The 57671-nt window shown below is 62.7% G+C and carries 49 protein-coding genes (2 of these 49 only partly in view); 28 read left to right on the forward strand and 21 right to left on the reverse strand.

The genetic code is table 11. The features are described 5' to 3' along the window. From IVB22_RS09625 to IVB22_RS09650, 6 genes are all read left to right on the forward strand, one after another. Nucleotides 1–212 carry the end of a branched-chain amino acid ABC transporter permease gene (locus IVB22_RS09625; protein ID WP_247517096.1) on the forward strand. Its footprint begins 664 nt before the window's first position, so the window shows 212 of its 876 coding nt (coding positions 665–876); its start codon lies off the left edge, out of view; its stop codon occupies nucleotides 210–212. Continuing rightward, nucleotides 212–1363 (forward strand): branched-chain amino acid ABC transporter permease, encoded by a 1152-nt coding sequence (locus tag IVB22_RS09630; protein WP_247517097.1) that lies wholly within the window; start codon nucleotides 212–214, stop codon nucleotides 1361–1363. The genes IVB22_RS09625 and IVB22_RS09630 overlap by 1 nt, the downstream gene beginning before the upstream one ends. After that, nucleotides 1360–2118, forward strand: a complete 759-nt coding sequence (locus IVB22_RS09635; protein ID WP_212421193.1) for an ABC transporter ATP-binding protein — start codon at nucleotides 1360–1362, stop codon at nucleotides 2116–2118. The genes IVB22_RS09630 and IVB22_RS09635 overlap by 4 nt, the downstream gene beginning before the upstream one ends. A gap of 10 nt (nucleotides 2119–2128) precedes the next feature. Then, complete coding sequence (locus IVB22_RS09640) at nucleotides 2129–2908, forward strand: ABC transporter ATP-binding protein (RefSeq protein WP_247517098.1); 780 nt, start codon at nucleotides 2129–2131, stop codon at nucleotides 2906–2908. Between the two features lie 149 nt (nucleotides 2909–3057). Next, nucleotides 3058–4896, forward strand: a complete 1839-nt coding sequence (locus tag IVB22_RS09645; RefSeq protein ID WP_247517099.1) for a long-chain fatty acid--CoA ligase — start codon at nucleotides 3058–3060, stop codon at nucleotides 4894–4896. 125 nt (nucleotides 4897–5021) lie between these two features. After that, a complete protein-coding gene (locus IVB22_RS09650; RefSeq protein WP_247517100.1) occupies nucleotides 5022–6221 on the forward strand; it encodes an ABC transporter substrate-binding protein in 1200 nt (399 codons plus the stop codon). 242 nt (nucleotides 6222–6463) lie between these two features. Here the strand turns inward: IVB22_RS09650 and IVB22_RS09655 are convergent, their stop codons facing one another. Together IVB22_RS09655 and IVB22_RS09660 are read right to left on the reverse strand one after the other, a co-directional pair. Beyond that, entirely contained in the window at nucleotides 6464–8644 is a 2181-nt protein-coding gene (locus tag IVB22_RS09655) for a PQQ-dependent dehydrogenase, methanol/ethanol family (protein WP_247517101.1), read from the reverse strand. 245 nt (nucleotides 8645–8889) lie between these two features. Further along, nucleotides 8890–9690: a transglutaminase-like cysteine peptidase gene (locus tag IVB22_RS09660; protein WP_247517102.1), complete on the reverse strand. Its 801-nt coding sequence runs from the start codon at nucleotides 9688–9690 to the stop codon at nucleotides 8890–8892. A gap of 682 nt (nucleotides 9691–10372) precedes the next feature. On the opposite strand from IVB22_RS09660, the gene IVB22_RS09665 reads away from it, so the two are divergent. Together IVB22_RS09665 and IVB22_RS09670 are read left to right on the forward strand one after the other, a co-directional pair. Next, nucleotides 10373–15250 carry a VCBS domain-containing protein gene (locus tag IVB22_RS09665; protein ID WP_247517103.1) on the forward strand — a complete coding sequence of 1626 codons (4878 nt, stop codon included), beginning with the start codon at nucleotides 10373–10375 and terminating at the stop codon, nucleotides 15248–15250. 69 nt (nucleotides 15251–15319) lie between these two features. Continuing rightward, complete coding sequence (locus tag IVB22_RS09670; RefSeq protein WP_247517104.1) at nucleotides 15320–17548, forward strand: CHASE2 domain-containing protein; 2229 nt, start codon at nucleotides 15320–15322, stop codon at nucleotides 17546–17548. A 118-nt stretch (nucleotides 17549–17666) separates the two neighbouring features. On the opposite strand, the gene IVB22_RS09675 is transcribed toward IVB22_RS09670, so the two are convergent. Beyond that, nucleotides 17667–19280 carry an ABC transporter substrate-binding protein gene (locus IVB22_RS09675; protein ID WP_247517105.1) on the reverse strand — a complete coding sequence of 538 codons (1614 nt, stop codon included), beginning with the start codon at nucleotides 19278–19280 and terminating at the stop codon, nucleotides 17667–17669. 199 nt (nucleotides 19281–19479) lie between these two features. Between IVB22_RS09675 and IVB22_RS09680 the strand changes: the two genes are divergently transcribed. From IVB22_RS09680 to IVB22_RS09710, 7 genes are all read left to right on the forward strand, one after another. Continuing rightward, nucleotides 19480–21138: an ABC transporter substrate-binding protein gene (locus IVB22_RS09680; RefSeq protein WP_247517106.1), complete on the forward strand. Its 1659-nt coding sequence runs from the start codon at nucleotides 19480–19482 to the stop codon at nucleotides 21136–21138. A 207-nt stretch (nucleotides 21139–21345) separates the two neighbouring features. Further along, complete coding sequence (locus tag IVB22_RS09685; protein WP_247517107.1) at nucleotides 21346–22299, forward strand: ABC transporter permease; 954 nt, start codon at nucleotides 21346–21348, stop codon at nucleotides 22297–22299. A gap of 12 nt (nucleotides 22300–22311) precedes the next feature. Beyond that, a complete protein-coding gene (locus IVB22_RS09690) occupies nucleotides 22312–23190 on the forward strand; it encodes an ABC transporter permease (protein ID WP_374207519.1) in 879 nt (292 codons plus the stop codon). Nucleotides 23191–23193: 3 nt separating this feature from the next. Then, complete coding sequence (locus IVB22_RS09695) at nucleotides 23194–24273, forward strand: ABC transporter ATP-binding protein (RefSeq protein WP_247517109.1); 1080 nt, start codon at nucleotides 23194–23196, stop codon at nucleotides 24271–24273. Then, entirely contained in the window at nucleotides 24270–24467 is a 198-nt protein-coding gene (locus tag IVB22_RS09700; RefSeq protein ID WP_247517110.1) for a hypothetical protein, read from the forward strand. The genes IVB22_RS09695 and IVB22_RS09700 overlap by 4 nt, the downstream gene beginning before the upstream one ends. Continuing rightward, nucleotides 24464–25876 (forward strand): amidase, encoded by a 1413-nt coding sequence (locus IVB22_RS09705; RefSeq protein WP_247517111.1) that lies wholly within the window; start codon nucleotides 24464–24466, stop codon nucleotides 25874–25876. Before IVB22_RS09700 ends, IVB22_RS09705 begins: the two co-directional genes overlap by 4 nt. Further along, nucleotides 25873–26856 (forward strand): ABC transporter ATP-binding protein, encoded by a 984-nt coding sequence (locus IVB22_RS09710; protein WP_247517112.1) that lies wholly within the window; start codon nucleotides 25873–25875, stop codon nucleotides 26854–26856. Before IVB22_RS09705 ends, IVB22_RS09710 begins: the two co-directional genes overlap by 4 nt. A gap of 182 nt (nucleotides 26857–27038) precedes the next feature. Here IVB22_RS09710 and IVB22_RS09715 read toward each other — a convergent pair whose 3' ends face one another. Then, a complete protein-coding gene (locus tag IVB22_RS09715; protein WP_247517113.1) occupies nucleotides 27039–27293 on the reverse strand; it encodes a hypothetical protein in 255 nt (84 codons plus the stop codon). Between the two features lie 124 nt (nucleotides 27294–27417). On the opposite strand from IVB22_RS09715, the gene IVB22_RS09720 reads away from it, so the two are divergent. From IVB22_RS09720 to IVB22_RS09730, 3 genes are all read left to right on the forward strand, one after another. Continuing rightward, on the forward strand, nucleotides 27418–27687 hold the full coding sequence (locus tag IVB22_RS09720) for a GlsB/YeaQ/YmgE family stress response membrane protein (protein WP_247517114.1): 270 nt from the start codon (nucleotides 27418–27420) through the stop codon (nucleotides 27685–27687). Nucleotides 27688–27907: 220 nt separating this feature from the next. Beyond that, nucleotides 27908–29653: a type I secretion system permease/ATPase gene (locus IVB22_RS09725; RefSeq protein ID WP_247517115.1), complete on the forward strand. Its 1746-nt coding sequence runs from the start codon at nucleotides 27908–27910 to the stop codon at nucleotides 29651–29653. Beyond that, complete coding sequence (locus IVB22_RS09730; RefSeq protein ID WP_247517116.1) at nucleotides 29650–30960, forward strand: HlyD family type I secretion periplasmic adaptor subunit; 1311 nt, start codon at nucleotides 29650–29652, stop codon at nucleotides 30958–30960. The genes IVB22_RS09725 and IVB22_RS09730 overlap by 4 nt, the downstream gene beginning before the upstream one ends. Nucleotides 30961–31108: 148 nt before the next feature. Here IVB22_RS09730 and IVB22_RS09735 read toward each other — a convergent pair whose 3' ends face one another. Next, a complete protein-coding gene (locus IVB22_RS09735) occupies nucleotides 31109–31996 on the reverse strand; it encodes a hypothetical protein (RefSeq protein WP_247517117.1) in 888 nt (295 codons plus the stop codon). 108 nt (nucleotides 31997–32104) lie between these two features. After that, a complete protein-coding gene (locus IVB22_RS09740) occupies nucleotides 32105–32587 on the reverse strand; it encodes a CinA family protein (protein ID WP_247517118.1) in 483 nt (160 codons plus the stop codon). 133 nt (nucleotides 32588–32720) lie between these two features. Here IVB22_RS09740 and IVB22_RS09745 point away from each other — a divergent pair, with 133 nt between their 5' ends. From IVB22_RS09745 to IVB22_RS09755, 3 genes are read left to right on the forward strand one after another with little or no spacing between them, the layout of a single operon-like run. Further along, a complete protein-coding gene (locus IVB22_RS09745) occupies nucleotides 32721–33806 on the forward strand; it encodes an amidohydrolase family protein (protein WP_247517119.1) in 1086 nt (361 codons plus the stop codon). After that, complete coding sequence (locus IVB22_RS09750; RefSeq protein ID WP_247517120.1) at nucleotides 33803–34912, forward strand: amidohydrolase family protein; 1110 nt, start codon at nucleotides 33803–33805, stop codon at nucleotides 34910–34912. The genes IVB22_RS09745 and IVB22_RS09750 overlap by 4 nt, the downstream gene beginning before the upstream one ends. Beyond that, entirely contained in the window at nucleotides 34912–35325 is a 414-nt protein-coding gene (locus IVB22_RS09755; RefSeq protein ID WP_247517121.1) for a Rieske (2Fe-2S) protein, read from the forward strand. Before IVB22_RS09750 ends, IVB22_RS09755 begins: the two co-directional genes overlap by 1 nt. Before the next feature lie 246 nt (nucleotides 35326–35571). On the opposite strand, the gene IVB22_RS09760 is transcribed toward IVB22_RS09755, so the two are convergent. Beyond that, nucleotides 35572–35919, reverse strand: coding sequence for a hypothetical protein (locus IVB22_RS09760; RefSeq protein WP_308200374.1), 348 nt, complete (start codon nucleotides 35917–35919; stop codon nucleotides 35572–35574). A gap of 435 nt (nucleotides 35920–36354) precedes the next feature. On the opposite strand from IVB22_RS09760, the gene IVB22_RS09765 reads away from it, so the two are divergent. Beyond that, nucleotides 36355–36960, forward strand: coding sequence for a DedA family protein (locus IVB22_RS09765; RefSeq protein ID WP_247517122.1), 606 nt, complete (start codon nucleotides 36355–36357; stop codon nucleotides 36958–36960). Nucleotides 36961–37253: 293 nt separating this feature from the next. Here IVB22_RS09765 and IVB22_RS09770 read toward each other — a convergent pair whose 3' ends face one another. The 3 genes from IVB22_RS09770 to IVB22_RS09780 form a co-directional block, all read right to left on the reverse strand. Further along, nucleotides 37254–37463, reverse strand: coding sequence for a hypothetical protein (locus IVB22_RS09770; RefSeq protein WP_247517123.1), 210 nt, complete (start codon nucleotides 37461–37463; stop codon nucleotides 37254–37256). A 218-nt stretch (nucleotides 37464–37681) separates the two neighbouring features. Beyond that, complete coding sequence (locus tag IVB22_RS09775) at nucleotides 37682–37954, reverse strand: hypothetical protein (protein ID WP_247517124.1); 273 nt, start codon at nucleotides 37952–37954, stop codon at nucleotides 37682–37684. A 158-nt stretch (nucleotides 37955–38112) separates the two neighbouring features. Next, nucleotides 38113–38310 carry a hypothetical protein gene (locus tag IVB22_RS09780; RefSeq protein WP_247517125.1) on the reverse strand — a complete coding sequence of 66 codons (198 nt, stop codon included), beginning with the start codon at nucleotides 38308–38310 and terminating at the stop codon, nucleotides 38113–38115. A 215-nt stretch (nucleotides 38311–38525) separates the two neighbouring features. Between IVB22_RS09780 and IVB22_RS09785 the strand changes: the two genes are divergently transcribed. Both IVB22_RS09785 and IVB22_RS09790 read left to right on the forward strand, forming a co-directional pair. After that, complete coding sequence (locus IVB22_RS09785; RefSeq protein ID WP_247517126.1) at nucleotides 38526–38699, forward strand: DUF3606 domain-containing protein; 174 nt, start codon at nucleotides 38526–38528, stop codon at nucleotides 38697–38699. A 340-nt stretch (nucleotides 38700–39039) separates the two neighbouring features. Next, nucleotides 39040–39576 (forward strand): PRC-barrel domain-containing protein, encoded by a 537-nt coding sequence (locus IVB22_RS09790; protein ID WP_247517127.1) that lies wholly within the window; start codon nucleotides 39040–39042, stop codon nucleotides 39574–39576. Between the two features lie 1019 nt (nucleotides 39577–40595). Here IVB22_RS09790 and tcuB read toward each other — a convergent pair. From tcuB to IVB22_RS09810, 4 genes are all read right to left on the reverse strand, one after another. Next, complete coding sequence (gene tcuB, locus IVB22_RS09795) at nucleotides 40596–41711, reverse strand: tricarballylate utilization 4Fe-4S protein TcuB (protein WP_247517128.1); 1116 nt, start codon at nucleotides 41709–41711, stop codon at nucleotides 40596–40598. A gap of 30 nt (nucleotides 41712–41741) precedes the next feature. After that, nucleotides 41742–42773 (reverse strand): esterase, encoded by a 1032-nt coding sequence (locus IVB22_RS09800; protein WP_308200375.1) that lies wholly within the window; start codon nucleotides 42771–42773, stop codon nucleotides 41742–41744. A 51-nt stretch (nucleotides 42774–42824) separates the two neighbouring features. After that, nucleotides 42825–44216 carry an FAD-dependent tricarballylate dehydrogenase TcuA gene (gene tcuA / locus IVB22_RS09805; protein WP_276576913.1) on the reverse strand — a complete coding sequence of 464 codons (1392 nt, stop codon included), beginning with the start codon at nucleotides 44214–44216 and terminating at the stop codon, nucleotides 42825–42827. Nucleotides 44217–44402: 186 nt separating this feature from the next. Continuing rightward, nucleotides 44403–45302 (reverse strand): transcriptional regulator GcvA, encoded by a 900-nt coding sequence (locus tag IVB22_RS09810; protein WP_247517131.1) that lies wholly within the window; start codon nucleotides 45300–45302, stop codon nucleotides 44403–44405. A gap of 115 nt (nucleotides 45303–45417) precedes the next feature. On the opposite strand from IVB22_RS09810, the gene IVB22_RS09815 reads away from it, so the two are divergent. Beyond that, a complete protein-coding gene (locus IVB22_RS09815; RefSeq protein ID WP_247517132.1) occupies nucleotides 45418–45621 on the forward strand; it encodes a DUF1127 domain-containing protein in 204 nt (67 codons plus the stop codon). A gap of 69 nt (nucleotides 45622–45690) precedes the next feature. After that, nucleotides 45691–46311 (forward strand): GNAT family N-acetyltransferase, encoded by a 621-nt coding sequence (locus IVB22_RS09820; RefSeq protein WP_247517133.1) that lies wholly within the window; start codon nucleotides 45691–45693, stop codon nucleotides 46309–46311. 187 nt (nucleotides 46312–46498) lie between these two features. Here IVB22_RS09820 and IVB22_RS09825 read toward each other — a convergent pair whose 3' ends face one another. Then, nucleotides 46499–47329, reverse strand: a complete 831-nt coding sequence (locus IVB22_RS09825) for an enoyl-CoA hydratase (protein WP_247517134.1) — start codon at nucleotides 47327–47329, stop codon at nucleotides 46499–46501. Nucleotides 47330–47470: 141 nt separating this feature from the next. Then, complete coding sequence (locus tag IVB22_RS09830; protein ID WP_247517135.1) at nucleotides 47471–48172, reverse strand: SDR family NAD(P)-dependent oxidoreductase; 702 nt, start codon at nucleotides 48170–48172, stop codon at nucleotides 47471–47473. Nucleotides 48173–48344: 172 nt separating this feature from the next. Here IVB22_RS09830 and IVB22_RS09835 point away from each other — a divergent pair, with 172 nt between their 5' ends. Beyond that, nucleotides 48345–50114: an acyl-CoA dehydrogenase family protein gene (locus IVB22_RS09835; protein WP_374207498.1), complete on the forward strand. Its 1770-nt coding sequence runs from the start codon at nucleotides 48345–48347 to the stop codon at nucleotides 50112–50114. Between the two features lie 49 nt (nucleotides 50115–50163). Beyond that, nucleotides 50164–51252, forward strand: a complete 1089-nt coding sequence (locus IVB22_RS09840) for a Zn-dependent alcohol dehydrogenase (protein WP_247517137.1) — start codon at nucleotides 50164–50166, stop codon at nucleotides 51250–51252. A gap of 298 nt (nucleotides 51253–51550) precedes the next feature. Here the strand turns inward: IVB22_RS09840 and IVB22_RS09845 are convergent, their stop codons facing one another. The 5 genes from IVB22_RS09845 to IVB22_RS09865 form a co-directional block, all read right to left on the reverse strand. Continuing rightward, a complete protein-coding gene (locus tag IVB22_RS09845; RefSeq protein WP_247517138.1) occupies nucleotides 51551–51904 on the reverse strand; it encodes a nuclear transport factor 2 family protein in 354 nt (117 codons plus the stop codon). Between the two features lie 130 nt (nucleotides 51905–52034). Further along, complete coding sequence (locus IVB22_RS09850; protein ID WP_247517139.1) at nucleotides 52035–53507, reverse strand: amidase; 1473 nt, start codon at nucleotides 53505–53507, stop codon at nucleotides 52035–52037. A gap of 127 nt (nucleotides 53508–53634) precedes the next feature. Continuing rightward, nucleotides 53635–54783, reverse strand: coding sequence for an alpha/beta fold hydrolase (locus IVB22_RS09855; protein ID WP_247517140.1), 1149 nt, complete (start codon nucleotides 54781–54783; stop codon nucleotides 53635–53637). A gap of 273 nt (nucleotides 54784–55056) precedes the next feature. After that, on the reverse strand, nucleotides 55057–56598 hold the full coding sequence (locus IVB22_RS09860; protein WP_247517141.1) for an acyl-CoA synthetase: 1542 nt from the start codon (nucleotides 56596–56598) through the stop codon (nucleotides 55057–55059). A 184-nt stretch (nucleotides 56599–56782) separates the two neighbouring features. Next, nucleotides 56783–57671 carry the 3' portion of an acetyl-CoA C-acetyltransferase gene (locus IVB22_RS09865; RefSeq protein ID WP_247517142.1) on the reverse strand. It continues 284 nt past the right edge of the window, so 889 of the gene's 1173 nt are visible here — the last part of the coding sequence; the start codon falls outside the window, past its right edge; it ends in the stop codon at nucleotides 56783–56785.

Genomic DNA, 57671 nt, shown 5'->3' on the forward strand with positions numbered 1-57671 from the left:
GCCTGAAGGCGTTTCCCGCCGCGGTGCTCGGCGGCTTCGGCTCCATTCCCGGCGCCGTGGTGGGCGGCGTGCTGATCGGCGTGATTGAGAGCATGGCCGGCTTCTATCTGCCGCAGGGCTGGAAGGACGTCGCGCCCTACATCGTTCTTCTGGTGGTGCTGTTGCTCAAGCCCGAAGGCCTGTTCGGTATTCATACGCGGAAGAAGGTCTAATGCGCTTCCTCTTCAAGACGGATTACGAAGACGACATCAGGCTGTTTCCGCACAGCGGATACGTCGTTTCCTACGGCATCCTGCTGGCGTTTCTTGTGATCGCGCCGTTCGTGCTGTCGAGCTATCTGGTCAGCCAGCTGGTGTTCGTCTGCATCTACGCCACGGTGGGCGTAGGCTTGATGATTCTCACCGGCTTCACCGGGCAGGCCTCGCTCGGCCACGCCGCCTTTCTGGCGATCGGCGCCTATACGGCGGCCTATCTGCAGCAATACAACGTTCCGTTTCCGGTCTACTTCCTGGCCGGCGGCCTGTTGACCGGCGTGGTCGGTGCGCTGGTCGGTTTCCCGGCGCTGCGGCTGACGGGCATCTACCTCGTCATCGCGACGATCTCCTTTGCCTTCATCGTCGAGGAGGTGCTGGCCCGCTGGGAAAGCGTGACCCACGGCAATGAGGGCATGCGCGTCAAGACCTTGAGCCTGTTCGGGCAGGCGGTACCGCAAAACGGCTCGGCCTTCTACTTCCTCTGTCTCGGCGTGTTGATCCTGACCATCGTCGGCACGCTCAATCTGTTGCGCTCGCCCACGGGGCGCGCCTTCGTCGCGATCCGCGACAGCGAAACCGCGGCGCGCAGCATGGGCGTCAACGTCTCGCTCTACAAGGTGAAGTCGTTTGCGATCAGCGCGGCGATTACCGGATTGGCCGGTGTGCTGTTCGCGCACAAGCTCTCCTTCATCAGCCCGGAAATGTTCACGCTGCAGCTCTCGATCGAGTTCATCATCGTGATCCTGATCGGCGGCACCTTCAGCCTGCACGGCGCGGTGCTCGGCGCGATCTTCCTGGTCATGATCGATCCGTTCCTGACCTATCTGAAGGACGACTTGCCCGGCATCATCGCGGGAATCTTCGCAACGTTCGGCGCGGACAGCGTGACCGCGTCGAAGATTCACAGCAACGTCGCCGCCATTGCCTCCGCCAACGGATTGAAGGGCGCGATCTACGGGGTGATCATCGTGCTGTTCGTGCTGTTCGAGCCGCTCGGTCTGTACGGTCGCTGGCTGAAGATAAAACTCTTCTTCCAGCTATTCCCGCTCTGCAAGCGCGCCACCTTCAAGCGCCAGAAAATCTATGTGAAATCGGAGCGGAACCGATGAGCTATTTCCGTGCGGAAAACCTGTCTTTGCATTTCGGCGGCCTGAAGGCGGTCGATTCCGTCAGCTTCGCGGTGGAGAAGGGCGAGATTCTCTCGATCATCGGTCCCAACGGCGCAGGCAAGAGTTCAATCTTCAACCTGATCTCGCGGATCTATCCGCCCACGTCAGGCAGGATCTTTTTCGAAGACCAGGACATCACCGAGCAGCCGGCCTACGACATTGCCGGCCTCGGCATCGCCCGCACCTTCCAGAACATCGAATTGTTCGAGAATGCGACCATGCTGAGCAATCTGCTGGTCGGCCGTCACCGGCACTCCGCCACGCAGCTCTGGCAGGAATTGTTGTTCCTGCCGAGCGTGCGCGCGGGGGAAAAGGTCCATCGCCGCCGCGTCGAGCAGGTGATCGAATTCCTCGATCTCGAAGCCTATCGCGACAAGCTGATCTCCGGGCTGCCCTACGGCGTCCGCAAGGTGATCGAGCTTGCGCGTGCGCTGTGCTCGGAGCCGAAACTGATCCTGCTGGACGAGCCGTCGTCCGGGCTGAATGTCGAGGAGACCGACGACATGTCGTTCTGGATCCGCGACATGAAGACCGAGCTCGGCATCACCGTGCTGATGGTCGAACACGACATGACGCTGGTCAATCGCGTCTCCGACCGCGTGATTGCGCTCAACTACGGCCGTGTGCTTGCGATGGGCTCGCCGTCCGAGGTGCAGCGCCATCCCGACGTCGTCGCCGCCTATCTCGGCGCATGAGGGTGATGCCATGAGCGCTTCCGACACCATCCTCAAGCTCAGCAATATTGAGAGCTATTACGGACCGATCATGGCCATCAGAGGCATCAGCCTCGAGGTGCCGCGCGGCCGGATCGTCACTTTGCTCGGCGCCAACGGCGCCGGCAAGACCACGGTGCTCAAGACCATTTCCGGCATTCTCGATCCCCAAAAGGGCTCGATCGAATTTCTGGGCAAGCCGATCCAGCGCATGGAGGCCGACAAGATCGTGCGGCTGGGCTTAAGCCATGTGCCGGAGGGGCGCGAGGTGTTTCCGTTCCTCTCGGTGCGTGAGAACCTGATGATGGGCGCCTATCCGCGCAAGGACCGCGACGGCGTCGCCCAGGATATCGAACTTGTCTACGGCTATTTCCCGCGGTTGAAGGAGCGCATCAACCAGCCGGCCGGACAGCTTTCCGGCGGCGAGCAGCAGATGCTGGCGATCGGGCGGGCGTTGATGAACCGTCCGACCCTGCTACTTTTGGATGAGCCGTCGCTCGGGCTGTCGCCGATCCTGGTGAAAGAGATTTTCACGATCATCAAGCGCGTCAACGAGGAGCAGGGCATGTCGATCCTGCTGGTCGAGCAGAACGCCAAGGTCGCGCTGGAGACCGCCCATTACGGCTATGTGCTGGAAATCGGCCGGGTCGTGATGAACGATACCTGCGACCGGCTGATGAATTCAAAGGATATCCAGGAATTCTATCTCGGCGCCAAGGAAGAGGGCGCCCGCGGCGAACGGCGCTGGAAAAAGAAGAAGACATGGCGTTAGAAGGCTTGGCGTTAGAAGTCCTGGCGTTAACCTTCGCAGTCAAAAGCATGGCATTTAGAACGAGTTAGAGCTAGATTCAGGGCCTGCTTCAAGAAAGCAAGACCGGCTGACAAGACCGGCGAAGCAGGCGACAGAGGGAGGAAGAGGGCATGGCCAGACCGGCAGTGCTGACGGTCGCCGACACGATCGCGAAGAGTTTTCTGAAGTCCGTGGAAACCCGCGGCGACCGGCCGGCGATCCGCGAAAAGAAATTCGGCATCTGGCAGCCGACCAGTTGGCGCGAGTGGCTGCAGATATCCAGGGATATCGCCTTCGGCCTGCATGCGTCAGGCTTCCGGCCCGGCGACGTCGCCTCGATCATCGCCAACGCGGTGCCGGAATGGGTCTATGCCGACATGGGCATCCTGTGCGCCGGCGGCGTCTCTTCCGGAATCTATCCGACCGATTCATCGGTGCAGGTCGAGTATCTGATCAACGATTCCTCGACAAAAGTGATCTTCGCCGAGGACGAGGAGCAACTCGACAAGATCCTGTCGTGCCGTTCGCGGTGCCCGACATTGCAGAAGATCGTCGTGTTCGACATGGAGGGCCTGAGCGGCTTTACCGACCCCATGGTGCTGTCGCTGGCCGAGTTCATGGCGCTCGGGCGCAACCACGCCCAGGGGAAAGACGCGCTGTGGGACGAAATGATCGGAAGCCGCAACGCGAACGATCTCGCCATCCTCGTTTACACGTCCGGCACCACGGGCCCGCCCAAGGGCGCGATGCATTCCAATCGCAGCGTGACGCATCAGATGCGCCACGCCAACGATCTGTTTCCGTCGACCGACAACGAAGAGCGGCTGGTGTTCCTGCCGCTGTGCCACGTCGCCGAGCGGATCGGCGGCTACTACGTCTCGCTGGCGCTGGGATCGGTGATGAACTTCGCCGAAAGCCCGGAAACCGTGCCGGACAATCTGCGCGAGGTGCAGCCGACCGCCTTCCTCGCGGTGCCGCGGGTCTGGGAGAAGTTCTATTCCGGAATCACGATTGCGCTGAAGGACGCGACCAACTTCCAGAAATGGATGTACCGCAACGCGCTCGCGATCGGAAATCGCGTGACGGAATACAAGCTGCAGGGCGATACACCGCCATTGTCGCTGCGGCTCGCCAACGGCGCCGCCTACTATCTGGTGTTCCGCAACATCCGCCGCATGCTCGGTCTCGACCGTTGCCGGCTGGCCTTTACCGGCGCGGCCCCGATCGCACCCGATCTGATCCGCTGGTATCTCGCGCTCGGCATCGAGATGCGCGAGGTCTACGGCCAGACCGAGAATTGCGGTGTCGCCACCGTGATGCCGCCCGATCGCATCAAGCTCGGCTCGGTCGGCAAGGCCGCGCCCTGGGGCGAGGTCGCGATTTCACCGCAGGGCGAAATCCTGATCCGCGGCGATTTCCTGTTCATGGGCTATCTGAATCAGCCGGAAAAGACCGCCGAGACCATCGACGCCAAGGGATGGCTGCATACCGGCGATGTCGGCTCGATCGACAATGAAGGCTTCGTCAGGATCACCGACCGGATGAAGGACATCATCATCACGTCGGGCGGCAAGAACGTCACGCCGTCGGAAATCGAGAACCAGTTGAAGTTCTCGCCCTATGTGTCCGACGCCGTGGTGATCGGCGACAAGCGGCCGTATCTGACGTGTCTGCTCATGATCGACCAGGAGAATGTCGAAAAATACGCCCAGGATCACGACATTCCCTTCACCAATTACGCCAGCCTGTGCCGCGCGCCCGAGATCCAGGACCTGATCCATCGTGAGATCGAGGCGGTCAACGTCAACTTCGCGCGCGTCGAAACCATCAAGAAGTTCTACCTGATCGAACGTCAGCTCACGCCTGAGGACGAGGAGTTGACGCCGACCATGAAGCTGAAGCGCAGTTTCGTGAACAAGCGTTATGCCGCCGAAATCAACGCCATGTATGGCGAGCGGGCGGTGGCGTGAGCGGCGTGGACTTGAAGGCAACGGAACTTGAATCGGAATTTTTCGAACGGATTTTTTTGGAAACGGCGAAGGATTGAGAAGGCCCCACCCTTCGCTCAACACGGGCCAACGAAGAGGAGACTGCAATGTCGAAATCGTTTAGGGCGTTGGGCCTTGCGGTGAGCGCCCTTGCGCTGACCCAACTGCCGGCCGCAGCCCAGACCAAGGTTACCGATCAAGGCATCTCGGCGAGCGAGATTGTCATCGGCACCCATCAGGACCTGTCCGGCCCGATCAAGGTCTGGGGCGTTCCGGTTTCCAACGGCATGAAGATGGCGGCTGAGGAAGTCAATGCCGCCGGTGGTATCCACGGCCGCAAGATCAAGCTGATCCTCGAGGACAGCGGCTACGATCCGAAGCGCGCCGTGCTGGCGTCGCAGAAGATGGTCGAGCGCGACAAGGTCTTCGCCATGGTCGGTCCGATGGGCTCGCCCACCGTGCTCGCCGCACAGGACATCCTGTTCGATGCCGGCGTCTTGCAGCTGTTCCCGCTGACGGCGGCCGAATTCACCTTCAAGTTTGATCCGGCCAAGCCGCAGGAGCGACTGAAGTTCAACAATTTGCTGCCTTACGTCGAGAGCACGCGTGCGGCCGTCAAATACATGGTCGAGGGGAAGAACTTCAAGAAGCCCTGCATCATGCATCAGGACGACGAATACGGAAAGAACGTGCTTGACGGCTTCACGCAGCAGGTCACGGCGATGAAGCTGACGCCCGCTTCGGTCACGAGCTACAAGCGCGGCGCTTCCGACTTCAGCGCGCAGATCGCCAAGATGAAGTCCGACGGCTGCGACATGGTCGTGCTCGGTACGGTCATTCGCGAAACCATCGGTGCCATGGGCGAGGCCAAGAAGCTCGGCTGGGACGTCACCTTCCTTGGCGCCACGCCGACCAACGTGCTCGAAGTGCCGGCGCTCGGCAAGGACGCGGTCGAAGGCCTCTACGCGGCCTCGGGTTTCGAAATCCCGTACGAAGACACCGCAAAGGGCAAGGTCAAGGACTGGCTCGCCAATTACAAGAAGATGTTCGGTACCGACGCCAACACGCAGGCGATCATCGGCTACAACGCCATGATGACCTTCGCGTTCTACGCCGAGAAGGCAGGCAAGGACCTGACCGGCCAGAAGATGATGACCTCGCTGGAGTCAGGCGAGAAGTTCATGGACATCTTCAACTCACCGCCCACCAAGTTCTCCAAGACCGACCATCTCGCCAACACCATCACCCAGGTCCAGCAGGTCAAGAACGGCCGCTGGGTGCTGGTGAAGGAAGGCCTGATGTTCTGAGAGGGCGCTTCGCCCTTACGGTGAAGGCTTAACGACATAGGGGCTGCGCGAGATGATCGCGCAGCCCTTTCTTTTGCGCTGTCCCGGATTGCGCTTCGCTCCATCCGGGCTACGTTGCTCTGCGCGCCGCGGCGAGGTGACCTAGGCAACGACAAAGGGCTGCGCGATCGTCTCGCGCAACCCTTCTGCTTCGCCATGTGCTGCGGGGTTCGCGCTTGCGCGCGCGCCCCGCGATGACTTCGTCACTTCGGCCGGATCGCGTCCGCCGTGCCCTGGATAAAGGCCTGCAGCTTCGGGATATCCTCTTCCTTCAGCTTGCCGGTGAAGTCGGGCATGCCGCGGTCGCGGAACGGGCCCTTGAACACGATGTCCTTCAGGTTGGTGATGGTTTCCGGCGCGACATAGCCAAGGTTGCGGATGTTGCCGCCGTTGTCGACGCCGGGCACACTGTGGCAGGCGGCGCAGGCGGCGACATAGATGGCGGTGCCTTCAGGGATATCCTTCGGGTCGTACTTCACGCCCTTCAACAGGCCTTCGGTCTGGTACTTCACGAAGGCCGGCAGCGGCGCTTTGCCGTCGATCGCAAAGGTGTAGACCGTGCCCGGGCTCGACAGCTCGGTGACCCGTATCCATTGACCGATCACGCCGCCCCAACCGACCGCGATCGAGACATATTGCTTGCCGTCGAGCATGTAGGTCGAGGCCGCCGCGACCACGCCGGTCCCCGTCGGGCTTTCCCAGAGCTTCTCGCCGGTCGTGGCGTTGTAGGCGACGAAGCGGCCGTCGGCCGTGCCCTGGAACACCAGATTGCCGGCGGTGGTGAGGGTGCCGCCATTCCACGGCGCCACGTGCTCGACGCGCCAGGCTTCCTTTTGCTTGACGGGATCCCAGGCCAGCAGACGCCCGAATGCCGGATTTTTCGGTGGCGTGGCATTCAGCGCGAAGCCGAGATTCCAGCCCGTCGCGCTGGCGAACTTGCCGGGCTCGACGGCATTGTGCTTGAAGGCCTTTTCCGGCGTGAGGTTGGTGGGTATGCCCTGTGCCGGCAAATAAACCAGACCGGTCTGCGGATTGAACGACATCGGATGCCAGTTATGGGCGCCGGCCGGGCCGGGAATGCTGTCATAGGCTTCGTCGCCGCGTGCCTCCTTTATCTCGATGGGCCGGCCGTTGGCGTCGTAGCCGGTCGCCCAGTTCACATCGACGAAGTTCTTCGCCGAGATGAACTTGCCGTTGGTGCGGTCGATGACGAAAAAGAAGCCGTTCTTCGGCGCGTGCAGGATCACCTTGCGCGGCGCGCCCTCGATATTGATGTCGGCCAGGATCATCGGCTGGGTGGCGGTGTAGTCCCAATGGTCGCCGGGCGTTTCCTGGTAGTGCCAGGCGTACTTTCCGGTGTCGGCGTTGAGCGCGACGATCGAAGATAGATAGAGGTTGTCGCCGCCGGAGGGGCTGCGGACTTTCTGATTCCAAGGCGCGCCGTTGCCGGTGCCGATATAGACGAGGTTCAGATCGGGATCGAAGGTGATGGTATCCCACGCCGTACCGCCACCGCCGTTGATCCAGTATTTGCCGGCCGGATCCCAGGTCTTGGCCGCGGCCGCCATCGATTCATCCTCGAATGGCTTTGACGGATCGCCGGGTACGGTGAACCAGCGCCAAGCCTGGTTGCCGGTCTCGGCGTCATAGGCGGTGACATAGCCGCGCGCGCCGAATTCGGCGCCGCCGTTGCCGATCACCACCTTGCCGTTGAACACGCGTGGTGCACCGGTGATGGTGTAGGAGTGCTCCTTGCTGGCGACGGTGTCCTTTTCCCAGACCACCTTGCCGGTGACGGCGTCGAGCGCGAACAGCCGGCCGTCATAGGCGCCGAAATAGACCTTGCCCTTCCAGAGCGCGACGCCGCGGTTGACCACGTCGCAACAGCCCCGATAGCCCTTCTCGCGGTCGACCTTGGGATCGAAGGTCCAGAGCTGCTTGCCGGTGCGGGCGTCGATGGCGTGCACCACGCTCCATGACGCGGTCTGATACATGATGCCGTCGACCACGACCGGCGTCGCCTCGACGCCGCGGGATGATTCGAGCGGATAGCTCCACACCAGCCCGAGCTTCTTGACGTTGTCGGCATTAATCTGGTTGAGCTTGGAAAAGCGCGTCTCGGCATAGTCGAGGCCGATGGTCGGCCAGTCGTTCGAGGTCGCGGTATTGGCCTTGATCGACGCGCCGTCGACCGCCGAGGTGACGGCCTTGATGTGTTCGGGCGATCCCTTGGCTGGGCTCTGCGCGAACGCAGCGCTGCAGGATAGCGTCAGGCCCAGCCCGATGGCGATCGCGGCCTGCGCAAGGCGCGCCGATCGATGGGAAGTAACGGCAATTTCAGGAAGCAAACGGCAAGCGGAATCAACGCGCGGCGAACGTATCATCTCATTCCCTCCCCAGTGATCTCTAGCGGATCTGGTGGAATGCTATGCCGGTGAGAAGGATCGCGTCAATCAAAGCGGAGCGCGAAATGAAAAAGAGAAAATTTGTCTCGGCATGTTTTCGCCGAGCGAATGCAAGCTGGTATACCGGCTGCAGCGCACCATCCGCCACGATGGGCAAGGAGATCAGGCAAGGAAAGCAGATTGTTGTCAGCCGTCTCCGCGCAATATTTGCGCGCCGTCATTCGTCAGTCGGCGCGTTCGAATGGCGGTGACGCGGAGGTGGCCAGAGAACTCACGACGAGTGAAGCCACAGAATTGTTGCCCGAGGCGTCGGTGAGCAGGGGGGCATCGGCGTATCGCATCACGCCGTGCTGGCCGATCACAAATGTCGGCCGGAAGTTCCTGACGTCGGCATCTTCGACCATCGCCATGCGGCGGTTGTCGAGTGTCAGCCAGCGCCCGTCCAGCCGCGCGGCAGCTACCGCATGGTCCTCGCCGTGGATGGTATCGCGCAGGACCACGATCCTGAGATCGTCGGGCGCGAGGCCGGCGCGGCGCAGGGCGACGAATTTCGCAATCGCATAATCCTCGCAATCGCCGCCGCCACGCGCGAGCGTTGCGAGCGGCGAGGTCCAGACGTCGATCTGGCCGTGTTGGGCGAGGTCGCCCATCGGCCGGATGGCGAGATTGATGGCGCGGTTGATTTCACCGAGGCGAGCGCGGCCTTCGCGCAGCCGGGCGGCGTCCACGATGTCGAGGAATTTCAGCGCGGCGGGAGACACGCAGCCGTCACGATCGCCTTCGCAGAGCGCAAGCTGCACCATTTCGTCGTCGAGCCGGCGTTGCACGCTAGTCCATTTGTCGCGCAGTCCGCCGCTTGAAAGGGAAGATGCGGCAAGCCCGAACGGCTCGGGCGATTGAAGGGGCATCTCCACCGGCGCGGATCGCTCCGGCGTCTCCGCGCGCAGGTCGGCTGGCCCGAACCAGGCCAGGCCGCACGCGACGATGCCCGCACGCCATGCGCGCGCATAGGGTGATAGTCCCATCTGACGCCCCTTGTCCGGGCATCGGCTGGCTTTGTTCTGCCTGCGCGTGACCGGATCATTTCGGAATGGGCAGGATGGGCAAGGGTTCTTTTGATCTGTCTAAAACGATAGGGGGCGAGCCGGGAGTTTGCGAAACAGCCTGAACGTGGCCTTGTCAGTTACAGCTAATTTTATCGATCCACTCGAATTGGCGCTCATCAAAGCGGCTCGGTTATCCGGCAAGGGCTGCGGGATACGGGCAACGTTTACGGTTGCGAAAGGGTCACAGGTCATCGGAATTAACCTTGCCCGGGGGATCGCTTGGTGCGCGATTGCAACCTGTTCCAGACGGCTTGAAGGGCGGCGGCCTCTACTGGACCTTGGGAAGTGATCAGCCTTGGACGGCTGTCGCTTCCCTCAGGAAGCGCTAGGCGGTGCACTGCGGCAAAGATAAAGTATTATGACTGCTTATCTTTCTGCCTTGGGGAGGCGGTGCCCATTGTTCGATCAGTCCGAATTAAATCCGGCCTTTCCCTCGCCACACTCTCGCCCGACAATTTTTCCGGACCTTTTCGGTCCTGTTGCAGACTTACCCCATATTAAGGGTGTTTTCGGCGTACCTGCTTTTGTGTTCCTTACCTGCGTGGTATGAAAACCTCGCAGGGAAATTTCATACTTCTTAACCATTTAGATCGGTATCCCATTGAACTACGCCGGCAAATTCGGATCGGGTGAACTCGACCCTTTTTCCGGCGCGGATAGTGGCCTCGGGCCTCTGCTGTCATCGCACGGCCATCTTTCGACTCCCGGCAAGGTCCATGTCGACAAGGTTTCGACACATGCGCCGTCCGACGCCATCATTATTTCTGATGCCCATCTGCTGTTCCATGGCGACTTCAAGCGGTCCGGCGTCGACCTGGTCCTCACCAGCGGCGACCGCGAGCTCGTGCTGCACGATTACTTCAAGGGCGAGAAACGCGCCGCACTGGCCTCGCCCGACGGCGCCCACCTCACCGGTGACATCGTCAACGCGCTGGCCGGGCACACCCAGTTCGCGCAGGCCGACGGCAGCGCCAGCGTCGCGCCTGCGATCATCGGCCATGTCACCAAGCTGACGGGCAACGCGACCGCGATCCGCAACGGCGTGTCGATCATCCTGAACCAGGGTGACACCGTCCACAAAGGCGACGTCGTCCAGTCCGGCTCCGATTCGACACTCGGCATCACCTTCATTGATGGCACCGTGTTCGGTCTCGCATCGAACGCCAAGATGGTGCTGAACGAAATGATCTACGACCCCAACGGGTCGGACAACAAATCACTGCTCAGCCTGGTGCAGGGCACGATCTCGTTCGTCGCCGGCGCCACCGCCAAGAAAGGCGACATGAAGGTCGACACCCCGGTCGCGACCATGGGCATCCGCGGCACCGCGGTGCTGGTCGAGATCGATTTCGAGGTGCCTGGCCAGGGCGGTGCGCCGCCGGCGAAATTCCAGGTGCTGGTCGAGCCCGACGGCACCACCGGCTCCTACATCCTGTTCGACAAGACCACGCTGACGCAGATCGCAACCGTCAACCGGGCCGGCACGCAGACGATCATCAATGGCCAGGGCGCGGTCAGCTTCCAGTCATCCGTGCAACTGTCGCCCGACGCGCAGAAGATCATCAGCGACGTGTTCTCGCTGAAGTTCACCGACCTGAACAACCCGAACACCAAGCTCACGACCAACTTTACCGACTCGATCGTTCCGGAAACGGTGTTCCTCAAACTGGCCAGCAACGCCGTGGTCCCGGTTACGCTTCAGTTCCTCACCATCCCGGAGAGGCCCGCCGTTTCCCCCAGTACGGGCCCCAGTCCCACACTTACTCATATTCCTGGGCCACCGGCAGCCGACGCGTCCGGCGATTCGTTTACCGAGCTGGTCGATACGACCGGCAACGCCGCCGTCGACAGCGCATCCGGCGTGGTCACCTATCTCGATATCAATGTCGGCGACACTCCGAGCGTCAGTGCGCAGTTTTCTTCCTTCACGTATCAGAGCGCGCAGGGCACCGACGTCAGCGCCAAGCTGACGGCGGAGCAACTGGCTGCGGTCAAGGCGGTCGAAGTGCCTCTGGTCGTGGTGCAGGACCCCAAAGGCAAAAATTTCGGCACGGCGACCTGGACCTACAACGTTGCCGACGGCGCGTTCGACTTCCTCGCCGCCGGCGAGACGCTGAAGCTGACTTATATGGCGCGGGTCGACAACAACTACGCGCCGTTCAACGAGACGACGTTCGTGCCGTTTACGATCGTCATCACCGGCACCAACGACAAGCCGACGATCTCGGCGACCGGCGGAGAGATCACGGAGCGGATCGGCACCGGCAATACGGTGATCGATACCGTGACCGGCACGGTCACCTTCGCCGACGTTGATCTGACCGACCGTCCGGTCGTGAGCGCGGCGATCTCCACGACCGATCCGTTCCGCTATTACGACGCGGAAGGCAATGACATCACGGCGACGTTGACGCCGGAACAGTTGGCGGCGATCCTCGCCGTCGAGGTGCCGCTGACTGTGGTGCAGTCCGCCGGAAACACCAATAAAGGCTCGGCGACCTGGACCTACAGCATCGAGGACAGCAAGTTCGATTTCATCGCCAAGGGCGAAACGCTGACACTCAACTACGTCGCCCAGGTCGACGACGGCCACGGCGGCGTTATCTCGACGCCGATCACGGTCTCGATCCAGGGCGCCGACGTCGTCGTCATCGGCACCAACGACCTGCCGACCATCGCCGCGACCAGCGACGCCTTCGCCGAGCTTTCGAACGCCAGCCAGCCGAACCCGACGGGCTCCAACGCGCTTCATGTCGCATCCGGCACCATCAGCTTCACCGACGTCGACCTGACCGACCGGCCGGTGGCGAGCGCCGCCTTTACCTCGTTCACCTACCTGAATACGTCCAGTGTCGATGTCGCCTCGCAGCTCACGACCGCGCAGCTCGCGGCGATCGCGGCTGTGGATGAGCCGCTGACGGTGGTGCAGGCGCAAGGCAATACCAATAACGGTTCGGCGAACTGGAGCTACAGCGTCTCCGACAGCGCGTTCGACTTCCTTGCCTACGGCGAGATCCTGACGCTGACCTACACCGCAACCGTCGATGACGGGCATGGCGGCGTGGTGACCAAGCCGATCACCGTCACCGTCACCGGCAGCAACGATACGGCTGAAATTACCAGCGATCCGCAGACCGCGGCCCTCACCGAACGCGCCGACACCCACGGCTCGGCGACGCCGGATACCGCAAGCGGTGCGATCACGTTCGTCGATGCCGACCTGACCGATACGCATGATGTCAAGATCACTGGCGTCCACGCCTCCGGCGTGATGACGGGCCTCGCCAACGGCGCGGTCCAGCTCAGCTGGCTGTCGCTGGGGCCGTTGAGCGATTCCACCGATGGCGTGCAGGGCTCGAAGAGCTGGTCGTTCTCGGCGCCGGATAATTATTTCGACTACCTCGCCGATGGTGAGGCGGTTACGCTGACCTACACGGTTGAGGTCGACGACCATCATGGCGGCGTCACCTCGCAGGACATTGTCGTCACCGTCAACGGCAGCAACGATGCGCCTGACATCGCCGATATCGCGCTGCAGGGTCTCGCCGAGCAGGCCGATACCGCGCCGTTGACAACGACGATATCAGTCACTTTCACCGATCTCGACTTGTTGGATGTCGGCCACAGCGCAACCATCAGCGGCGCGGCTGCGACCGGCACCACCACAGGCCTTGCGCTCGACGAGGCTGCGCTGATCGCGCTGGTGAAGCCGGGCATGGTAACCAAAGCCGCCGGCTCCTCGGCCGGCTCCGTCAATCTGTCGTTCTCCGCGGCCTCGACCGCGTTCGATTATCTGGCGAAGGGCGAGGTCCTGACGCTCACCTATACGGTTTCGATCGACGATGGCGATGGCGGCGTGACGCCGAAGACTTTCGTCGTCACCGTCACCGGCACTGACGATGCGCCCGCTATCGCCAACATCGCGCAGCAGGACCTGACCGAGCAGGCCGATACCGCGCCGCTGACTGCGACCATCCCGGTGACGTTCACCGACGTCGACCTGACCGATGTCGGCCATAGCGCCGATATCACCGGCGTGGTGGCGTCGGGTGACACGAACGGGCTTGCGCTCGACGAAACAGCGCTGATCGCACTGGTGACGCCCGGCACGGTGACCAAGGCTTTCGGCTCGTCGTCCGGTTCGGTCGATCTCGACTTCTCGGCGGCATCGCCTGCCTTTGATTATCTGGCTGCCGGCGAGCAACTGATGCTGACCTACATGGTCACGATCGACGATGGCGACGGCGGCGTGACGCCGCAGACCTTCGTCGTCACCGTCACCGGCACCAATGATGGCCCGGTGTTTACCGGCGCCGAGCTCGCGCCGACCTACCAGGCCGGCGACGCCGCGGTCGCTCTCGCCGGCAGTGTCTCGGCCAGCGACGTCGACAGCAGCAATTACGCGGGCGGATCGTTGACGGCGGCCGTGACTAATGGCGGACATGAGGGCGACACGCTCAGCATAGCGAACGGCGACGTCATTTCGCTCAGCGGCACCGATATCCTGTACGACGCGGACGGGGCGGCCGGTCCAGCCAGCGCCCAGATTATCGGAACGCTCTCGGGTTACGACACCAACAGCCTGACGTTGGCGTTGAACGGCAACGCCAACGGTACGGCCGTCGCCGCGCTGGCGCAGGCGATTGAATTCTCGAACGACAAGCCGGACGCGGTCGCCGGCGAGCGCATCGTGACGTTCACCCTGCAGGATGGCGGCGGCACCGCCAATGGCGCAATCGACCACGCGTCCTTCACCACCAAGGTGACGGTCACCGAACCGACCAGCAACACCGCGCCGGTCATCCAGACCGAACAGCTCAGCATCAGCGAAAACGGCGATGGAACGACGACCGTTAGCGGCCTGTATGTCACCGATCCCGACACCGGCGACACATTCTCGGTCGCCGTGGTGTCCGCAAGCGCGGCGACTGCGGGAAGCAGCGTCGAGCCATCGACTGGCTCCGGCACGCTCACGAAGGTCAACGACATCCTGAGCAGCGTCACCTATGATGACGGTCTCGGAACCCAGCAGACCGACATGGTGACGTTTACGGTTTCAGATGGCGATGCCACCGACACCGTGAACTTCATTTTCAATGTAGCGGGATCAGACGGTCTGAATACCACGACGCTCGCCACATCAAGCAAGGACGTGATCTTTTCGACCGATCAGGCCGATATCCTGAAGGGCGGCGCAGGCGCCGACCAGTTCGTGTTCGCGGAAGAGATGGGCAACGATATCGTCACCGATTTCGTATCCGGGCAGGACAAGATCGATCTTCTGACCAACGTCCCGTTCACTCCCGACGATGCCGCCTCCTTCAATTCCTGGGTCAACAGCGGCGTCGTCGAGCAGGTAGGCGCAGATACCCTGATACAATTTGACGGAAGCAACGGCATCCTGCTCTCGAACGTCGCCAAGGCGAGCCTGCACATGAGTGATTTCATTCTTCACCCGAGCGGCAGCGGTAATATTTGATCCGCTGCGGCACGGTCTGTGGCGCGAATCCAGCATGCCTGATCCGTCGAGGCGTGATATCCAGACTGCATGAAACGACTGCGGGTATTGCGAAGATGGTTCGCGCGGCGCATTGGCTATGCCCGGCTGCTGTGCCTTGCGCTGCTGATCGGGTTCGCCGCCCTTCGCGTCGCCGATCCGGCTCCCGTCGAGGAAATTCGGGTCAGGACCTTTGACGCGTTCCAGCGCATCGATCCGCGCAAGAAGACCGCGCGGCCGGTCACCATCGTCGATATCGACGACAAGAGCCTGGAAAAGCTCGGGCAGTGGCCGTGGCCGCGCACCCGGATTGCGGACCTCGTCACCGAGCTGACCCGGCTCGGCGCGGTCGTGATCGCGTTCGACGCGGTGTTTTCGGAGCCCGACCGTCTCAACCCAGCCTATGCGGCCGACACCTTCCGCAATCTCGACGAGGAAACCCGCGCCAGGCTGCGCGCGCTGCCGAGCAACGACCAGGTCTTTGCCGACGCCATCAAGGCTTCCCGCGTCGTGCTCGGCGAGTCTGGCCTGCCCGAGGAAATCGCGGCCCTCGACAAGACACTGCCGGTGACCGGCCTTGCGATGCTGGGCGAGGAGCCGCAGCGTTTCATGTTCGATTTCCCCGGCCTGTTGCGCAATGTGCCGGTGCTGGAGCACGCTGCCGCCGGGCGCGGCCTGTTCACGATCAAGCCCGAGCGCGACGGCATCGTGCGGCGGGTGCCGATGATCATGCAGGCGCAGGGCCAGACCATGCCTTCGCTGACGTTCGAGATGCTGCGGGTTGCCACCGGTTCGGGCACGATCCTGATCAAGGCCGAAAAGGCCGGCATCAAGAGCATCGGCATCAAGGGGCTTCAGATCCCGACCGACCATAATGGCCAGATCTGGGTTCACTATGCCCGCAACGATGCCTCGATCTATGTCCCCGCGATCAACGTGCTGGAAAAGAACGTCGCACCCGACATGATCGCCGGCAAGCTGGTGCTGATCGGCACCTCGGCGGTCGGCCTCAACGACATCAAGACGACGCCGGTTTCGCGTGCCATGCCCGGCGTGGAGATCCACGCCCAGGTGCTCGAAACCACGTTGTCCGGCGAGGTGATCTCGACGCCGATCTACGGCATCGCCGTCGAGTTCGCGACCGCGCTTCTGTTTGGACTGCTGGTGATCGCGTTCGCACCCTTGTTCGGACCGGTCACGCTGGTCGCCCTCGGGGCCGCGTTTGCGACCGCCCTGATCGGAACGTCGGTGTATTTCTACGCGCAGCATCGGCTGCTGATCGATTTCACCTATCCGTTGATGTCGACTACGTCGATCTACCTGACGCTGATCTTTTCGAGCTTCGTGCGCGAGCAGCAACAGCGCAAGCAGATCCGTGGTGCCTTCGCGCAATACATGTCGCCAGTGCTGGTCGAACAGCTCGCGCAGTCGCCGGAAAAGCTGGTGCTCGGTGGTGAGGAGCGCGAGATGACCATCATGTTCTCGGACATGCGCGGCTTCACTTCGATCTCGGAAACCTACAAGAACGATCCGCAGGGCCTCACCGCGCTGATGAATCGCTTCCTGACGCCGCTGACCAACGCGATCCTCGCGCGCAAGGGCTATATCGATAAATATATGGGCGACGCCATCATGGCGTTCTGGAACGCGCCGCTCGACGACAAGGACCATGAGCTCAACGCCTGCGAGGCGGCGCTCGACATGCTGGAGCATGTCGACGAGCTCAATCAGGCGCGCGAGCAGGAGGCAAAGGAAGAAGGGCGTCCGTTCATTCCGCTCAATGCCGGCATCGGGCTCAATACCGGCATCTGCGTGGTCGGCAACATGGGATCCGATCTCAAGTTCAATTATTCGGTGTTCGGCGACAGCGTCAACCTGGCCTCGCGGCTCGAAGGACAGTCGAAGGAATATGGTTTTCCGATCATCATCGGCTCCAGGACCGCGCTCGCGGTCAAGGACAGGTTCGCGATCCTCGAACTCGACTTCATCATGGTGAAGGGCAAGAAGGAGCCGGAGGTGATCTACGCCATCGCCGGCCGCGAGGACACCGCGCAGTCCGGCCGCTTCCAGCGCCTGCGCAACCTGACCATCGAGATGCTCGCCTGCTATCGCAACCGCGACTGGGCCGGCGCGCTCGCGGCCATCGCGCGCGGCCGCAAGACCGACGAGGCAAATTCGCTGGAGCTGCTCTACAATCTCTACGAAGCCCGCATCCGCGGCTTCCTCGAAAATCCGCCGCCGGAAGACTGGAATGGCGCGTTTGCGCTGCTCACCAAGTAAACAGAAGCCGTAGGGTGGGGCAAAGCGAAGCGTGCCCACCATTCACGACAATGCTCGGCGATAGATGGTGGGCACGGCGCAAACGCGCCTTTGCCCACCCTACGATCGCTACGATTCCTCACTCCAGCCCGATCTGCGTCAAATCCTGAAACCAGTGCTGCGCCTGCACGAACTTCTTCACCTTCGGCGACAGTGCATGCGGGTTGGTGTCGTGCACCACCCAGACCAGCGTGGCGTCGTCGACGATCTCGGCGTGCGCCTGCGCCAGCAGTTCGTCCTGTTTGGCGACATCGAACGTCTGCTTGGCCTCGTCGATCAGCGCGTCAACCCTGGGATTCTTGTAGCCGCCCCAGTTGACGCCGACCGGCGCGATCTGGCCCGAATGGAAGAAGCGGACAATCGCGTAGAGCGGATCCGATGTGACATAGGCGATGTTGTTGGAGGTGATGCCCGCGTTCATCTCGTCGGCCGCGCCCTTGCGCCATGCCGTATATAACGTCTCGAGCTCGACCACCTTGAAATCAACATCGATGCCGATTTCCTTGAAACTCTGCTGCAGGAATTCGTTCATCGGCAGCGACAGCATCTGCCCGGTGCCGCCCTGGGCAATGATGAAGGTCGTCTTCAGCGGCTTTTCCTTCGAGTACCCCGCTTCCTGCACCAGCTTCTTCGCCGCCGCGACATCGTATTTCAGTTCGAAGGACGGCTTGCCGAACCAGGGACTCGACGGGTCGACCTGTCCCTTGGCGGGCTTTGCCAATCCGTTCATCAGCCCGACCACGGCCTCGCGGTCGATCGCGAGATTGAGCGCCTTGCGAAGCCTGACATCGGTCCAGGGCGAGCCGGGCAGCACACTCAGATGATAGTTCCAGACATGCGGCGTGACGTTGTCGACGATCTTCATGCCGGCGGATTTGAGCTGTGGCACCGCGTCGGGCGCCGGCGTCTCGATCAAATCGACCTGGCCGGCCAGCAGCGCATTGGTGCGCGTCAGCGCTTCCGGCATCGGGATCAGCACGATCTTGTCGGCCTTCGGAATCCGCCTCTGGTCCCAATAGTCGGCGTTCTTCGTCAGCTCGGCGAGCTCGCGCGGCACCAGTTTGGTAAGTTTGAACGGGCCGGTGCCGGAGGGCTGGCTGGCGAACTTGTCCCAGTCCTTGCCGAGTTTCTCATATTGCGCCGGGCTCGAGACCAGGAACCAGAGCATCTGATACGGGAAGAACGAATCCACGGTCTTGGTGGTGATCTCGACCGTATCGTCGTCGACCTTGGCGTAGCTCGCGACCGAAGGCAGGCGGGTTTTCACCTGTGCGCTCTGGCGCTTGTCGAACTGCGGTGCCTTGTCATTGAGCACCTTGTCGAGATTCCAGATTACTGCATCGGCATTGAATGGGCTGCCGTCATGAAACTTGACGCCCTTGCGCAAGGCAAAGCGCCATTTCTTCTTGTCGGTCTCGTCGACTTTCCACTCGGTGGCCAAGCCCGGCACCAGTTTCCCGGGCCGGTCGGACACGTCCATCTCCCAGGCGACCAGGGGATCGTAGATCGTGTAGGCCGAGAACTGGTAGGCACCCGCACCGCGGTCCGGCTGGCCGGTGGTCAGCGGGATGTCCGCCATCGAAATGCCGTAGCGCACAACGGTCTCCGCCTGCGCCGAAATCATAGGCAAGCCAAGAGGGAATCCGAGAATGAGTGCTGTGGCAGCAAGAAGCATCGAATTTCGGATGCGCATGATTTAAGCTCCATCGGGCGGGGGTTTGGAGTTAAAAAATGCAAGCTTGATGCCAGATGGAGCATGGAAGGCGGGGTTGCATGCGCACTCACTGGGAGTTGTGCGGCTAATCGCCCCTCGCGAAGCGCCTTCCTTGGCACAGGCGTTGCATACCTTTGCATAAGAATTAGTCACCCAAGTCGAGAAGGGATTGCTGCATATGCGTAACGACAAATCGAAGACGACGGCCGCCGCGTGGCTGCTGGCGACGGCGCTGGTGGTAGGGCTGCCGCAGGTCGCGAGCGCCGAAACGGTGCTGCGGATCGGCATGACGGCTGCCGATATTCCGCGCACCCTCGGCCAGCCCGATCAGGGCTTTGAGGGTAACCGCTTCACCGGTCTTACGATGTATGACGCCCTGACGCTGTGGGATCTGTCGTCGGCCGACAAGGCGAGCGTGATGATCCCCGGCCTTGCGACCGAGTGGAAGGTCGACGAGGCCGACAAGAAGAAATGGACCTTCAAGCTGCGTCCCGGCGTCAAATTCCATGACGGCAGCAACTTCAATGCCGACGCCGTGGTCTGGAACGTCGAAAAGGTGCTGAAGCAGGATGCGCCGCATTTCGACGCCAGCCAGGTCGGCGTCACCGCCTCGCGCATGCCGACGCTGGCCTCCGCCCGCAAGATCGACGACCTGACGGTGGAGCTGACCACCAAGGAGCCGGATAGCTTCCTGCCCATCAACCTGACCAACCTGTTCATGGCCAGCCCGACCAAGTGGCAGGCGTTTTATGACAAGGCCGAAGGCGCCGACGCCAAGGCGAAATCGCAGGCCGCCTGGGCTGCCTTCGCCAGGGACGCGTCGGGCACCGGCCCCTGGAAGATGTCGAAGTTCACGCCGCGCGAGCGGCTCGAACTCGTGAAGAACGACGGCTATTGGGACAAGGCGCGCGTGCCCAAGGTCGATCGGATGGTGCTGCTGCCGATGCCGGAAGCAAACGCCCGCACCGCAGCATTGCTCTCCGGCCAGGTCGACTGGGTCGAGGCGCCCGCGCCTGACGCGGTCAAGGAGATCAAGCAGCGCGGCTTCCAGCTCAAGGCCAATGAATCGCCGCATGTCTGGCCGTGGCAGTTCTCGCGCATCGAAGGCTCGCCCTGGAACGACATCCGCGTCCGCAAGGCGGCCAATCTCTGCATCGATCGCGAAGGCCTCAAGGAGGGCCTGCTCGCCGGCCTGATGGTACCGGCCACCGGCACCTTCGAGTCCGGCCACCCCTGGCGCGGCAAGCCGACCTTCGAGATCAAGTATGACCTGAAGGCAGCGCAGAAGCTGATGCAGGAAGCCGGCTACGGTCCGAGCAAGAAGCTGACGGTGAAGACCCAGACCTCGGCCTCGGGATCGGGCCAGATGCAGCCTTTGCCGATGAACGAATATCTGCAGCAGGCGCTGGCCGAGTGCTACTTCGACGTTCAGCTCGACGTCATCGAGTGGAACACGCTGTTCACCAACTGGCGCCGCGGCGCCAAGGATCCGACCGCCAACGGCGCCAACGCCACCAACGTCACCTACGCGGCGATGGATCCGTTCTTCGCGCTGGTGCGCTTCCTGCAGTCGTCGATGGCCCCGCCGGTCTCGAACAATTGGGGCTACATCAACAATCCCAAGTTCGACGAGCTGGTGACCAAGGCCCGTCAGACCTTCGACCCCGCGGCACGTGACGCGGCGCTTGCGGATCTGCATGCGGCTTCGGTGGACGACGCGGCGTTCCTCTATGTCGCCCACGACGTCTCGCCGCGCGCCATGAGCCCGAAGGTCAAGGGTTTCGTGCAGCCGAAGAGCTGGTTCGTCGACTTCTCGCCGGTGTCGCTGGCACCGTAAGAGATACTCGCTCCCCCTCTCCCCTTGTGGGAGAGGGTGGATCGAATGAGCGAAGCTCATTCGAGACGGGGTGAGGGGTCTGTCTCCGCGGATACGCGTCCCTCATTCGAAATGCTTGCGTCCGCGGATAGAACCCCTCATCCGGCGCGGACTACGTCCGCGCCACCTTCTCCCACAAGGGGAGAAGGGAAGAAGAAAAAGTGACTCGTGTTTGCTTACATCGCCCGACGTATCGTCTACGTCATCCCGATCGTGATCAGCGTGGCGCTGGTGTGCTTCCTGCTGGTGCACATTACGCCCGGCGATCCCCTGGTGGCCGTGCTGCCGGCGGATGCATCGCAGGAGCTCGCGGCGCAACTGCGCACGGCTTACGGCTTTGACCGTCCGCTGCCGGTCCAGTTCGGGCTCTGGTTGTGGCGCGCGCTCCATGGCGATCTCGGCAGTTCGATTGCGACCGGCCGCCCGGTTCTGTCGGAGGTGCTGCGCGCCGTCAGCAACACGGTTACGCTCGCCATCGCCGCGGCCCTGATCGGCTTCACGCTCGGGCTGCTGTTCGGCCTGATCGCCGGCTATTTCCGCGACACCTGGGTCGACAAGGTCGCCACCTCGATTGCGATCGCCGGCGTCTCGGTGCCGCATTACTGGCTCGGCATGGTGTTGGTCATCATTTTCTCGGTGCAGCTCAACTGGCTGCCCGCGGTCGGCGCCGGTCCCAGTGGTTCCGGTTCGTGGGGCTGGGATTGGGAGCACTTGAAGTATCTCATCCTGCCGGCGATCACGACCTCGGTGATCCCGATGGGCATCGTCACCCGCACCGTGCGGGCACTCACCGGCGACATCCTTTCGCAGGATTTCGTCGAGGCGCTGCGCGCCAAGGGCCTGCGTGAACTGGATGTGTTCAAACACGTCATCAAGAACGCGGCGCCGACTGCGCTCGCGGTGATGGGGCTGCAGCTCGGCTACATGCTCGGCGGCTCGATCCTGATCGAGACGGTGTTCTCATGGCCCGGCTCCGGCCTGCTGCTGAATTCTGCGATCTTCCAGCGCGACCTGCCGCTGCTGCAGGGCACGATCCTGGTGCTGGCGCTGTTCTTCGTGGCCCTCAATCTGCTGGTCGATATCGCGCAGGCCGCGATCGATCCGCGCATCAAGCGGGGCTGATTCATGGCCGTGATGTCGGATACCGCCCTGCAAGCCGCGCCCGCCACCAAGGCGCGCGGCTATTGGGCCACCGTCGGTCGCCGCATCGCGCGCGACAAGGTCAGCATGGTCTGCGCGTTCGTGCTGGTGCTGATCTTCCTTTCCGCGCTGTGCGCGCCGTGGCTGGGCCTTGCCGATCCCTATCAGGGCTCGATGATCCGCAGGCTTCGCCACATCGGCACGCCGAACTACCCGCTCGGCACCGACGAACTCGGCCGCGACATGCTGGCGCGGCTGATCTATGGCGGCCGGCTGTCGCTGATAATAGGCATTTTGCCCGTGATCCTTGCCTTCATGATCGGCACGTCGCTTGGGCTCGTCGCCGGCTATGTCGGCGGCAGGCTCAACACCGCGATCATGCGCACGATCGACGTGTTTTACGCCTTCCCGTCGGTCTTGCTGGCGATCGCGATCTCGGGCGCGCTCGGGGCGGGCATCGTCAACTCGATCGTGTCGCTGACCATTGTGTTTGTGCCGCAGATCACCCGCGTCGCGGAAAGCGTCACGACAGGCGTGCGCAACATGGATTTCGTCGAGGCCGCGCGCGCCTCCGGCGCCGGACCTTTCACTATCATGCGCGTCCACATGCTCGGCAACGTGCTCGGGCCGATCTTCGTCTACGCAACCGGACTCATATCGGTGTCGATGATTCTTGCGGCCGGCCTATCGTTCCTTGGCCTGGGCACCAAGCCGCCGGAGCCGGAATGGGGCTTGATGCTGAACACGCTGCGCACCGCGATCTATGTCAATCCGTGGGTGGCGGCGCTGCCGGGTGTCATGATCTTTGCGGTGTCGATCTGCTTCAACCTGTTGAGCGACGGCATGCGCAGCGCCATGGACATCAGGAACTGACGCATGAGTGAGACAAGCCCGTCAGTCGAGCTACTGGAGCCGGTCGAGGACATCGGCGGCGCGGCGCAGCCGCTGCTGCAGGTCGTTGGCCTCACTAAGCATTTCCCGGTGCGGGGCGATCTGTTCAGCGCCCGCAAGACCGTGCGCGCGGTCGATAATGTCTCCTTCTCCATCGCCAAGGGGGAAACGGTCGGCATCGTCGGCGAATCCGGCTGCGGCAAGTCGACCACCGCGCGGCTGTTGATGCACCTGATGAAGCGCGATGCCGGAGATATTATCTATGACGGCCTGCAGGTCGGCCGCGCGCTGTCGCTGCGTGAACTGCGCCGCGGCATGCAGATGATGTTTCAGGACAGCTACGCCTCGCTCAACCCGCGCCTGACCATTGAAGACTCGATCGCGTTCGGTCCCAAGGTTCACGGCATGGCTGATGGCGCCGCGCGCACGCTGGCGCGCGAGCTGCTCGGCAAGGTCGGCTTGCGGCCCGAAACCTTCGCCAACCGCTATCCGCACGAGATTTCCGGCGGCCAGCGCCAGCGCGTCAACATCGCGCGTGCGCTGGCGCTGTCGCCGCGGCTGGTAATCCTCGATGAGGCTGTCTCGGCGCTGGACAAGTCGGTCGAAGCGCAGGTGCTCAACCTGCTGGCGGACCTGAAGCGCGAATTCGGCCTCACGTACTTGTTCATCAGCCACGATCTCAACGTGGTGCGTTATATCAGCGACCGCGTGCTGGTGATGTATCTCGGCGAGGTGGTCGAGCTTGGCCCGGTCGACAAGGTCTGGGACGCGCCGGCGCATCCCTATACGCGGGCGCTGCTGGCGGCCATGCCGTCGTCCGATCCGGATAACCGCACCGAGACGCCGCCGATCTCGGGCGATCCGCCCAATCCGATCGATCCGCCGCCCGGTTGCCGGTTTCACACCCGTTGCCCGTTTGCGGAGCCGCTCTGCGCAAATGCGACGCCAAACCTCAGCGATGTCGATACAATGGGCCATCAGGCGGCGTGCTACATGGCCATTGCTGGCTCCGGGCACAGCCGCGCACCGGCCAAGCAAAATGACGAGGGAGCAACCGCCGCATGACAAGACCCGACCCCAAGCAGGTCAAGGCAATGACCGAAATCGCCGGCGTGCCGCAGGATTCTGAAGTTTCCGCGCGCATCGCCAATTCCATCGGCCCGGCGTTCGATGGTTTTGCGCCGGTCGCCGGCACGCTGCCGATGGACCTTGAACCTGCGAGCTTTCTCCTGGTGCAGCGCGCAAAGGTGTCGAAATGAGCGGCGAACCGGCCCTGATGTCGCTGGTATCGGTTGCGAAAGCGATCGCCGGCAAGAAGTTTTCCTCGCGTGAGGTCACGCAATCCTGTCTCGACCGGATCGCGCAATGGCAGCCGCGCGTCAACGCCTACATGGCGATCGAGGCGGAGGAGGCGCTCGCGGCTGCTGACGCCGCCGACGCTGATCTCGCCAAGGGCAAGAATCTGGGCGTGCTGCATGGTGTGCCGATGGCGCACAAGGATATGTATTACGACGCCGGCAAGGTCGTGACCTGCGGCTCGAAAATCCGTCGCGATTATGTGGCGACGACGACCTCGACCGCGCTGCAGCGCCTGAAGGACGCCGGCTCTGTCCGGCTTGGCTCGCTGCAGATGGTGGAGTTCGCCTACGGCCCGACCGGCCACAACGTGCATTACGGCGCGGTGCGTAACCCCTGGAATGTCGATCACATCACCGGCGGCTCATCGTCCGGCTCCGGTTCGGCTGTTGCGGCGCGGCTGACCTTTGCGGCGCTGGGCTCCGATACCGGCGGTTCGATCCGGATGCCCGCGCATTTCTGCGGCGTCACCGGCTTCAAGACCACGGTCGGCCTCATCAGCCGTGCCGGCGCGATGCCCTTGTCGCAGTCGCTCGACACGGTCGGACCGCTCGCGCAAACGGTCGAAGACTGCGCGCTGCTGGTTGGGCTGATGGCGGGCGCTGACCCTGAGGATCCGACTACCTCGACGCTTCCGGTGCCGAACTACATGGCCGCGACCACAGGCTCGCTGAAAGGCCTCAAGATCGGCGTGCCCACGGCCTTCTATGTCGACGATCTCGATACCGAAGTGGCGCGCGTGCTCGACGAGACCATAGCCACCCTCACGAAGGAGGGCGCCGATATCGTCAAGGTCGAACTGCCGGACCAGCGCCAGCTCACCGCCGCCTGCCAGATCGTGCTCGCCACCGAAGCCGCCGCCTTCCACAAGCGCTGGATGATCGAGCGTCCCCAGGATTACGGCGCGCAGGTCCTGATGCGGCTGCAGAATGGGCTCGCCATTCCCGCGGTGACCTATCTCGAAGCGATGCGCTGGCGCGGTCCGGCGCTGGCGGCGTACCTCGCAGCGGTCACCGGCACCGATGCCGTGATCGCGCCGGTCGCGCCGATGCCGGCGGTGACCATCGCCGAGAGCGATATCGGCAACAGCTTAGATGCGGAGGCCGTGATCCAGCGGATCACGAAGTTCACCCGGCCGATCAACTATCTCGGACTGCCGTCGCTCTCGATTCCCACGGGCTTCACCGGAAAGGGCCTGCCGGTCGGCATGCAGTTGATCGGCCGCCCCTTCGACGAGGCCGGGCTGGTGCGCATCGGCGCGGCGTTCCAGCGCGCCACGGACTATCACCATAGGGTACCCAACTTGGCATGAGCAACCTCGTCGAAATCCGCGATCTCAACATCCGCTTCACCGGCGAGCGCACGGTTCATGCCGTCAACGATATCTCGCTCACCCTCCGCGAGGGCGAGGTGCTCGGCCTGCTCGGCGAATCCGGCTCGGGGAAGAGCGTGACCTTGCGCGCGCTGATGCGGCTATTGCCGAAGAAGCGGACGCAGATTTCGGGCACCGTGAAGGTGCTGGGGCGCGACGTGCTGGCGATGAACGACGAACAACTTTCGGCGTTCCGCGGTCAGACTGTTTCGATGATCTTCCAGGAGCCCGCGCTGGCGCTCGATCCCGTCTACACGATCGGCCACCAGATCGCGGAAAGCGTGATGCGCCACGAAGGCAAGAGCCAGAAGGAAGGGATGGCCCGCGCGCTGGAAATGCTGGAGGTGGTGCGGATTCCCTCCGCCAAACGCCGGCTCGAAGCCTATCCGCACGAAATGAGCGGCGGCATGCGCCAGCGCGCAATGATCGCGCTGGCCTTGGCCTGCAAGCCGAAGATTCTTTTGGCCGACGAGCCCACCACGGCGCTGGACGCCACCGTGCAGATCCAGATCCTGCTGCTGCTGCGCGAATTGCAGCGTGAGTTCGGCATGTCGGTGATCTTCGTAACCCATGATATCGGCGTCGCCATCGAAATCTGCGACCGTGTTGCGGTGATGTACGCCGGCCAGATCGTGGAGCAGGGCCGCTTGCGCGACATCGTCCGCACGCCGGTGCATCCTTATGCGAAAGGGTTGCTGGCTTCGACCGTCCATGGGGCGAAAAGGGGCCAGCGGCTGGAGACCATCCCGGGCACGCCGCCCTCGCTCGACAAGGCGCCTGCGAGTTGCTCGTTCGCGCCGCGCTGCAGTTACGCGCAGCCGCGCTGTGTTGAGCGCTTGCCGCCCAACGTGCAGGTATCGCCGGATCGGACCGCGCGCTGCGTGCTGGCCGAACCGGCGCAAGTTTCTGCTGCTACCTGACGTGAAACGGTTTCGGGCGACGTTCCCCGGATGCTGCGCAGCGCGCCGCGTTGGCGGCGTGGTGCGCTGCTGATCCGGGGTCCATCCGCTCTGGCAGTGGGGTCCCGGCTCTGCGTCGCGTCACTGCCGGACGATGCTATGCATCGCCTAGGCCGTGCGGCGTCCGGGACACGAGAGCGTAGTTATCCACCCAATCCCGGATCGGCCCAGCGTTCGATCTGCGCCGGCCCCACGACCTGTTTCGGCTGATGGGGATTGAGCGTGCCAGCGCTGGCGGACCAGCCCTTGGCCAGAATTTGCATCGCAAAAAGCTTGGCGTCGATTTCAGATTTAAAGGTGCGGGTCGAGCGCGCCATGCTCTCCGCCGTCTCGTCCGTCTTGTCCGGACCAAAAGTCACATACCAAATGTCGCCATTCTTCATGCCGACATAACGCATGTGACGTAAAAAAGTTTCACTTCACGGGCGTCGTTGAACAGTGCGCAGATTGCGGCTCGTCACATCGGACAATGATGGATAGGCTGCCGTTCGGCTGCGCGCCGCGAATCCGGGGGGACTTCAAATGCAGATTTCCAACGAAGGCATTCTCGTCATTCTTTTCGTCGGCCTCGTTGCCGGCTGGCTCGCCGGCAAGATCGTTCGCGGTACCGGCTTTGGCATCATCGGCGACATCCTCGTCGGCATCGCCGGCGCGCTGCTCGCTAGCCTGCTGTTTCCCAAGCTCGGCATCCGCCTCGGTACCGGGCTGGTGTCCGAGATCGTCTACTCCACGATCGGCGCCGTCATCCTGCTGCTGATCGTGCGGCTGCTCCGCACCGGCGGGAGGCTATAGGGACATCCCGTCCTGGTCCCGTTTCCGGGCAGCCTGAGGTCCGAACCCGCCAGCGGCTGGTGCCGGCGTCAAATTTGCAGCCCAAACAGGCGGTTTCCGTCTCCACCCCCGCTTCATGGGCATGAACTGGATTGGGATTAACGTGACTTAAAATGGACGGTGTCCGAAAACATCGCTAAAACCAGCACGTACCCTTATCCTTTTGAAGAGATACGCATAAATGGCAGCCGCTCCCGTCCGGCGTTCCGAGCTCGGTGAAGCGCTACGCGCCTGCCGCAACGCCTTTATCGGCGTCGGCGTCATGAGTTGCATGATCAATTTGCTGTACCTTACCGGCTCGATTTTCATGCTGGAGGTCTACGACCGCGTGCTGCCGAGCCGCAGCGTGCCGACCCTGGTCGGTCTGGTGATTCTCGCCGGCGGCCTCTACATCGCGCAAGGCGGCCTCGATCTGATCCGCGGTCGCGTTCTCGGCCGCATTGGCACCGCGCTCGACGAAGCCCTCCACGCGCGCGTGTTCGAAACCGTGGTGCGGCTGCCGCTGGTGGTAGGCAGCCGCAACGAGGGCCTGCAGCCGCTGCGCGATCTCGACAATGTCAGGTCGTTTCTCGGCAGCATGGGGCCGGGCGCGTTCTTCGATCTGCCGTGGCTGCCGTTCTATCTCGCGATCTGCTTTGCGTTTCACTGGCTGCTCGGCGTCACCGCTCTGATCGGCGCCGTCATTCTGGTGGCGCTGACGTTGATCACCGAGTTCCTGTCGCGCACGCCAGCGAAGGAGGCGATGACACTGGCGGCGCGGCGCAGCGATCTGGCCGCCACCAGCCGGCGCAACGCCGAAGTGCTGGTCGCGATGGGCATGTCCGGACGGCTGACCAGGCGCTGGAGCGAGGCCAACGAGACCTATCTGGCAGGCAATCAGCGCGCCAGCGACATCGCAGGCGGCTTAGGGGCGGTCGCAAAAGTCTTGCGCATGATGCTGCAATCGGCGGTGCTCGCGGTCGGCGCCTACCTCGTGATCCACCAGGAGGCCACCGCCGGCATCATCATCGCAGGCTCGATCCTGAGTGCACGCGCACTGGCACCGGTCGATCTCGCCATCGCCCACTGGAAAGGTTTTGTCGCCGCGCGCCAGAGCTGGCATCGCTTGTCCAAGCTCCTGGAGCAAATGCCGGCGGCGAATGAACAGACGCTTTTGCAGGCGCCGTCGAAGCGGCTGTCGGTCGAGGCCGTCAGCATCGTGCCGCCGGGCGATCAGCGCGTCATCGTGCAGGACGTCAATTTCGCCGTCGAGGCCGGCACCGGCGTCGGCGTCATCGGTCCGAGCGGCTCGGGCAAATCGTCGCTGGTGCGCGCGCTGGTCGGCGTCTGGATGCCGGCCCGCGGCAAGGTGCGGCTCGACGGCGCGGCGCTCGACCAGTGGTCGTCGGACGTGCTCGGCCGCCACATCGGCTATCTGCCGCAGGACGTCGAGTTGTTCGCCGGCACCGTGGCGCAGAACATCTGCCGCTTCGAGCCCGAAGCGAAGTCGGAGGCGATCATCGCCGCCGCCAAGGAAGCCGGCGTGCATGAGATGATCATCAAGATGCGCGAGGGCTACGACACCCAGATCGGCGAGCAGGGCGCGGCGCTGTCTGCTGGGCAGGCCCAGCGCGTGGCGCTGGCGCGGGCGCTTTACGGCGATCCGTTCCTGATCGTGCTCGACGAACCGAATTCCAATCTCGACAGCGAGGGCGACGAGGCGCTGACGCGTGCCGTGCGCAGCGCGCGCGAGCGCGGCGCCATCGTGGTCGTGGTGGCGCACCGGCCGATCGGCATCGAGGCGGTCGACCAGCTTCTTGTGCTGAAGGACGGCCGCATGCAGGCGTTCGGTCCGAAGGAAACCGTGCTCGGCCAGGTGTTGCAGCGGGTGCCGTCGCCGCCGCCGATCAAGATCGTTTCCGAAGCGGGAGCTGCGAAAAAATCATGACCGCCGAGCTGACAGGCGCGCGCCGCTCGATACGGATGCATCTCATCGTCGGCCTCTCGCTGATGCTGGTGCTCGCCGGCGGCTTTGGCGGCTGGGCCTCCACGGTGCAGATCTCAGGCGCGTTGATCGCGCCGGGTTCGGTGGTGGTCGATTCCAACGTCAAGAAGGTGCAGCACCCGACCGGCGGCGTGGTCGGCGAGGTCAGGGTGCGCGACGGCGATATCGTCAAGGCCGGCGACATCGTGGTGCGGCTCGACGAGACCGTGGTCAAGGCGAGCCTCGCCATCGTCGTCAAGACGCTGAACGGATTGTGGGCGCGCGCGGCGCGGCTGGAGGCCGAGCAGCGCGGCCTCGACAAGATCAAGTTTCCGCCGATGCTGACCGATCGCGCCGATGATCCCGATGTGCGGGATATCGTGGCGAGCGAGACGAAACTGTTCGAGGTTCGCGTATTCGGACGCGCCGGGCAAAAATCGCAATTGCGCGAGCGGGTGTTGCAGCTCAACGAGGAAATCGCAGGGCTGACCGCGCAGGAACAGGCCAAGGAAAAGGAAGTGGCCCTGGTCGAGAAAGAACTGGTCGGCGTGCGCCAGCTCTACGAGCAGCGCCTGATCCAGATTTCGCGCCTGACGGTGCTGGAGCGCGATCTCGCCCGGCTTTCGGGCGAGCGCGCGCAATACATTGCTGCGCGTGCCCAGGCGAGGGGCAAGATCACCGAGACCGAACTGCAGATCATCCAGGTCGACAAGGACGTGGTCAGCGAGGTCTCCAAGGATCTGCGCGAGACCAACGACAAGATCGGCGAGTTCGTCGAGCGCAAGGTCACCGCGGAGGATCAATTGCGCCGCATCGACATCCGCGCGCCGCAGGACGGCGTCGTGCTGCAGTCGACGGTGCACACCGTGGGCGGCGTCATCACCGCCGGCGACGCCATCATGATGGTCGTGCCGCGGGCCGACGATCTCTCGGTCGAAGCCAAGGTCAATCCGCAGGACATCGACAAGCTGCAGATCGGCCAGAAGACGCTGCTCAGGCTATCGGCCTTCAATCAGCGTACCACGCCGGAACTCAATGGTGTGGTGACGCGCGTCTCCGCCGACGTCACCACCGACCAGCGCACCGGCCAGAGCTACTACACCATCCGCGTCTCGCTGCCGCCGGCCGAAGTCGCTCGCCTCGGCGACAACGTCAAGATCATCCCGGGCATGCCGGTGGAAGCCTTCGTGCAAACCGGCGACCGCACCATGTTCTCCTATTTGATGAAGCCGTTCAGCGACCAGCTGATGCGCTCGTTCCGGGAGCGGTGAGTTCGTCCCCGCTGTCGTCCCTGCGAACGCAGGGACCCATAACCACCGGCTTCAGTTGTTGAAACGAAGCCGTCGAACAGCGTCTCTCAAAACAAGCGACACGGCGTATGGGTCCCTGCGTTCGCAGGGACGACAGTGTGCCCGTCCCCTACCTCCTGTCGTATTCATCAGGTCCCATCGCCCACGGCCACTGCTCGTGGCCGGGCGCGTAGGTGCGGTTGGTCTCGGCCGGGTTTCGGTTGACCAGCGGCCGCATGAACATCGGGTGCGTGGCGCTGCGCACCTCGTGCTCGACGGTGAACAGATGCCTGCCGCCATCGAGGTCGACGATGTCGCGAAAGCGGTATTGATACTGATTGTCTTCCTGCGAGATCAGGCCGCGTTCCCGCAAGCGGCGGTACGGACCCGAAAAATCCGTGATGTAGATCTGCACGTGATGCCCGTCGAATTCCGGCTGCGCGCGGTCGGTTTCGCGGAACTGCAGGTACTGATCCTTCCCGGCCTTGACCCGCGCCACGGCGCCGTCGCCGTTCAAGAACTCGGCCTGCATCCCCATGATCTCGGGATAGAACGCGCAGATCGCTTTTGCGGTCCCGACCGGCACGTCGAACTCGACATAGGGAATGCCGAGCGTGATGCGTCCGAAGCGCGCGGCGTCCGGCTCATAGCAGCGCACGCGGTTGCCCCAGGGACAGATCGCCTCGACATGGTCGTTATGCTCGGTGAACGCGAACGACGTTCCTTCCAGCTTCTTCGCCACCGACGCCAGCCGCTCCAGCAGCGCCTCACGGCCGGCGATGACGATGCCGGTATGACCACGGAGCACCTGCGGCGCGCCATCAGGCAGGTGAAACTGGCTCCTGCCGACATTGACCCACATGTTGGTGTCCGACACCATCAGATAGGGATCGCGGGTCAGCCCGAGGCCTGCGATATAAAACAGCGTCGCCAGCCGCTGGTCGGGGATGGTGACGTTGACATGCTCGAAATGGATCGAGTTGCCGAGATCTTCTGCGGCGCGGTCGAACTGTTGCATGGATGCGATCCTCGCGTAGGGCGGTAGGGTGGGCAAAGCGCAGCGTGCCCACCATTCACGTAACGGATCAAGATGGTGGGCACGCTTCGCTTTGCCCACCCTACGAATCTACTCCGTCAAATTCTCCAGCAGCAAATTCAGCGCCGTCTTCGCGAACGCCTGCATATTGGCTTGCCGGTCGGCACTCCCCGTCTCCAGCGTGAACACCGATTGCGACGGCCCCGCCACCGCCATGCAGCTATGACCGGCGGCATCGCCGTAGCGGTTGCCGGTTGGCCCCGTTGCGCCCGTCTCCGACAAGCCCCAATCGGTTGAAAAACGCTCGCAGACTTGGCTTGCCAGCAGTTTCGCATAGGGCTCGGACGCCGAGCGAATGCCCTTCATCGCCTCGTCAGGAATATCCATCAACAGCCGCCGCGCGTCGCGCGTATATACCACCGCGCCGCCGAGGAAATAGGCGGATGCGCCCGGCACCGACAGCAGCGCCGCCGAGATCAGGCCGCCAGTTGAAGATTCCGCAACTGCAATCGTCTGTTTCCGCGCGATCAGTTGAGCGGCAATCTTTTCGGCTATCGTCACGAGCTCTTTCATCTCAACTCCTAAATTCCCGCCAGTCATGTCCTCCTAGCACAGGAGGTCCACATTTGCCGAGTTGCGGCGCAGGGGCCGCCCTGATTGAATACCTCAAACGTCAGCGGCCCACGCGGGCGAACGAGGAAACACCATGACGTCGCCGCTTCCCGGCGGCGTGGATTGCGATCTGCATCCCGCCGTTCCTCATCTGACCAGCCTGTTGCCCTACATGAACGACTATTGGCGCGACCAGGTGACGACGCGCGGCATGACGGATCTCGTCTCGCAATCCTATCCGACCAATTCGCCGATTTCGTCGCGGCCGGACTGGCGGCCGGCACAGGGCAAGCCGGGTGCTGATCTTGCCGACATGCAGAAGCAGGCGCTCGACCGCTTCGGTGTTGCTTACGGCATCTGCAATCCGCTCTACGGCGTGCAGATGGTATTCTCCGAGGACATGCAGGACGCGTTCTGCCGCGCGCTGAACGACTGGCTGGCCAAGGAATGGCTCGACAAGGACGATCGGCTGCGCGGCTCGATCGTGATCCCTGTGCAAAGCGTCGAAAAATCAGTGGCCGAGATCGAGCGCTGCGCCACAGACAAGCGCTTCGTCCAGGTGCTGGTGCTGGTCATGGGCGACATGCCCCTGGGCAAACGCGCCTACTGGCCGATCTATGCGGCGGCCGAACGGTTGGGCCTCACCATCGGCATCCATGCCGGCAGCGCCTATCACAACCCGCCGACCTCGGTCGGCTGGGGCTCCTACCACATCGAGGACTACGTCGCGCAGGCCACCGCGTTCCAGACCCAGCTCACCAGCCTGATCGTGGAGGGCGTGTTCGCCCGCCACCCGAATCTGAAGATGGTCATGCTGGAGTCCGGGTTCACCTGGCTGCCGGCCTATCTGTGGCGGCTGCACAAGTTCTGGCGCGGCATACGGATGGAAACGCCGTGGGTCGATCGCGCGCCGCTGGAGATTGTGCGCAGCAATATCCGTTTCTCGCTGCAGCCGGTCGATGCGCCGCCCGATCCCGCAACCCTGAACCGCCTGTTTGACCATATGCAGTCGGACGAATTGCTCCTATTCTCGACCGACTACCCGCACTGGCAATTCGACGGCGACGCGGTGCTGCCCGAGGGAATCTCCTCCGATCTTGTTCGCAAGATCATGATCGACAATCCGCTCGCGACCTATAGCCGCCTCGGTCAGGTGGCGATGAAGGAGACGACGCCATGAATGTGCAGTTCCGCGACCGGCCGGAGCCATCAGCGTCTGTCAGCGTCAAGCCCGCGATCGCCGATTGCGACATCCATCCGGCCCGCGCGACCGCGGACGAACTCTACCCCTTCCTCGCAAAACGCTGGCACGTGCATATCGAGGCCTACGGCAAGCAGGCCTATCATGGCATGATGGAAGGCCCGCCCTATCCGAAGGCGCAGCCGAACGCCTCGCGCCGCGACGCCTGGCCGCCGGAAGGCGGTCCGCAGGGCTCCTCGCTTTCCTTCATGCAGAAGCAGCTTCTCGATCCCTACAACGTTGCGCTGGGCGTGCTCAATCCGCTCGCCAGCGGGCAGGGCCTGCGCAACCAGGATCTGGCCGGCGCGATCTGCACCGCGATCAACGACTGGCAGATCGAGAAATGGACAGCTAAGGATTCTCGCCTGAAGGGCTCGATCGTTGTCGCCAATGAAGACGGCCTTACCGCCGCCGCCGAAATTCGCAAGCGGGCCGGCGACAAGAATTTCGTCCAGGTGCTGCTGCTCTCGCGCAATGTCGAACCGCTCGGCCAGCGCCGCTACTGGCCGGTCTACGAGGCGGCGCAGGAGATCGGCCTGCCGGTCGGCATTCATGCCTTCGGCTTCGGCGGCAATCCGCTCACCCCGTCCGGCTGGCCGAGCTTCTATATCGAGGAGATGGTCGGCCATTCGCAGTGCCAGCAGACCGCGCTCGCGAGCCTCGTGCTCGAAGGCGTGTTCGAGCGTTATCCCAAGCTGAAGATGGTGATGATCGAGGCCGGCTTCGGCTGGGCGCCGTCGCTGGGCTGGCGGCTCGACAAGAGTTTCGAGCGGCTGCACAGCGAGGTGCCGCATCTGAAACGAAAACCGTCGGAATACATCCGCGACCACATCTGGTGGACCACGCAGCCGATGGAAGACCCGGAGCGCCGCGACCATCTGTTCCAGGTGATCGAATGGATCGGCTGGGACAAGCTGTTGTTCGCGACCGATTACCCGCATTGGGATTTCGACGAGCCGTCGCGCGTGTTGCCGGCCGGCGTCAGCGACGCCAACCGCGAAGCGTTCTATCTCGGCAACGCGAAGAAGCTTTACGGGCTGGTCTGATGGTTCGTCACGTCATTGCCCCGGTGGACGAGCTTCCACCGGGTACCCGAAAATTCCTCGACATCGACGGGCGGCCGATCGCGATCTTCAACATCAAGGGCGAGTTCTTCGGACTGTTGAACCGCTGCCCGCATCAGGGCGCGGCCTTGTGCGAGGGCCCCTTGATCGGGTTCGCGCAATCCTCCGATCCCGGCGAGATCGAATACACAAGACTCGGCGAAATCATCCGCTGCCCCTGGCACGGCTGGGAATTCGATATCCGCACCGGGCAGTCCTACTGTGACCCCAAACGCTTTCGCGCCCGTGCCTATCCGGTCAACGTCGAGCCTGGATCGGCGGTGGTGAAGGGACCGTATGTGGCGGAGACGCTCGCCGTGTCGGTCGAGAGCGATTACGTGGTGGTGGATTTGTAGCCCCGCCGTTAGTGCGAAATTCGTAGGGTGGGCAAAGGCGCGCTTGCGCCGTGCCCACCATCTATCACCGATTGCGCTTCCAAATGGTGGGCACGCTTCGCTTTGCCCACCCTACGATCTCCAGAGGGAGCGGCGCGCGACGCTTGGCTTAGGACGATAGCCCTGCAAGCTTGCAACGAGGAGCGCCGCTCTGAGAGTCTGTTCTGCTGGGCCGATCGCCGCGCGGTCAGGCCCTTCTGCTGAGGCTTAATACGCGCCTTTCAGCGGGGTCCAATTAAACTGCGGCTGTGCGGCTGTAGTTGCGAACGGAGCCGGGGCCATCGTCCCCGGATAAGCGGTCTGGGCCACGCTTTCAGCGCGCAACGCTTGGCCGAGATGCAGTGCGCATCCACTCATCTGCCCACTGAGCATTGCGTCCTGCGCCTGAGCAATCTCCCTTTCCGCCATGAACTTGGCGGGGCCATCGGCCATAGTCTCGACCCCGCCTTCAGCTTTAGCGAAGTTGTCGCCGCTACATCCGACACCGACATGCGCGGCGTGATGGACGTGCCCGGCATGTGCCGCGGGCACAAAAGCATAGGCCGTTGCAGCCATTGCGGCTGCACCTAGCAACTTCCTGAGCATTGTTCTTCCCTTTTTTGCTTTGCAATCCGGCATCATTGCCGGACTACCCAAATAACACCGGCTGCGTCCAATCGACGCGGGTGATCAGAGTGAACTTTCCGCGATTTCGCGCGATCCAAATGTGATCGGCGGCAGTTGCAATGCCCTTATGCGCTCGCCGCACGCCCGGTCCTTGGAGGGCCGCTCTTTGCTCGCTATCGGGGCATGGCGGACATCGATCAAGCCGCACCGATCGAACTCGATTGATGAGTACGCGTCCTGACGCGTTGTACGGATCGCCTCACCTACAAACACGCTCGGCGTGCAGAGCTGGCGGCTGTGGGCGTGCCTGTTGGCTTTCGTGGCCATCCGCGGAGTGCTAGCGTCGATCCCGAACCCACTCATCTGGGGGAAATATTCACATGAGTGGGTGGGCTTACATTGCTGTTTCCGACGGATCTGACCTCGTTCCTCGACCTCATACGCCAGCATGGCGATGTGGCCTACAGCTTCATGTTTGCCTATGCAGCCTCGCATAGCCTGCTGCTTGCGCTGTTCGCGGGCTACGCGGCGCATTCGGGGGCGCTGGGTCTTGGCACGCTCATCGTGGTCTGCTGGTTCGGCAGTTTCGCCGGCGACGTCATTCGCTTCTGGATCGGGCGACGCTATGGCGCCCGCTTACTCGATCGTTTTCCGCGGTTCGAGCGCACGGTGCAGACGGTCGTCCGCCTGACGGAACGTCACTATGTCTGGATGATCCTGATTCACCGTTTCCCGCACGGCGTCCGCGGGCTCGCGGGGTTTGCTTACGGGATATCGCGGCTGCCGTGGTCCACTTTCCTGGCGCTCAACTTCGTTGCGGCGGGCCTTTGGTCCGGCGCCGTTGTCTCGGCTGGCTATGCCTTCGGTCAGTTCTCGGAGAAGTCCATCAACAATGCCTCTTCGGGCCTGGGCTTCGTGATGCTGGTCGCGTTCCTCGGCATGTCCTGGTTGCTCAGCAAGAAACTCGATCAGATCGTGCAGCGATCGTGAAGCATGCGCGGGCGGTTGCTTGTTGCTAGCCGTAGGGTGGGCAAAGCGACTTGTCCGCCGTAGCTCGAAGAGCGAAGGCGGAAGCGTGCCCACCATCAAGCGCGCAACCGGGTGTTGGTGGGCACGGCGCGAAGTGCGCCTTTGCCCACCCTACGTTTCCTGCGTTTGTTATTCTTCCATTGGTCCGGCAAGGGTGCGGCGAAGGTGCTGAGTTTCGCGCCACGTCTCACCAACTTCGTTCCCAAAACGAGCGAGCCTGGTTGCCAAGTGCATGATGATGAGTGTGACCATGGCTATTGGCCCGCCTTGATGAGCAAACGGCTGATGTGACGCTCTGCATCATCAGACAGCTTCTGCAGCCCGTGGGTAGCAATGTACGTCTCGACAATGCGGTCCGCATGCCGCTGACGGGAGCTGGTGTTAACGCGCAATAATCGTGCGAAAAATGTGGGCTTTTTGGTTGGAGCAGAAAGCCAGGCCCCAGTGGTTAATACGTTCGCCATTAGATGGCTCCTTTATCGGAGTTATCCTTGGGGCGAATTTCCTACCTGAATCACAGATAGGTACTGGTGAGCGCCAATGCGAGATCAAATAGCGCGCATTCGTGCATTATTTTGTATCTAATCGTGCAATGCGCGAAGCAATCACGCTGCAGTGATTCAAATGAACCATTGAGGATCAGGTGTGAGGGTTCGAACGACAGTCAGCTCGGCGGCAACCTTCATGACTTCTTCGGGATGGCATGCGGAGGACGCTCATCCGGGCTTCGCTCGGGATCGTTGTCACGCAGGCCCAGCGCGAAGTATTTTCTCGCGACGGCATCGAGCAGCGTCGATATCAATTCCTGGTCCGACTTTTCCTCGCGCTGTTTGGCTTCCAGCAAAACCTTTTCAACCTGACTGCCGAAATAGGCGGCGGTTACGTCGTCAACCGTCGGCGCAATCAATGCCAGTCGCGCTCGCGCAAGGGCGCGCTCGTATTTTGCATTGGCCATGGCAGCCTCAATGCTAACGGACTTCTATGGCCCCCTGAGACCAGAGATGCTCAGGGCTAACCGGCTGAATTTCAGTCTGTTCCGGTTGCAGACACGAAACTAAATCGTTGCCGCGGGTTGGCTGCGACTCGCAATGGCAGCGAACGATCGGGCAGGGCCTAGCCGGAACTGCTATCGCGTTCGCCCGATGGGTTCTGCGTGGCGGCTGGCGCTGACGGTAACGGCGTGACGCTTGTTTTGCGCTTGCCATCATAGCGGTCGGCGAGGTCCAAAAGCCGCTGCTTGATGAATGGGTCGGCCTTGGCCGCGATATCCCGAACTTCCCGGGCGCGCTCCCTGTAAAAATCCTCGTTCATGACAAGCCGCATTTTCTCTAAAGCTCTGCTATTTCCTTTCTATACTATCCTTTCCCGATCATTCCGCCTGCCGGCGCCTGCCATGGCTAAGGACCGGTATTCTGGAAATCGCTGCCGGGGTTCTGTGCCAACGCTGCGACTACGAGAACAGGCGCTTCATAGGAACCGGCCGATCCTGACCACGTTTCCCTTTCGGCTTAGGAGAGGCGGGAAGGATGGATAACCTCACGAAAAGAGATCAGCCCGATCGCAGCAAGATCAACATGAGCGAGGATTTCGAGGTCAAGTATTGGCTGAAGGCTCTCGGCGTTTCCAGGGACGAACTGCAACGAGCCGTAGATAAGGTCGGAAATTCGGCCGCTGCCGTTCGCAAGGAGCTGGGGGTATGACGAGCGAGCCGTAAGGCGCCGGATGTCGCGGGGCGATTGTCACTGAGCGGAGCGAGCGCTCACGCCGGGAACGGGTTAGATGTCAGCGCGTACCGATGCGTTGATGTCGCAGCAAGAAACCGGCAAAATTGCCGCGTTCATCGTTCTCCGTTATGGCCGGTTGCCACCCGGCGCGAGCTGTTGCTTCAACGCGCGCGCAGCCGTTTGTTTCCTATACTTCCCGATGAGACGTTGGCTGGCAGGCGCGGGACGCGCGCATGACGAAGTGTCAATCTCGTGGAACATTCATCACTTTGGCCCGTTCACGGAAGCACACATTCACTTTTTCCGGAGGGTTACCATGAAGAATCTCATTGCTTTCGCACTTCTCAGCACCGCGATCGTCAGCGGCGCGGCCTATGCGCAGACCGCCCAGCCTGCCGATCGCGCTGCACCGGCCGCGACCACCAGTCCGGCTGCAAGTTCCGACAAGATGATGCTCAAGGGCAAATGGCGCGCGTCCAAGCTCATGGGCCTCGACGTCTACAACGAGGCCAATGAGAAGCTCGGCGACATCAATGAACTGATCCTGGACAAGGACGGCAAGGTGCACGCCGTGGTTATCGGCGTCGGCGGCTTCTTAGGGATGGGCGAGCACGACATTGCCGTTACGATGGACAAGCTGAAATTTGCCGAGGAACCCGTCCGCACCAGCTCCACCGCGACCACGACGCGTGAAACCACGACCGGCACAGCCACGGCGCCGGCCAACACCACTGCGACCACGACCACACGCGCGAATAACGCGAGTGACTGGACTCCCGATCATGCCATGATGAGCGGCAACAAGGAGCAGCTCAAGGCAATGCCGCAGTTCAAGTATTCCGACTACAACTAAGGTAGCGGCATCATTGAAAGTGAAAGGCCCCACGGTGGGGCCTTTTTTTCCTGAGAGCACGTTCGCAGCGTTTGAAAAAGTTTGGAACGTTGACGGTGCGGCCGGGTTGGAGCTCCGTATCAGCGCAGATACATCCTCAGTCAGAAACACCGATGGGCCTCAGCTCCTGTGACCGGGCTGAGGCCGTTTCTTTGCCCGCTTCGTTGGGCAAATCATTACATGGCTCCGCCTGCCTCACGGCTGAAAGCGTGCAAGAGCTGTAGGGTGGGCAAAGCGAAGCGTGCCCACCATTGCAAGTGAGCAAGAAATGGTGGGCACGGCGCTGGCGCGCCTTTGCCCACCCTACGGCGTGCGGACTGATTTTCCTTCCGCGCAAGCGCAATCTCGAAACGCAACTGCGACCAATTGGCACGACGGGCAAATCACCCAAAACCTGTCCAGTCCCTCTTGCGAAAATATTCCGCTTAACTTCCAGAGCAAATCATCGGCATAACTCCGCCCGTCTCACGGCAGATGAGGACGCTCGCGATCGTCACGAACGTGCGGTGAGATGCGATGGACGCGAATGGTGCGATAGACGTACGCGCCTGACGCGTACGGCGAAGTCGTGTGGTCCTGACGCCGCGGTGCTGGCGCTAAGTTTCACGAGTTACCTCGTGGAGCGACGGTGGCAAGAAAGCCGTTCACCGGGGAGAGCACGAAGTAAGCCGTAAAGCCATTGCGCAGGGAAGGCCGGAATGCTCCCGCTGCCCTGTATGCTCGTGTGCATTTTCTTACGCGCAAATCGCACGCGAGACCGCGGGTGCAGCAAGCACCCGGTCTTCCCTGCGCCCTCTATTTCGAAGAGGGCCAAACGAAGATGCAAGCCTCGGACGCAATGCGCCGCGAGATCGCGAAGGTATGTCATTCGTAGGATGGGTAGAGCGAAGCGAAACCCATCATCACGCGCACCGACATTGATGGACATCGCTTCGCTCCACCCATCCTACGGACGCCTCGCAATGAAGAGGCCGCCGGCCTTACTCCCCCGTCCCATGCGCCATCGCTTTCCGCTCCATCGCGTAGCGCACCAGCGCGGCGAAACGGTAGATGCCGTGCACGAACTTGCCATAGGGCATGGTGACGAACAGCGAGAAAACTACGCCGAGATGCAGCGCCAGCAGCGGGCCCATCGCCGCCGTCTCGCGCAGGATCAACAGCGCCATGCCGGTCAGGCTGGTGAGAAACAGCATCACGATGAACGCGACATCCATGCCGTAGCGCGCTTCATCGACCAGCACGGGATCGCGCTTCCATCGCTCAATGAGCAAGCCGATCGGCCCGATCAACAGACCGATGCCGCCGAGCGTGCCGAGCACCACGGGCAGATCCCACCACGGATACGGCGCCTGCCGCGCCAGCAGATAGTGATAGAGCGTCGCGACGCAGGTGGAGGCGAAGCACAGCGCAAAGCCGTAGAAGGTCAGGTGATGATACAGCCTGCGACGATCGGTCGGGCGGTCGTCCTCGTCGAAGCAGCCGACCCCGCCGCCGTCGAGATAGCGCAGCTCGCCGGCATCGCGGATCGCTTGGAGCAGCGCGCCGATATCGGTCTTCATGCCGACGGGTTCGCCGATATCGCGCCAGAACGCGCGCACGCCCATCACCAAAGCCACGATCGCATAGAGGAACGCCGCGCCGAACAGCGCCGCCATCGCATTATGCGGCATCAGTTTGTAGAACGCGCCCGGGCCGGTATGGACGCCGAACAACACCTGCCGGTCGTTGAAAGCAGCAAAGCCGAAGATGAACGCGGCGACGCTGAGCGCGGCAACGAGGCTGATGACGAGCCCGTTGCGCGCGAAGGCGCCGGCGAAGGCGCGGGGCCAGGCATAGGCCGCGTAGGACTCGGCACGCGCGATGGCGAGCGTCTTCGGGACGTTGACGTTGAATTCATGCGGCGGCGAGAACTGGCAGTCAGTGTAGCAGGCGCCGCAGCCATGGCAGAGATTGGCGAGATAGTTGAGGTCGCCGTCGGAGAACGCGCGGCGCATTTCCATCGCCGGAAAAACCGCGCAGAGCCCCTCGCAATAGCGACAGGAATTGCAGACCGTCATCAGGCGGTCGGCTTCCTCCAGAATTCGCGTTCCGTGCATTCGTTGCTTCCTGCCTTCGCGCCAGCCCGCTTACTTGGTCAGCCCCTTGCCTTCGAGCCATTTCTGGATCAGGGCGGCGACCTCGGCGTTGTTCTTGTCCATCATCACCATGTGCGAGTTGCCCTTGATCCCGGCTTGCGGCAGGTCGACGACATCGACGCTGCCGCCGGCGGCCTTGATGGCGTCCGCAAAGGCAATGCCGTTGGCGCGGATTTTCGGCCAGCGCGAATCCTTCTCGATGTAATCGCCATAGACGATCAGCGTCGGAATGTCCTTCAAAGCATCGACCTTGGCCGGATCGCCGAGACCGGCGGGCTCGATCGCGATCAGCGCCTTGACCTTGTCGGGCCGTGCCTGCGCCACCTTGAAGCCGAAGCTGCCGGCCTGGCTGTGGAACAGGATGATGGATGGGCCGACACGGTCGATCTCGGCGATATAGGCGGCAATGATCGCGTCATCGGTGGTGGTCCAGCGCGGCACGTTCTGCTTGACGAAATTCTCGTAGCCCTCGTTCGGGAACTGGCTGCCGGGCATCAGCTTGCGCTTGGCCGGATCCGGATTGTAGGAGCCTGCGCCATCGCCGATGCGAAAGCGCTCGAACGGATTGGCGGTCGTGAGGAACACCGGCTCGCTCTTGAAGATATCGGGATATTGTGCCCAGCCGGCGCGGCCGCGCTCGACCGCGTCGGAATTGTAGACGGCCCAGCCCTTGCGCAGGAAGTAGTTCAGCCAGCCCTCGCGTCCATCCGGCGTCGTTTCATACGTTACGCCGGTCAGCCCGCCGCCATGCCACATCAGCAGCGGATAGGCGCCCTTTTCGTTGGCGGGCAGAAAATACTGCACATACATCTGCTCGACCTGATAGGTGCCGTTGGGATCGACTTTTGCGGGCACGCCGCCAGGAGTGAAGGTCACCTCCTTGACCGGCTTGCCGGAAATCTCCACCAGCCGCCCGCCGACATGGAACGAACCCATGTCGCGCAACGCGATCGGCTCAGCCGCGTTGGCCAGTGTCGCGCTCATCAAAACTGCCGCAGCATAAACAATCGCAAGCCGCATCATCAATCCTCCCTTTGTCTCCCTCTCCCCGCAAGCGGGGAGAGGTGCGTCGCGTTAATTCCGCGCATTCTTCGCCGCTTCCCGTCCCGCCACCCGTCCGAACACGCTGCCGATGGTCATGCCGATGCCGGCCGCATAGCCCTTGCCAAGTACGTTGCCGGCCATGATCTCGCCGGCCGCGAACATGTTGGCGGAAGGCTTGCCGTCCTTCATCACCATGCGCGACTGCTTGTTCACGCGGGTGCCGAGATAGGTGAAGGTGATGCCGGGCCGCACCGGATAGGCCAGATAAGGCGGCGTCTCGATCCTGCGCGCCCAATGCGTCTTCGGCGGCGTGATGCCTTCGGTGCGGCAATCGTCGAGGATGGTGTGATCGAAGGTGCCGGGCTGCACCGCGGCGTTGAACTCGGTAATGGTCTTCTCCAGCGCCGCCGGATCGAGCTCGAGCTTGCCGGCGAGTTCCGCGATGGTGGTGCCCTCGATTGGCGGAAACAGCGTCGGCATGAAGCTATTGCGTACGGACGCATCGAAGATGATGTAGGCGATCTGGTCCGGTTGGGCTGCCACCAGCCGGCCCCAGATCGCGTAGCGCTTCGGCCAGATGTCCTCGCCCTCGTCATAGAAGCGCTGGGCGTGCTTGTTGACGACGATGCCGAACACTACCGAGTCGTGGCGGGTGATGATGCCGCCGTCGAATTTCGGCGCGCGAGCGTCAATCGCAACCGCATGGCATTGGGTGGGGTCGCCGATGTCCTGCACGCCCTTGTCGAGCAGCATCTTCAGGATCGAGCCGCGGTTGTACGGCGTGCCGCGGATCAGGAAATTGTCGGCCGCCTCGCCCCAGTACTCCTTGAGCCATTCGATATTGGCTTCAAAACCGCCGGCTGCCGCCACCAGCGCCGAGGCACGAATTTCTACCGCGCTGTCGATCGGCTGTTTCAGCTTTGCGGACAGGAACATGCCGTCCTCGATCTGGAGGTCGATCACTTCAGCATCATAGACGATCTCGACGCCGAGCTTTTCGGCAGTGAGATAGAGCGCGTTCAGCATCGCCCTGCCGCCACCGAGGAAGAACGAGTTGGTGCGGCCGAGGCTCAGCGTGCCGCCGAGCGAGGGTTGCCAGCGCACGCCTTGTTCGACGATCCAGTTCAGGATGTCCTTGGACTCCCGAATCATGAACTTTGCCAGTTCCTCGTCGGTCTGCCCGCCGGTCAGGCGCAACAGGTCGTCCCAGAATTCCTCTTCCGTGTAGGGGCCGGTGAGAATCTCGGTCGCCGCATCATGGGCGCAACGCATGTTGCGGGTGTGGCGGGTATTGCCGCCGCGATAGAACTTTGGCGCGCCTTCCAGCACCAGCACGGAAGCGCCCGCCCGCCGGGCGCTGATGGCGGCGCACAAAGCGGCGTTGCCGCCGCCGATCACCAGCACATCGAATTTTTTAGTCAGATCGGCCATGCGCTCTTGTTGTCGTTGTTGGCCTGGAAATCAAACCTGCGCTCGGCCAGGAAAATCCATCCGCCCCCGCGATTTTCTAGCCTGATGAAGAGGCCACGTCACGCGTCTCGTGCGCTCCGAAATGCAGCCGTATGCGACGATGTCGCATGCAACTCGCTATGCGGATTATCTGCGATGTCAGGGCTTGCTCTGCACGGAGGCGAGCAGCCATTGCCGGAAGGCAGAGAGTTTGGGCGGATCGGCTCTTCCTGCGGGCGAGACCAGATAAAAACCGGCGTCGACCGGAAATGCGATGTTGAAGGGAACGACCAGCCGGCCCTTGGCGATGTCTTCCTGCACATAGGCGGTGCGGCCCATCGCAACGCCGAGGCCGTCGATCGCGGCCTGCACGGTCATGAAGATCAGGTCGAAAGTAACGCCCGGCTGTTTCGAAAAATCGGCCGGCAGCCCGGCGGCCGTCAGCCACAGCCGCCAGTCGTCGTAGTTGGCGTTGCTGGTGTGCAGCAGCACGTGATCCCTGAGGTCCTCGGGGCATTTCAGCGGCTTGCTTCCCTTGAGCAGCGCGGGGCTGCATACCGGGAACAGCTCGTCCGCCATCAGCCAGTCGGCGCGGACGCCCGGCCACTGGCCGCGGCCGTAGCGGATTGCGGCATCGACATTGTCGCGCTGGAAGTCGACCAGGTTGGTCGAGGTGGTGATGCGCACGTCGATGCCGTGATGAGCTTCCTGAAAGGCGGTCAACCGCGGCAGCAGCCATTTGGCGGCGAGCGAGGCCAGCGTCGAGACCGTCAGCACATGGTCGTCGTCCTTGCGCAGCAGACGGTCGGTCGCGAGCCTGAGATCGTTGAACGCGGCGCGGATGCCGGGGAGATATTCCTGCGCCTGCTGTGTCAGCGCCAGCGAGCGGTTCTGGCGGATGAAGAGGCGAACGCCGAGCTCTTCCTCCAGCCGCTTGATCTGGTGGCTGATCGCGGTCTGCGTGACGTTCAGCTCGGAGGCGGCCTGCGTAAAACTCAAATGCCGGGCCGCGGCCTCAAACGCCCGCAATCCATTCAGCGACGGCAGCCTGGCGGTCATTCCGCGAACCCCGATTTACATGAGTTTATATCATCCGAAACGGTACAAAGTGTCGTTTGTGAACAGGCCGAATGGCGCAGATATTAGCGTCAACAGCATACTACAGGAGCCGAAAATGTCCACTTACACGCATGAATCGATGATAAATCATCATGAGCCTGGCCTTTTGTCTCAGATCGGCGAGACCCTCCATGTCTGGCGGCAGCGCTATCAGTCGCGCCGGGAGCTGGCGAGCTGGTCCGAGCGGGAGCTCCACGACATCGGGATCTCCTGGAGCGATATCGCCTACGAGACCGAAAAACCGTTCTGGCGGGCTTAGATGGCAGCCAGGCCGGCGTCGCCTCATCAGGGGGACGCCGGCCGCTTTTTAGCTCCGCGGGAGCAACCAATGACCACGATGCGTCTCGACGATCTCAGGCAATATTCCGACGTGCTGCGTTCGCGTCACGGCGAGGTGATGACCGTGCGCTTCGTCGAACCGCGCGATGCCGAGGCGCTGCAGAACTATTTCCGCTCGCTGACCACGCGCTCCCGCTACAACCGTTTCCTCGGCGCGGCCAGCGAACTGCCGCCCTCGCTACTTGAGGATTTCATCCATCTCGGCGAATCCGACCGCTTCAGTGTGATCGCGACCATGCTGGTAGAGGGCCGCGAGACGATCGTCGGCGAAGCGCGCTATGCCTTTGACAGCGACACCGCCTCTATCGAATTCGGCCTGTCGATCGACGACCGCTGGCAGGGCCATGGCATTGGCAAGGCGCTGCTGAACAATCTCGAATGCCGCGCCGCCTCGTTCGGTGCCGAACGCATCTTCGGCGACACGCTGCGCTCCAATGACGCGATGATCGCGCTCGCCCGCAAGTCCGGCTACGCCTTTACCAATACCCCCGGCGACTGGAAGCTGACACGCTTCCAGAAGCTGATTCATGTCGAACCGCAGGAAATCCCATGCGCCAGTTGGCGGCTCGCCGCCGTCTCTCCCAGCGCAATGTCCTCGCTTGCGGTCTGACCACTGAGCCCGGTTCTGGCCCTCACCAGAACCGGGCTATTTTCCCCCGACAGCGCCGCGGCGTTGATAATCCCCGTGTCCCGGTGGGCGGTGTTGCCGCATGTGAGAGCGGTCCCGGATTGCGCGGAGCCTGTCATCGGGCGCGCGTTGGCGCTACCCGTTGGCTTCATCCGGGCTACGGCAACACTCAACTTCCCTTGAACACCGGCTTGCGCTTGTCGATGAAGGCCTGCACGGCCTCCTTGTGATCGGCAGTCACCTGGGCTCGGATCATGCGCTCGGCCTCATGATCGCGCGCTGTGGCGAAATCGAACATCAAGGCTTCGTCCAGATTATCCTTCATGTAGCGGATCGCGATCGTCGGTCCTTCGGCGATCGACTTGGCGAGCGCGAAGGCTTCCGACTGCAGCCTGTCGTCGGCGACCACGCGGTTCACCAGGCCGATCGCCTCGCACCTTGCCGCATCGACCCTATCGCAAGTGAACATCAATTCCCGTGCCCGCGACGTGCCGACCAGCCGCGTCAGGAGCCAGGCGATGCCGTAATCGCCGCTCAGGCCCACCTTGAGGTAGCCGGTGGAAAGGAATGCCGATTTCGCGGCGATGCGCATGTCACAGGCCATCGCCAGAGCGAGCCCGGCGCCGACCGCGGGGCCGGGTAGGGCGGCAATGGTTGGCTTGCGCACCGAGACCAGCGCGCCGGTCAGGAGACGCTGTCGCTCCTGCAGGTCGGCGACCCGCTCGTCATGGGACATTGCGAGCTTCGTCTTGTCGCGATTCGCCCCCATGCCCTTGACGTTGCCGCCGGCACAGAACGCCGTGCCGGCGCCGGTCAGCAACAGCACGCCGACATCGGGATTCTCGCCACAGGCCTTGATCATGTTGCGCAAGGCCGGGGTCAGATTATCCGACATCGCGTTGCGCGCCTCGGGGCGGTTCAGCGTGATGATGGCGACGCGGTCGCGGATCACGCAGAGCAGTTCGTCGGTGCCGGTGTCGATTTTGGTTTCGATGGTCATATCGTTCCCCATGTTATTGTTATTTCGTCCTTGCGAGGAATCGTAGGGTGGGCAAAGCGAAGCGTGCCCACCATTTCACCATCGCGTTCGGCCGACAGATGGTGGGCACGCTGCGCTTTGCCCACCCTACGCTTTCATTCCTCAAAACTTCTCCACCCATGGCCGCAGTTCGACTTCCCAGGTCCAGGCGCTGCGCGGTTGCTGCAGGACGTTCCAGTAGCTCAACGCAATCGCGTCGGGATCGAGCATCGAGTCCGGCCTGTCGGCAGGCTCGGTACGAGCCGAGCTGCGGATGCCGCCGTCGATTACGAAATGCGCCACATGAATGCCCTGCGGCGACAATTCGCGCGCCATGCTCTGGGCGAGCCCACGCAGCGCGAATTTCCCCATCGCGAACGGCGCCGATTGCGGATAGCCCTTGACGCTGGCGGAGGCGCCGGTGAACAGGATCGCGCCGTGCTTGCTGGGCAACATGCGTATGGCCGCCTGCTGCGCCACCAGAAAACCGCCGAACGCCGAAACGGCAATCGCCTGCGCGACATCCGCCGGAACCAGGTCGGTGAAAGCGCCGCGCGCCCGTCCGCTGGCGTTGTAGACGACGATATCGGGCGTGCCGATCTCGCGCTCGACCATGCCGAACAGACGCTCGACCTCTTCGGCTTCGGTCGCATTGCAGGCAAAGGCACGGGCGCCGGTCTCGGCGCAGAGCGCGCCGAGTTTTTCGATCTTGCGCGCGGCGAGCGCAACCTTGATGCCTTCGCGGGCAAACAGCCGCGCCAGCGATGCGCTCAATCCCTCGCCGACGCCGACGATCAGGGCAATCTTGTACTTTGGCAATTCCATGGGCGCGGTCCTCGGATGGTGGGACTCGGTATCTAGGAACCCGATTCCGCCTGGCAATCGTCCGCCATGGGGAGGCCCCTCCAATTATGCTTGTTGACGGCACCTCCGCCTGCGTTATCGGTAGTTGACCAACATCGAGCGAAACGAACAAGGGCTAATAATGCAGCCACGCATGCATGATCGCACAACAGCTCAGGCCAATCAGCCGGGATTGCTCGCGCCTGATACGACGGGGATGAATTTCTACCGGGCCGATCCGGCGCTGACCGATCTGCTGCGGCTGCATCTCCCCGATGCGCTGTTCCGCCATATTGAGCCGCATCTCGATCGCCTCGGCGAAATGGCCGGAGGCTATCTCGACGAATGCGCGCGGCTCGCCGACCGTCACACACCGGTGCTGCACCAGCGCGACAAGTTCGGCCGCGATACGCAGTACATCGAATATCACCCCGCCTATCGCGAACTGGAGAAAGCCGCGTTCGGCGAGTTCGGCATTCACGCCATGTCGATCCGCAAGGGCATCATGGGTTGGCCGGACAAATATCCTGTCGTCGCCAAGCATGCCTTTACGTTCCTGTTCAATCAGACCGAGTTCGGCATGGGCTGTCCGATCAACGTCACTGATGGTTGCGCCAAACTGCTCAACAATTTCGGCAGCGAGGCGCTGAAAGCGAAATATCTCGACGGCCTGACCCAGACCGACATGAGCAAGCTGACGCAGGGCGGCCAGTTCATGACCGAGAAGGAGGGTGGTTCCGACGTCGGGACGCTGACGACGACGGCCGTGCAGGAGGGTGACCACTGGCGGCTCTATGGCGAAAAGTGGTTCTGCTCCAATGCCGACGCCAAGGTGGTGATGCTGCTGGCGCGCCCGGAAGGGGCGGGGCCGGGCACGCGCGGCGTCGGGCTGTTCCTGATGCCGCGGCATCTCGACGACGGCTCGCAAAACCACTACCGGATCGTTCGCCTGAAGGACAAGCTCGGCACCCGCTCGATGGCCTCGGGCGAAATCAAGTTTGAAGGCGCGATCGCCTATGCCGTCGGCAAGCTCGACCGCGGCTTCGTGCAGATGGCCGAGATGGTCAATTCGTCGCGGCTTTCCAACGGCGTCAAGTCGACCGCGCTGATGCGGCGCGCGCACCATGATGCGATGACGGTGGCGCGAAACCGCGTGGTGTTCGGCAGCCGCATCATCGACCTGCCACTGGCGCGGCGGCAATTGATGAAGATCACGCTGCCGACCGAGCAGGCGCTGTCGATGAGTTTTCTCACCGCGGATGCGCTCGATCGTGCGGAAGCCGGTAGCCAGGACGCCGCGGCGCTGCTGCGGATTCTGACGCCGACGCTGAAATTCCGCGCGACGCGCGATGCGCGCAAGGTCTGCGGTGACGCGTTGGAGATGCGCGGCGGCATCGGCTACATCGAGGAATTTGCAACCAGCAGGCTGCTGCGCGACGCTCATCTCGGCTCGATCTGGGAAGGCACCGGCAATATCGTTGCGATCGATGCGCTGACGCGCGCGGTCGGCCGTCACGGCGCCGATGCGGCGCTCGCCGCGGATCTGCACGCCCGGCTCGACGATAGCGCCAATGTGCCGCAGGCCTGGCGCGATCGGCTGCGGGAATTGTCCGACCGCGCGGTCGGATTCGCGCGCGAAGTGGCCAGCCGGAGCGACAATGAGGGCGACGCGCGGCGTGCCACCAGCCTGCTCTATCATGTCGCGAGCGCAGTCGCGCTGGCCTGGGAGGGCGGGCGCATCCACGAGATGCGCGGTGACGCCCGGCGGCTGTTGCTGTCGCGGATGGTGATCGACCATCGCGTCGCGGCGGGCGACCCGTTCCGGCTTGCGGAAAATACGACCCAGCGCGCTATCACGGACCATCTGCTCGGCGAGCGCAGTGTCGGCATGGCCGAGGTTGGCGAACTGCTCGTCGCAGCGTAGGCTGGCTACAATTCTGGTTCAAAAATAACAGAAATTGAGGGAGTATCCGATGAAGGCCGCCGTCCTGCATGAAGTCAACAAGCCGCTGGTGATCGAGGATGTCAGCGTGCCGAATCCCGGCCCGCGCGAAGTCCTGATCCGCACGCGCGTCGCCGGCCTCTGCCATTCCGACCTGCACTTCATGGAAGGGCTCTACCCGCATCCGCTGCCGGCCGTGCTCGGCCATGAATCGGCTGGCGTGGTCGAGAAGGTCGGCTCCGACGTCACCTATGTAAAACCTGGCGATCACGTCGTGACATGCCTCTCCGTGTTCTGCGGCACCTGCGACAACTGCACCACCGGCCGCACGGTGCTCTGCACCGACACGACGGTGAAAATGCTGCCAGGTCAGTCCAACCGGCTGTCCTGGGCGCGTGAGGAGAAGCTTCATCAGTTCCTCAACCTCTCGTCCTTCGCCGAACAGATGCTGGTGCACGAAAACGCCATCGTGAAAATTCGCAAGGACATGCCGCTGGAGCTGGCAGCGCTGATCGGCTGCGGCGTCATCACGGGCTACGGCGCTGTCGTGAACACGGCCAAAGTTCAGGCCGGCGAAACCGTGGCGGTGATCGGCTGCGGCGGCGTCGGCATGGCGGCGATCAATGGAGCTGCGATCGCAGGCGCTGGCCGCATCATTGCGATCGACACCAACCCGGCCAAGCTGCAGCTCGCCACCAAGCTCGGCGCCACCGATATCGTCGATCCCGCCCGGGGCGACGTGGTACAGCAGGTGCGCGAACTCACCGGTGGCGGCGTGCATCACTCCTTCGAGGTGCTGGGCCGCAAGGAAACCGCCGAGCAGTCCTTCTCAATGCTGGCGGCCGGCGGCACGGCGACCATCGTCGGCATGATCCCGTTCGGCCAGAAGATCGAGCTGCACGGCTTCGACTTCCTGCGTGAACGCCGTATCCAGGGCTCGTCGATGGGCTCCAACCATTTCCGCGTCGACATGCCCCGCCTCGTCGAATTCTACATGCGCGGCAAGCTGCATCTCGAGGACTGGATCTCAGCCAAGCTGAAGCTCTCCGAGATCAACGAGGGCTTTGCCAACATGAAGGCCGGCAAGACGCTGCGCAGCGTCATCATGTTTGATAGCTGAGGCGTAGTCCCAACGTAACCATATCCGTCGTCCCCGCGCTCGTGCGCAATTGCGCACTAGGCAGGGACGACCGTGGGGAAAGGCGAGAAGCTATCAACCTGTCGCCCCTGCGGACGCAGGGGCCCATACGCCGCGGCCGATGTGAAGGGCACATAGGAAGACGGCTTCGGTTCAGCAACCGACAACGGTAACTGGCAGAGCGTCTGCGACCGCGCGCCATCGATGGATCACGCGGTATGGGTCCCTGCGCCCGTGCGCAATTGCGCACTAGGCAGGGACGACGTCGCGAAAGCTCGGCTTACCGCGATACATGCGCCGAGACGGCGAGCCACTTGCCGTTCTGCTTCGCCCAGCAATCGGTGTAGCGCCCATGCGCCTGCTGGCCATCGGGCGTGGTATAGCTCGTAGCGGCGTGGATGATGGCGAAGTCGCCCAGTACGCGAATCTTCACATCGTGTGCGGTCAGATTCTTGATGGTCACGGGTACTGCCGTCTGTCTCAGAAACGCTGCGCGATCGACCAGCGACTTGTCGGGATTGGAGCAGTAGAAATCCGGCGCAAGAATCTCGTCGAAGCGTTTGACGTCGGAATTCTGCACCGAGGCGACATAATCGCGGTTCAGCGCGGTCAGCTCTTCGATATCCCTGCTCATGGTGTTCCCTTCCGTCTCTGCTTTCCCGCCTTGTGTGGCGCGGGATTGCGAAGCAATCCGCTTTATTCCGGACGAGATTATGGATTGCTTCGCTTCGTACGCAATAACGTTGCAGGTAAGTTTGAGCCTCTCAATCATCAAACATCGGTGGCGGTTTGAACCCGCCGAACTCGCGCTCGATCAGTTCGGCCAACCTCAAGGGCGTGCGGTCTTCCAGCCAGGGGCCGACGATCTGCACGCCGACCGGCAGTCCATCCGGCGAAAAGCCGGTCGGGATCGCGGTCGAGGGCAGGCCGGGCAAGGTGGCGATGCCGGGCCAGGAGAGCTGGTCGGGATAGACGTAATCCTTGCCGTCGATCCTGATGCGGCGCTTCTCCTGGTCCTCCGAGTGATCGTGCGGATAGGCCGGCGTCGGCATGATCGGGCAGATCACGGCGTCATAGGCCTTGAACAGCTCGCGCCACTGCGCACGCAAGCGAGAGCGACCGCCATCGGCCATCAGCCAGTCGCGGTGGCCGAGCGCGATCCCGCGCAGGCGTTCGGCGGCGAGGCTGTTGTCATCGGCCGGCAGCGCGGCGGCGGCTGCCTGTGCGCCGGCATAGGTTTCGGGTGCAAAGGACGCGGCAAGGAACGACATCAGCATCCGCATGTAGAGCCGGCTTGATGCTGCGAAATCAGGCAGGAGCGGACTGGTGCGGTCGATCTCGACGCCGGCCTTGGCGAGATTTGTGGCAAGTGTTTCCAGCGTGCCGCGCACCACACTGTCGGTCGGCATGACCGGTTCGGTGTCGATCAAAAGCACGCGGAAATTCTTCAGCTCCGTGTGACGGGCTGGCGGCAATGCGAGGCTATAGGCCTTGCCGGCTTCGAGCGGATCAGGCCCCGCGATCACCTCCAGCAGCAGCGAAAGGTCGGCCGCGCAGCGCGCCATCGGTCCGATCACGCTGAGATCGCGCGTGGACGGCAGCGGCGGCAGTGGCGGCGGCGTGTGGCCGCGCATGGCGACGAGGTCGAAGGTCGGCTTGTGCGCATAGATGCCGCAATGAAATGCCGGCACGCGCAAGGAGCCGCCGATGTCGGAGCCGAGCGAGAGCGCGCCATAGCCTGCGGCCAGTGCCGCCGATGAGCCGCCGGAAGAACCGCCCGGCGTGCGGCCGAGATCGAAGGGGTTGTTGGTGGTGCCGTAGATCTCGTTATAGCTCTGCCAGTCGGCAAGCCCGAGCGGGACGTTGGTCTTGCCGAGGATGACGCCGCCGGCGTTCTTGACGCGCGAGATCGGCAGCGCATCTTCCGTAGGCCGGAAATCCTTTTGCTCCGGAATGCCCCAGGTCGTCGGCAGTCCCGCGATATTGAAGGATTCCTTTACCGTCATCGGGAGGCCGAGCAGCGGCTTCTTCACGCCGCGCGCGAGTTCGGCGTCGGCGGCGCGGGCGGCGGCAAGGCCGCGCTCGAAATCGCGAACACAGATTGCATTGATCTTCGTATCGTGCCGTTCGATCCGGCCGATCGCGTCCTCAGCCAGTTCGACCGCCGAGACCTGCTTTGCCGCCAGCGCGGCCGACAATTCGACGGCGGTCTTGAAACTCCATGCCGATTTGGCCAAGGCGTACTCCCGATCTGTCCTTCGATGAAGGCCACGGATGATGCTCAGTTTGGGCGCACGCGGCAAGAGCAATGGCTGTACAGCGGCGATCCCGTCATGTTGCTAGCCGCTTGGCGAAAGCCCACAGCTAGCTCGCCTTCGCCCCTCGCAAGAATTGCGCCAGCGACCAGCTCACCTCGTTAGCCTGCTCCTGCTGCACCCAGTGGCCCGCGCCATCGACGAGATGGCAGCCGATCATGCGCGTGCAGACCTTCTGCATGGCCTCGTACACGCCGGGGCGCTGATAGGTGCCCCAGTCCTGCTTGCCCGAGATGAAGGCAGAGCGCACGTCGATGGTGCGGCCCGACCACGTCTGCAATTCCGGCGTGAACGTGCCCGCCGCGCCGCAGCGATACCATTGCAGGCCGCCCTGGAAACCGTTTCGCTCATACTCGGCGCTGTAGAAGGCAAGCTCGCTGTCCGGCAGCCATTTGTTGGCAGCGATTTCGGCGGCCGACGGCATTTCTTCCGCCACGGTGGCGGCCATGTCCTTGGCGAGGTCCATCACGTAGTAAGTCGGCAGTTTCGCGATTTCTTCCGCGCTCCAGGATTTGAGCGGATAGGGCGCGTTGGCTTTCCAGTCTGCGCTCTTGTGATGGTAATAGGCGCGCAGGAAATCATGTACGCCCTGCGGCGCGCGGTGCATGTCGGCGTTCGCCTCGCGTGTCGAATAGTACCACTGGTAGTGTTTTCGTGGGCGCGGCAGCGCCGCCAGGTCGCGATGAATGGGGTCTTCTGCCGCGGGTTTGGCCGGCCCGTCCACGGTGTTGAAGGGTAGCGCCGGCGGGCCGCCGAATGGCGCGCTCATCATGACGACCGAGCGAAACACGTCGGGCCGGATCAGCGCGCACCACGCGGCGACCGAAGAGCCAAAATCGTGTCCGATGACGGCGTCAACGCTGCGATAGCCGAACGCCGACACCAGCCCGAGCGCATCGCGCACCAGGTTGGTGAGCCGGAACGAGGCGAGATCGCCATCGTAATCCGGGTCCCATCCCGTGGTGCGGCCATAGCCGCGCTGGTCCGGCGCGATCACGTGATAGCCGGCTTCGGCGAGAACCGGCATCACCTTGCGCCAGGAGAAGGCCAGTTCCGGAAAGCCGTGCAGCAGCAGCACGCACGGCCGGCCGCGCGTCTCGAAGCCGGCTTCGAGCACGTGCATGCGCAGGCCGTTGATGTTGTCGACGTAGCGGGAGCGGATAGAGGCGGGGAGCGGGATATCGGGGAGGGTGGTCATTGTTCGCGCCCTTCTTTCCCTTTCCCCTTGTGGGAGAGGGTGGATCGAATGAGCATTAGCTCATTCGAGACGGGTGAGGGGTCTGTCTCCGCGGATAGAGACCCCTCATCCGCCTTCCCTGCGGGAAGGCACCTTCTCCCACAAGGGGAGAAGGGAAGGAAGGACGAAAACATTTGCGGCATTCCGTAGGGTGGGCAAAGCGCAGCGTGCCCACCATTCTTTGCGCGGATCAAATGGTGGGCACGGCGCTTTGCGCCTTTGCCACCCTACGATTCATGCGTTCGTCGCGGGCTTCGGCCAGTATTTGTCCCGCAGATGCCGCTTCACCAGCTTGCCGGTCGGCGTCCGCGGCAACTCCGCTTCGAAGTCGATGCTCTTAGGGCATTTGATCGGCGACAGATGCTTGCGGCAGAACACGATCAGTTCGGCCTCGAGCTCCTTGCCGGCCTTGGACATGTCGTGCGGCTGTACCACGGCCTTGACCTCTTCGCCCATCTCCTCGTTCGGCACGCCGAACACCGCGACGTCGGAGACGGCGGGATGGGTGATCAGGACGTCCTCGGTCTCCTGCGGGTAGATGTTCACGCCGCCTGAGATGATCATGTAGCTCTTGCGGTCGGTGAGATAGAGAAAGTCTTCCGCGTCGAGGTAGCCGACGTCGCCGAGTGTCGACCAGCCTTTTTCATTGTAGGCCTTCTTCGTCTTCTCCGGATCGTTGTGATAGGCGAAGGCAGGCGCATCGGCGAAATAGACTGTGCCGATCTCGCCCACGGGCCGCTCCTCGTCGTTCTCGTCCAAAATCTTGACCTTGCCGACCACGGCGCGGCCGACGGTGCCGCGGTGGGTCAGCCATTGCTGCGAGGTCGAGACGGTGACGCCGTTGCCTTCGGAGCCGGCGTAATACTCGATCAGGATCGGTCCCCACCATTCGATCATTTTTGCCTTCACGTCGACCGGGCAGGGCGCGGCGGCGTGGATGGCGCCTTTCAGCGAGGAGACGTTGTAGCGCGTGCGCACCTCGTCCGGCAGCTTCAGCATGCGTACGAACATGGTCGGCACCAGTTGCGACTGCGTAACCCCGTATTTCTCGACCAGCTTCAGAAATTCCTCGGCGTCGAAATGCTCCATGATGATAGAGGTACCGCCGAGCGTGATCGCCATCATGTTGAAGCGCAGTGGAGCCGCGTGATAGAGCGGCGCCGGCGACAGGTAGATGCTGTCGGACGACATGCCGCACATGTCGGCGCAGAGAATTCTCAGGAGCGGGTTCGGCACATCGATCGCCTTGCCCTCGAACTCCTTCTTGATGCCCTTGGGCCGCCCGGTGGTGCCGGAGGAATAGAGCATGTCGTAGCCCGCCACTTCATCTGATATCGGCGTCGTCGGCTGTGCGGCGGCTTCCTTGTCATAGGAACGGAAGTAGGGCTCGGGCTCGTCCATCATGTAGAGCAGCGGTCCACCCGGCTGACCGACGAGGGCCCTGACCTGTTCGGCGCATTTCGGCGTGGTGATGAAGACTTTTGCGCCGCAATCCCTGACGATGTAGGCGATCTCGTCCTGCGTCAGATAGCGGCTGATCGCAGTGAAATAGAGCCCTGCGCGCTGCGCCGCCCAGCAAATTTCCATGAACGCCAGGCGATTTTCCATCAGGAACGCGATGTGGTCGCCGGCCTTCAGGCCGAGCGAGCGGAACAGTTGCGCGCCCTGATTCGAGAGCTCGTCGAGTTCGCGATAGGTGATCGCCTTGCCGGTCGCCGCCATCTGGTAGGCGATCTTGTTCGGGTAGGTGCGGGCGTGGACGGAGGGGTGGGTCACAAACGTTACCTCTGGTCTTCATTATCTTCGTCGTCCCTGCGAACGCAGGGACCCATAACCACCGATGTGAGTTTTTGAAACGAGCTGGAGCACCAGCTCTGCCAACCATAAACATTTGTGGTTATGGGTCCCGGCTCAAGGCCGGGACGACACCTTTTGCTATCGCAACGACTGCAGACGCTTCTTACAGCCGCTCCACAATCGTCACATTCGCCATGCCGCCGCCTTCGCACATGGTCTGCAGGCCGTAACGCTTGTTGTTCTGCCTGAGTGCGTTGACCAGCGTGGTCATCAGCTTGGTGCCGGAGCCGCCAAGGGGATGGCCGAGCGCAATGGCGCCACCATTGACGTTGAGCCTTTCAGGATCGGCGCCCGTCGTCTTCAGCCACGCCACCGGCACGGCGGCGAACGCTTCGTTGACCTCGAACAGGTCGATGTCGTTGATCGACATCCCGGCCTTCTCCAGCGCCCGCTTGGTGGCGTGCAGCGGGGCATCCAGCATGATCACGGGATCGCCGCCCATCATGGTCATGTGATGGATGCGCGCCAGCGGCTTGACGCCGAGCGACTTCAGGCCGCGTTCGTTGACCACCATGACGCCGGAAGCGCCGTCGCAGATCTGGCTGGCGCTGGCCGCCGTATGCTTGCCGTTCTCGGCGATCAGCTTGACGCCCTTGATGCCGTCGAGACTGGCGTCGAAGCGGATGCCTTCGTCGATATGGTGGGTATCGGTCGAGTTGTCGGCGCGGGTGATCTGCAGCGGAACGATCTCGTCCTTGAATTTGCCCGCCTGGGTCGCGGCAATCGCGCGCTGATGGCTCTCATAGGAATAGGTGTCGAGCTGGTCCTTGGAGAGCCCGTATTTCTCGGCCATCATTTCCGCGCCGGTGAACTGGCTGAACACGATGTTCGGATATTTCTGCTCGAGGCCCGGGCTCTTGTAGTGACCGAAGCCGTTCTTGGCCGGCAGCGACGAGGCAAGGCCCATCGGCACCCGCGTCATCGATTCCACGCCGGCGGCGATCACGATGTCCATCGAGCCGGCCATCACGGCTTGCGCGGCGAAATGCAGC

It is taken from the genome of Bradyrhizobium sp. 190, from assembly GCF_023073415.1.
Taxonomy (GTDB): Bacteria; Pseudomonadota; Alphaproteobacteria; order Rhizobiales; family Xanthobacteraceae; genus Bradyrhizobium.

Bases quoted from the DNA above. Each gene is read 5' to 3' on its own strand.
- IVB22_RS09825 (WP_247517134.1), bottom strand. From the start codon at position 47,329: ATGACCATCGAAACCAAAATCGACACCGGCACCGACGAACTGCTCTGC.
- IVB22_RS09800 (WP_308200375.1), bottom strand. From the start codon at position 42,773: ATGATGCGGCTTGCGATTGTTTATGCTGCGGCAGTTTTGATGAGCGCG.
- IVB22_RS09835 (WP_374207498.1), top strand. From the start codon at position 48,345: ATGCATGATCGCACAACAGCTCAGGCCAATCAGCCGGGATTGCTCGCG.
- IVB22_RS09780 (WP_247517125.1), bottom strand. From the start codon at position 38,310: ATGAACGAGGATTTTTACAGGGAGCGCGCCCGGGAAGTTCGGGATATC.
- IVB22_RS09830 (WP_247517135.1), bottom strand. From the start codon at position 48,172: ATGGAATTGCCAAAGTACAAGATTGCCCTGATCGTCGGCGTCGGCGAG.
- IVB22_RS09815 (WP_247517132.1), top strand. From the start codon at position 45,418: ATGTCCACTTACACGCATGAATCGATGATAAATCATCATGAGCCTGGC.
- IVB22_RS09650 (WP_247517100.1), top strand. From the start codon at position 5,022: ATGTCGAAATCGTTTAGGGCGTTGGGCCTTGCGGTGAGCGCCCTTGCG.
- IVB22_RS09705 (WP_247517111.1), top strand. From the start codon at position 24,464: ATGAGCGGCGAACCGGCCCTGATGTCGCTGGTATCGGTTGCGAAAGCG.
- IVB22_RS09760 (WP_308200374.1), bottom strand. From the start codon at position 35,919: ATGGCTGCAACGGCCTATGCTTTTGTGCCCGCGGCACATGCCGGGCAC.
- IVB22_RS09675 (WP_247517105.1), bottom strand. From the start codon at position 19,280: ATGCGCATCCGAAATTCGATGCTTCTTGCTGCCACAGCACTCATTCTC.
- IVB22_RS09655 (WP_247517101.1), bottom strand. From the start codon at position 8,644: ATGATACGTTCGCCGCGCGTTGATTCCGCTTGCCGTTTGCTTCCTGAA.
- IVB22_RS09725 (WP_247517115.1), top strand. From the start codon at position 27,908: ATGGCAGCCGCTCCCGTCCGGCGTTCCGAGCTCGGTGAAGCGCTACGC.
- IVB22_RS09775 (WP_247517124.1), bottom strand. From the start codon at position 37,954: ATGGCCAATGCAAAATACGAGCGCGCCCTTGCGCGAGCGCGACTGGCA.
- IVB22_RS09820 (WP_247517133.1), top strand. From the start codon at position 45,691: ATGACCACGATGCGTCTCGACGATCTCAGGCAATATTCCGACGTGCTG.
- IVB22_RS09735 (WP_247517117.1), bottom strand. From the start codon at position 31,996: ATGCAACAGTTCGACCGCGCCGCAGAAGATCTCGGCAACTCGATCCAT.
- IVB22_RS09730 (WP_247517116.1), top strand. From the start codon at position 29,650: ATGACCGCCGAGCTGACAGGCGCGCGCCGCTCGATACGGATGCATCTC.
- IVB22_RS09640 (WP_247517098.1), top strand. From the start codon at position 2,129: ATGAGCGCTTCCGACACCATCCTCAAGCTCAGCAATATTGAGAGCTAT.
- IVB22_RS09810 (WP_247517131.1), bottom strand. From the start codon at position 45,302: ATGACCGCCAGGCTGCCGTCGCTGAATGGATTGCGGGCGTTTGAGGCC.
- IVB22_RS09750 (WP_247517120.1), top strand. From the start codon at position 33,803: ATGAATGTGCAGTTCCGCGACCGGCCGGAGCCATCAGCGTCTGTCAGC.
- IVB22_RS09660 (WP_247517102.1), bottom strand. From the start codon at position 9,690: ATGGGACTATCACCCTATGCGCGCGCATGGCGTGCGGGCATCGTCGCG.
- IVB22_RS09755 (WP_247517121.1), top strand. From the start codon at position 34,912: ATGGTTCGTCACGTCATTGCCCCGGTGGACGAGCTTCCACCGGGTACC.
- IVB22_RS09845 (WP_247517138.1), bottom strand. From the start codon at position 51,904: ATGAGCAGGGATATCGAAGAGCTGACCGCGCTGAACCGCGATTATGTC.
- IVB22_RS09680 (WP_247517106.1), top strand. From the start codon at position 19,480: ATGCGTAACGACAAATCGAAGACGACGGCCGCCGCGTGGCTGCTGGCG.
- IVB22_RS09770 (WP_247517123.1), bottom strand. From the start codon at position 37,463: ATGGCGAACGTATTAACCACTGGGGCCTGGCTTTCTGCTCCAACCAAA.
- IVB22_RS09670 (WP_247517104.1), top strand. From the start codon at position 15,320: ATGAAACGACTGCGGGTATTGCGAAGATGGTTCGCGCGGCGCATTGGC.
- IVB22_RS09790 (WP_247517127.1), top strand. From the start codon at position 39,040: ATGAAGAATCTCATTGCTTTCGCACTTCTCAGCACCGCGATCGTCAGC.
- IVB22_RS09855 (WP_247517140.1), bottom strand. From the start codon at position 54,783: ATGACCACCCTCCCCGATATCCCGCTCCCCGCCTCTATCCGCTCCCGC.
- IVB22_RS09710 (WP_247517112.1), top strand. From the start codon at position 25,873: ATGAGCAACCTCGTCGAAATCCGCGATCTCAACATCCGCTTCACCGGC.
- IVB22_RS09715 (WP_247517113.1), bottom strand. From the start codon at position 27,293: ATGCGTTATGTCGGCATGAAGAATGGCGACATTTGGTATGTGACTTTT.
- tcuB (WP_247517128.1), bottom strand. From the start codon at position 41,711: ATGCACGGAACGCGAATTCTGGAGGAAGCCGACCGCCTGATGACGGTC.
- IVB22_RS09690 (WP_374207519.1), top strand. From the start codon at position 22,312: ATGTCGGATACCGCCCTGCAAGCCGCGCCCGCCACCAAGGCGCGCGGC.
- IVB22_RS09840 (WP_247517137.1), top strand. From the start codon at position 50,164: ATGAAGGCCGCCGTCCTGCATGAAGTCAACAAGCCGCTGGTGATCGAG.
- IVB22_RS09745 (WP_247517119.1), top strand. From the start codon at position 32,721: ATGACGTCGCCGCTTCCCGGCGGCGTGGATTGCGATCTGCATCCCGCC.
- IVB22_RS09630 (WP_247517097.1), top strand. From the start codon at position 212: ATGCGCTTCCTCTTCAAGACGGATTACGAAGACGACATCAGGCTGTTT.
- IVB22_RS09635 (WP_212421193.1), top strand. From the start codon at position 1,360: ATGAGCTATTTCCGTGCGGAAAACCTGTCTTTGCATTTCGGCGGCCTG.
- IVB22_RS09740 (WP_247517118.1), bottom strand. From the start codon at position 32,587: ATGAAAGAGCTCGTGACGATAGCCGAAAAGATTGCCGCTCAACTGATC.
- IVB22_RS09785 (WP_247517126.1), top strand. From the start codon at position 38,526: ATGGATAACCTCACGAAAAGAGATCAGCCCGATCGCAGCAAGATCAAC.
- IVB22_RS09695 (WP_247517109.1), top strand. From the start codon at position 23,194: ATGAGTGAGACAAGCCCGTCAGTCGAGCTACTGGAGCCGGTCGAGGAC.
- IVB22_RS09645 (WP_247517099.1), top strand. From the start codon at position 3,058: ATGGCCAGACCGGCAGTGCTGACGGTCGCCGACACGATCGCGAAGAGT.
- IVB22_RS09700 (WP_247517110.1), top strand. From the start codon at position 24,270: ATGACAAGACCCGACCCCAAGCAGGTCAAGGCAATGACCGAAATCGCC.
- IVB22_RS09720 (WP_247517114.1), top strand. From the start codon at position 27,418: ATGCAGATTTCCAACGAAGGCATTCTCGTCATTCTTTTCGTCGGCCTC.